Genomic DNA, 57,671 nt, shown 5'->3' on the forward strand with positions numbered 1-57,671 from the left:
TATGTTTATATTTTTACTTAGAAATGACAAAGTTAGACAGCTTGTACTTATTGCTGTTTGGGCAATTTTTACATATTATGCAAATGTTCAACTTGCAGTATTTGCTGTGTTATCAGTTTTATTTATATATTTATATAATCAAAAAAGAGGATTATCAGTTAAATATTTATTTTATATAATATATCCGCTACATATAGTGTTTATATCTTTATTTAAAATTTTAATAAAATAAGTTCATGGCCCCAGCGAAAGACAAAAAGATAGAAAAGCTGATGCCAAATTTAATGAAAATGAAGCAATGTGGCCCCTGCAAAATAAGGAAAAGGGAAAAAGTATGGGCTGGATTTTTTAAAAAAATTGAGATATATCCCTAGCTAAATAAAGAAAACAAGATATGATGGGGTCAGAAAATAAAAAAATAAAGAAAAATAGCCCCAGCAAAAGAGAGAAGTAAACAAAAGCTGGGGCTATTATGAAAAAATCTATATAAAAATAGCCCTAGCTAAATAAAGAAAACAAGATATGATGGGGTCAGAAAATAAAAAAGTAAGGAAAAATAGCCCCAGCAAAATAGGGAAATGTAAAAAAGCAGGGGTTAAATTTAGAAAAATAAAAGATTTGCTTATACCACCTCCGCAGACCTAAGGGCGAGGACTAGTGACATAAGTAAATCTTTTATTTTTACTAAACATAATTAAAAACTTATGGTATTATAATATATATTAAAAGTTACAGGAGATGAATAATGGTTGAAAGATATAACCCAAATGCAATTGAAAAAAAATGGCAAAAGATTTGGGAAGAAGAAAAAACATTTAAGACAGTAATGGATAAGAGCAAAGAAAAATTTTATGCTTTAGTAGAATTTCCATATCCATCGGGAGCTGGACTTCATGTAGGACATCCAAGATCATATACTGCATTAGATGTCGTTTCCAGAAAAAGAAGAATGCAGGATCAAGTGGTGCTATATCCAATGGGATTTGATGCCTTTGGATTGCCTACAGAAAATTTTGCGATAAAAAATAAAATACATCCAAGAATAGTTACAGAACAAAATATCGAAAATTTTACAAAACAATTAAAATCTATCGGATTTTCGTTTGATTGGGATAGAGTTATAGATACCACTCAACCTGATTATTATAAGTGGACTCAATGGATTTTTATTCAAATGTTTAAAAAAGGTTTGGCGTATAAAAAAGAATATCCAATAAATTGGTGTCCAAATGATAAAGTAGGTTTATCAAATGAAGAAGTAGTTAATGGACATTGTGAGAGATGTGGAGCTAAAGTTGAACATAGAGTAAGAAATCAATGGATGCTGAAGATAACAGAATATGCAGACAGATTAATTGATGATTTGGATTTGGTGGATTATTTGCCACATATCAAGCAACAGCAAATTAATTGGATTGGAAGATCAAAAGGAGCAGAAATTAATTTTTCTATAAAAAATCACGATGAAAAATTAACTGTTTATACAACCAGACCGGATACTATTTATGGAAGCACATATATGGTCATTGCTCCTGAACATAAGATTATTGATATATTAAAAGATGAAATTGAAAACTACGATGAAGTTTTGAAATATAAAGATTTAGCAAATAAAAAATCGGATTTTGAACGTGGAGAAATGAATAAAGATAAAACAGGTGTTGAATTGAAAGGGGTTAAAGCTATAAATCCTTTAACAAATGAAGAAATACCTGTATGGATTTCAGATTATGTAATGGTTACATATGGTACAGGAGCGATTATGGCAGTGCCTGCTCATGACACACGTGATTATGAGTTTGCTAAAAAATTCAATCTTCCAATAGTTGAAGTTGTAAGTGGTGGAAATGTTGAAAATGAAGCATATACAGATACACAAACAGGAACTATGATTAATTCAGGTATTTTAGATGGATTAGAAGTAAAAGATGCTAAAGAAAAAATTATAAAATACATTGAAGAAAATGGTTTAGGTGAAAAGAAAACTAATTTTAAATTGAGAGATTGGGTATTTTCAAGACAAAGATATTGGGGAGAACCGATTCCAATGGTATATTGTGAAGAACATGGTTGGAACCCTATAGATGAAAAAGAATTACCATTATTGCTTCCGGAAGTTGAAAATTATGAACCAACAGATGATGGTTCATCTCCATTATCAACAATACCGGAATTTGTAAATACAACATGCCCAATTTGTGGTGGACCAGCACATAGAGAAACTGATACAATGCCACAATGGGCAGGGTCATCATGGTATTATTTGAGATATATGGATCCAAATAATCAAGATGCTTTAGTAGGTAAAGATGAAGTTGAATATTTTTCACCAATTGATTGGTACAATGGTGGTAATGAACATACAACACTCCACTTATTGTATTCAAGATTTTGGCATAAATTCTTATATGATATAGGAGTAGTACCCACAAAAGAACCATACATGAAAAGAACTTCTCATGGTATGATTTTAGGTGAAAATAATGAAAAAATGTCAAAATCAAGAGGTAATGTTGTAAATCCAGATGATATTGTAGAAAACTATGGAGCAGATACTCTTAGAACTTATGAGATGTTTATTTCTGAATTTGATAAATCAGTTCCATGGTCAGATGAATCTTTAGTAGGAGTTAGAAAATATCTTGATAGAGTGTGGAGATTGCAGGATATTTTAGTTAAGGGAAATGAATATTCGTCAGATATGGAAGTGTTAATTAATCAAACAATCAAAAAAGTCACAGACGACTATGAATCAATGAAATTTAATACAGCAATTTCACAATTGATGATATTACTAAATTCATTTACTAAAAAAGGACAAATTAATAAAAAAGAACTTGAAACATATTTAATTTTATTAAATCCTTGTGCACCTCATTTAACTGAAGAAATTTGGCAAATACTTGGCCATAAAACACAAATGGCTAATGCTAATATTTGGCCGACATTTGATGAAAGTAAGTTAACAAGTGATATGGTAGAAATACCGGTACAAGTAAATGGTAAAGTTAGAGGTAAAATAGAAGTTTCTAAAGATGCAAGTAAAGAAGAAATTATAGAAAAATCTCAACAAGAAGAAAACGTAAAAGCATTTTTAGCAGGAAAAACTGTAAGAAAAGTTATATTTGTGCCAGGAAAGATATTAAATATTGTTGCAAATTAAGATATTTAGAGAATTAGAGAATGAAATTTCTAATTCTCTTTCATTTTTTATTTAAATATATGTATTGATTGATAATAGTATAAAATGATCTATTGCAAAATAACTTTTTTATTTATCTTGCAACAGTACTTTTCCTAATATGCATATAAGGTTAAAAATATATAATTTGTTTTTTATTTTTGAAATAATTCTATATGTAAAATTTTAAAAAAATTATGCATTTATATTAAATAAATATTGAATTTTACACAATTTTATAACAAATAAATATTCCTTTTTCCTTTACAATGGGGGGCATTATTTGATATATTTATATATAGATTATGAAGAATGGAGGGAAATATGAATTTGACCACTAAAAGCGAATATGGATTAAGAGCATTAGCATATTTAAGGGATAAATATGATAAAGGTCCGGTTAATATTTCTGAAATTTCTACACAATTAAATTTAAGTAAAACATATATAGAGCAGATATTTAGAAAACTGAAAAAAGCCAATATTATTGAAAGTTATAGAGGAAAAGAAGGTGGGTATAAATTAAAAAGTGACCCTTCTAAAATAAATGTAGGGCATGTAATAAGAATATTAGAAGGCAACATTGAGCTTTCACATAGATGTAATGATGAGAAGTGCTTATTGCAGGGTTGTGCTTCCAGACAAGTTTTTTCTAAAATAGATAATGCTGTATCTAATGTAATTGATCATTTAACATTGGATCAAATATAAAAATAGAGGGTATAATGAAAAAATTAAATTTTAACCAATTGAGAAAAGAATTTTTAGATTTTTATGAATCTAAACAACACATAAGGCTAAAGAGTTATTCTTTAATTCCAAATAAGGATAAAAGTTTATTATTGATAAATGCCGGAATGGCTCCACTTAAAGAATACTTTATGGGAACGAAAAAGTTTTCTAAAAATAGAGCGACATCTTCTCAAAAATGTATTAGAACAGGTGATATTGACAATGTTGGGAAAACACATAGACATGCTACATTTTTTGAAATGTTAGGTAACTTTTCATTTGGAGATTATTTTAAGAGAGAAGCTATAAACTGGGCTTGGGAGTTTTTGACAAAAGTTATTGAACTTGATCCGGAAAAATTATCAGTTACAGTTTATTTAGATGATGATGAAGCATATGAAATTTGGAATAAAGAAATTGGACTTTCTGAAGATAAAATTTCAAGATTAGGAAAAGAAGATAATTTTTGGGAAATTGAAGAAGGTCCATGTGGCCCATGTTCTGAAATAATGTATGATAGAGGTGAAGAATATGAAGGCGACGATAGATATTTAGAAATTTGGAACTTAGTATTTACACAATTTAATAAGACCTCAAACGGTGAATACTTACCACTAGATCATCCAAATATTGATACAGGTATGGGGTTAGAAAGACTTGCATTGATAGTTGAAAATGCAGCTAATATATTTGAACTTGATACATTTAGACCATTGTTAAAAGCAATCGAAGAATTATCAGGTAAAAAATATGGTGAAAGTGAAAAGATTAATGAGTCATTTAGAGTTATTATGGATCATTCAAAGGCAATGTCATTTTTAGTATATGATGGAGTTATTCCTTCAAATGAAGGAAGAGGTTATGTTTTAAGAAGATTAATCAGAAGAGCATATCGTCATGGTAAACATTTAGGCATAAATGGACACTTTTTAGAAAAGTTAATCCAAATTGTTATGGAAATATATTCTCCGGAATATCCAGAATTACTTGAAGATAAAGACAGAGTATTTAAGATTGTTAATAGAGAAGAATCAAAATTTCAAGAAACAATTGATCAAGGCTTAGAAATATTAAATAATATGTTAGATCAATTAGAGTTAAGACAAGAAAAAATATTATCAGGAATTGATGCATTTAAACTTTATGATACATATGGATTTCCTGTTGATTTAACTGAAGAAATTGCTAAAGAAAGAAATATTGAAATAGATAGAGATGGTTTTTCAAAGGAAATGGAAGCTCAGAAAGAAAAATCTAGATCAGGTAAGAGTTTTGAAGGTGGTTGGGAAGACGACAAAATTGAAATTTCAGGATATCAAGCAACAAAATTTATTGGATATGAAAATATTGAATCAAACTCAAAAATTATTGGTATCGAAAATTCAGAATTAAAGTCTATTTCAGAAGGACAAAAGGCAATTGTTATTTTGGATATAACACCATTTTATGGAGAAGGTGGTGGACAAATTGGTGATAGAGGGTATTTAGAAAGTGAAAATGGTATATTAAAAGTTTTAGATACTAAAAAAACTGCTGATAATATTTATTATCACTTTGTTGAATGTGAAACTGGGGAGTTTAATGTTGGCGATGAAGTAGTAGCTAAAATTGATGTTAATAGAAGAAATTCAATTGTGAAAAATCATTCTGCAACACACTTATTAAATAAAGCCTTAAAGACAGTTTTAGGAAACCATATTAATCAAGCCGGTTCATTAGTTACAGATGAACGACTAAGATTTGACTTTACACATTTTGAAGCAATAAGTGAAGAAGATTTAAGTGAAATAGAAAGATTAGTAAATGAATCAATATTTTCAAATTATCCTGTTAAAATAGTCGAAACTACACTTGAAAAATCTCAAGAACTTGGAGCAATCGGATTATTTGAAGATAAGTATAAAGATATAGTTAGAGTTGTAAGTATGGGAGATTACTCAGTTGAACTATGTGGTGGTACTCATGTTAGAAATACTTCTGAAGTTATGATGTTTAAGATTATTTCTGAGTCAGGTATTGCCGCAGGGGTTAGAAGAATAGAGGCTATTACAGGTTTATCTGTTTATAGATATCTAAATGATTTGGAAATGAAGGAAGAAAATATTTCTAAATTACTTAAAACACAAAAAGATGGTATTGAATCTAAAATTAACAGTATGATTGCAGAAGAAAAATCCTTAAAAGAAAAAATTGATCAATTTAAGTCATTACAAGAAAATTCATTAATTAATGAAATTTCCTCGGAAATAAAAGAATTTGAAGGATTGAAATTATTAGTGAAAAAATTGAAAGAAGTTGATAGTCAATCACTAAAAAATATCTCTGATAAACTTCAAAATAATGAAAAAAATTTAGTTGTATTATTAGCAAGTGTATTTAGCGATAAAATATTATTTATTTCGTCTGTATCAAAAAATTTAATAAAGAATAATATTAAAGCTGGAGATATTGTAAGAAGTGTAGCACAAGCCACAGGTGGAAATGGTGGCGGAAGACCGGATTTTGCTCAAGCTGGGGGTAAGGATATTAATAAATTAGATGAAGCACTGTCAAAAGTAGAAGAATTTGTTAAGGAAAAATTTAATTAGGAGATTTTATGACAAATAAATTTGAAGAAACAATGAAATTTAAATTGGAAGTTAATAAAGAAGATAAAACTGTTGAAATATTAAAAAAGGTATATGTTTCTTTAAAAGATAAAGGATATGATCCGGCAAATCAAATAATAGGATATATTTTATCTGGAGATCCAACATATATTACAAGTTATAATGATGCTAGAAAAATTATAAAACAAATTGATAGAAATGAATTACTGGAAAATATTTTAAATTTTTATTTTGAAAAAAATGATATTAATAAATAAAATATGGGTAGAATTTTCTGCCCATTTTTGTGGTTAATATAATGAGGAACTATGAAAAGATATATTGGACTTGATTTAGGTACTAAAACAATAGGGGTTGCCATTTCCGATCCCTTATTGATATTTGCTAATGGGTTGGTAACAATAAAGAGAAAAGATATCGATAGTGATATTCAAGAAATTAAAAAAATTATAAATGATAATGAGGTAACTAAAATAATAATTGGTATGCCTTATAATATGGATGGTTCAAAAGGACCATCAGCTCAAAGAGTAATGAGCTTTGTAGATTTACTAAAAAAAGAAATTGACAATGAGATTATTTATGTTGATGAGAGACTAACAACAGTTTCGGCAGAAAGAGTTTTAATTGAAAATAAAGTAAGAAGGGAAAAAAGAAAGGATCATGTAGATAAGATTGCAGCGACATTTATTTTACAATCTTATTTAGATGCAAGGTAATTATGGAAAATAAAGAATATATTGAAATTAGTGATGGAGAACAAACTCTTAATTTATTAATTGTTGATACATTTGGAGTAGATAAAAAGGATTATGCTGCTTTATTAGATGAAAAAACTGATGAATTATATTTGTTTGAAATCAAAATAGAAAATGAAGAGGTTACATTTAAGACAATAGAAAACGAAAAAGAATTAGAAGAAATCCTTGCAATTTATCATGATCTTTTAGAATCGGAAGATGAAGAAATTGAAGAATAGGATAGATAAAATGAATAAATATTATAGAAAAAAAAGAAAATCGAGTATTAAAATTATTCCACTTGGTGGGGTTGGAGAAATTGGGAAAAATATGACTGCATTGGAGTATAAAAATCAAATTTTTATAGTTGATGCGGGACTTACATTTCCTGATGAAACAATGCCGGGAATTGATATTGTAATACCGGATTTCACATATTTAGAACAAAATAAACATAAAATTAAAGGGTTGTTTGTAACCCATGGACATGAAGATCATATAGGTGCTGTACCATATTTATTAAAAAAGATAAATATGCGAGTATATGCAACACCTCTAACGCTTGGATTGATAGAAGCTAAATTGGAAGAACACGGATTAAATAAATCCGTATTAAAAACGGTAAAACAAGGTCAAACAATAAGGATTAGTGATGTAGATGTTGAATTTATTGCAGTTACACATTCAATTCCTGATTCGTGTGCATTAGCATTTCACACAGATATAGGAATCGTATTTTTTACAGGAGATTTTAAGGTTGATTTCACACCTATTGACGGAGTTAAAATGGATCTGCAAAGACTTGGTGAGTTAGGAAAACAAGGCGTTTTATGTATGTTTGGAGAGAGTACAAACATTGAAAGACCGGGATCGACTTTAAGTGAATTAACTATAAGAGAAACATTTAAAAAAGTATTTGCGGATTCAAAAGGTAGGATTTTGGTTGCAACTTTCGCATCAAATCTTCATAGGGTACAACAGGTATTGGATGCTACTGAATTTAATAATAAAAAATTATTTGTATCAGGAAGATCAATGCTTAGAAATGTTAAGATAGCAATTGAACTTGGATATTTAAAAGTAAAAAAAGATACTATTCAAGATATGAATAAGATAAATAAATTTAAGCCTGAAGAAATTGTAGTTTTGACAACTGGAAGTCAAGGTGAACAAATGGCTGCTCTTACAAGAATGGCAAGAGAAGAGCATAGTAAATTAAAATTAACTGAAAAAGATACTGTTGTAATATCTGCAACGCCAATACCGGGAAATGATGCAGCTATGGGCTCAGTAATAAATAACTTAACAAAATTAGGTGTAAATGTTGTTTACTCAAAACTTGCAGATGTTCATGTTTCGGGGCATGCATCCAGAGAAGAATTAAAATTGATGTTAGCATTAATACAACCGAAATATTTTATTCCGGCTCATGGTGAAATTAGACACCAAGTTATGCATAAAAATCTCGCTATTTCAATGGGTGTTAAAGAAGAAAATGTATTTATTACAGAAGTAGGAGATGTTGTTGAAATAGGACTACATGGAGCACAAATGAAAGAAAAAGTTCCGGCAGGTAAAGTTTTAGTTGATGGACTTGGTATTGGTGATGTAGGAAATGTAGTTTTAAGAGATAGGATAAAATTAGCAGAAGATGGTATTATTAATGTTGCGATGTCGTTTGATAAAAACACAGGTAATATTATTGGAAAACCACAGATGAATACAAGGGGATTTGTATACGTAAAAGATTCAAAGAACTTAATGGAAGGCACATATAAAATTTTAGAAAATGCCAAAAATGAAATAAATGCAAAGAGAATTTCTGATACAAATCAAATGAAGTATTTGATAAATGAAAAATTAAGAGTATTTTTCTATACTGAGCTAAAGAGAAATCCGATGATTATGACAATGATATTAGAAATATAGAAATGAGAATATAATGAGAAATAAAAATCTTTTGTATAAAAAAATTAATAAGGTTTTATGGATTTTATTCGGAACACTTATTATGGCTTTTGGAACATTTTTGTTTAATGTTCCGTCAAATATTGCAGCCGGAGGAGTTACAGGTTTTTCACAGGTTATAAAGCATTTATATCCTGCAATAAATATTGGTTTTATTATGGGGGTTCTTAATTTACTGTTGTTTGTTTTAGGTTCATATTTTTTAGGTAAAGAATTTGGGATTTTTACAGTTATAGGAGCAGGTTCATATACAATATTTATGGGGATTTTAGATTTTTTATTTACAGTTAAAGAACCTATATTAAAAGATACATTAGCTAATTTAGCCCTTGGTGCTATATCAATAGGGATAGGTTTGTCATTTGTATTTAGACAAAATGCTTCAACAGGAGGGACGGATGTTTTAGCTAAAATAATTGAAAAATATTCTGAATTTAGTGTAAGCAAGGGAATGCTAATAGTTGATACATCTATAATTGTTTTTGCTGGAACAGTATTTGGATTACAAAGTGGGATTTACTCATTTATTTCACTATATATCACTACTTATGTTTTAGATGTTTTCATTGCAGGATTTAATTCTAAAATTGCAATGACAATTATTTCAAGTCACGTAGATGTAATAAATAATTATGTAATGAATGAAATAAATAGAGGTACTACACTTTATTTGGCAAAAGGTGGTTATACTAAAACAGAAAAGCAAATTTTAGTAACAGTAGTGGATAAAAAACAATATGTAAAAATTAGAAATTTTATAAAAAGTATTGATGATGATGCCTTTGTATATATCAGCAATATAAATGAAGTTTATGGATATGGATTTTCAAGGGAGTTTAATCATGTTGAAGCTAGGGAAGACACAAAAATTAAAGATTAAAAGACTTACATCAGTAGGAGCTTTTTTAGGAAATAATGAACATAACGATGATGACGATGTATTATTACCAAGAAAATATTTAAAAAAAGAAAAGGAAATTGGTGATGAAATAGAGGTTTTTGTATATAAAGATAATAACAATAGACCAATTGCTACGACAAAAAGATCCAAAATTGAATTGGGAAAATTAGCTATATTGCAAGTTGTTGATACAACCAAAATAGGAGCATTTTTAGATTGGGGATTAGATAAGGATCTATTATTGCCTTTTGATGAGCAAAAAGGAACTATAAAAAAACATAGCTATCATCTTGTTGGATTATATATTGACAAGTCGCAAAGATTGACAGCTACTATGAAAGTTGAAGATTTTTTTGAAAAAAATATTGAAATTAATGAAAATGATTGGGTCAATGGACAAATTTATTCTTATGACTCAAACTTCGGGGCATTTATCTTGGTTGAAGGTAAGTATAATGGAATGCTTGCTCAAGAAGAGATACAAGGTGTTCCAAAGGTTGGAGATAATTTACGTTTAAGAGTAAAAAGAATAAAAGATGATGGGAAAATTGATCTAACTACCAACAATAGAGCTCACGTGGAATTAAATAAGGATGCAGATTTTATATACAATACTTTACGAGATAATGGTGGATTTTTAAAAGTAAATGATAAATCGGATCCTAAAATTATCAAAAGAGTATTTAATATGAGTAAATCTCAATTTAAGAAATCTATAGGAAGATTATATAAACATCGAAAAATAATATTTAAAAATGACGGTATAATGATTGTCAAATAGGAGGTAAAATGGAAAATAAAGTATATTATAAAATCGGGGATAAGGAAATAACTCAAAATGAGGTACATGATTTTGTTCATAATTTAGGACAGGAAGGCATGAGATTTCATAATGAAGAGGGATTTAAGCAAATAGCCAAAGAATTATTAAATCAAGAATTATTTTTACTTGACGCAAAAGAAAATAAATTAGATGAAGAAGAAGATTTTAAGAAAGAATTAGAATTTGCAAAAGAACAAATATTAAAACAATATGCTATGAGAAATGTGTTGTCTAAAGCAAAAGTATCTGATGAGGAAGTTGAAAAATTTTATAACGAAAATAAAAATCAATTTAAGGATGTATACACATTTAGAGCATCACATATATTGGTTGATAATGAAGAAGAAGTTAAAAGTATAAGAAAAGAATTAGAAGATGCAGCAAGATTTGCAGAGTTAGCATCAGAAAAATCAATGTGTCCGTCAAAAGAAAGAGGCGGGGATTTAGGAGAGTTTCAAACAGGACAAATGGTTCCGGAATTTGAAAATGCATTATTGGATATGAATGTAGGAGAAATTTCTGAACCTGTCAAGACACAATTTGGATACCATATAATTAAATTGGAAAATAAAGAACTGGTTAAAGAAAATACTTTTGAAAATTATAAAGAAAATTTAAGAAGAAATATTTTATCTCAAAAACAACAAGAATTATATTTAAATAAATCAGAAGAATTAAAGAAAAAATATGATGTAAAGGAAATGTAATTATGCAAAGATTATTGAATTCAAGTGCATATGATGTGTTTAAAAATTTTGAAAAAATAAGTAAAATTCCTAGATGTTCTCATGATGAAGAGGCAATATCAAAATTTATTTATGATTTCGGCAAAAATCTTGGGTTAGAAACTATAAGGGATCAACATGGTAATGTTATTATCGTTAAACCGGCTTCAAAAGGATATGAAGATAAAGAAACTGTAATTTTACAAGGTCATATGGACATGGTTTGTGAAAAGTCAGATTCATCGACACATGATTTTACATGTGATCCAATTGAATTAATCGTTGAAGAAGATTTTATTCATGCTAATAATACAACATTAGGAGCTGATGATGGTATTGCTGTAGCGATGATGATGGCAATTCTTGAAAATGATTCTTTGAAGCATCCTAAACTTGAGGCTTTATTTACAACAACTGAAGAAACGGGAATGGATGGAGCGATAGGATTATCTGAAAATGTATTGACAGGAAAAAATTTAATTAATATTGATAATGAAGAAGATAAAATTATTATTGTTGGTTGTGCCGGCGGAATAAATGCTTATTTGGAAAAGAGAATTTCTAAAAACACCAAGAAATTACAAAATTTTGAATTAAAAGTGAGTGGTTTGCAAGGTGGACATTCTGGAATAATGATTAATGAAAATAGACTAAATGCTATTAAGATATTAGATGAAATATTATTAAAATTATCAAATGATATTGATTATTTTTTATATTCAATAAATGGGGGGACAAAGCATAATGCAATTCCTTCAAGTGCATCAGTAATAATCGGTATTTATGAAAATGATAAAAATTTATTGTCTGAAAAATTGGAAGAAATATTTAATGATTTAAGACCAAATTTACTTAAAGATGAAAAAGATTTACAATTTACATTAAATGAAATTGAGGCTGGCAATTTATATATTAATTGTGAGGAAAAGAAAGAAATACTTAATATACTAAATGAGTTTCCTCATGGAGTAAATACTTTAGATGAAGATTTAAATATTGTTAAATCTTCAAACAATTTAGCAATTTTAAAAACGGAAGATGATATTGTAAAAATTCAAACATCTATAAGAAGTTCTGATTCCAGTGATTTAGATTATTTAAAAAATAAAGTTAGAGAAATAGCTGAAAAATATAATTTTGATGTTAAATTTTCTGAAGGTTATCCAATGTGGAAACCAAATTTTGATTATGTATTATTAAATCATGCTAAAGAAATTTACAAGGAATTAAGAAATGAATATCCTGAAGTAGCAGTTATTCATGCCGGACTAGAAACAGGAATTTTAAGTCAAAAATATCCCGATATAAATATGATAAGTATCGGACCTGATATTTTCGGTGCTCATACACCGGTGGAAAGGCTTTCCATCAGCTCTACAGAGTTTTCATTTAATTTTGTGAAAAACATTTTAAAAAGCTTGTAATTTTTATGAAAATTAGGTATATTTAAATAAACAAGGAGGTATCTATGACAGACAAACTTGATTATGAAAACGAAAATCTAGATGATGAACATTTAGATGAAGAAGAAGATTTTAAGGAAGTAATATTGACACTTGATGATGATACGGAACTTAAATGTTTAGTAATTGCACAATATGATGTTAATAAACAAGATTATATTGCATTGCTTCCAATTGAAGATGATGAACCGGGTGAAATTTTATTATATAGAGCAACTTATGGTGAAGATGAAACATTTGATGTATCTTTAATCGAAGATGAAGAAGAGTTTCAAGTTGCAGCTGATGCTTATTATAACTATATCGAAGAAGAAGAAATAGATGTAGATAGTATTGATTATCATGAGCATCACCACCATCATAAAGAAGAACATGAATGTAAATGTGGACACCACCATCACGAAGAAGAACATGAGTGTAAATGTGGACACCACCATCATGAAGAAGAACATAAATGTAATTGCGAACATAAACACGAGTAGTAATATTAGCAAATTAACAAATTTAAGGAAGGTTTTATATGGTTAAATTAGTTTTAGGAAAATCAGGTAGTGGAAAAACAAAATATCTAATAGATAATGCAAATGAGGAAAAGTCAAGAGGAAATGGTAATATTGTTTTTATAGATACAGATGATTCACATATCTTTTCTTTAGATTATGCTGTTAGATTGATAAATGCAAAAAAATATGGTATAGATAATATTGAATCATTATATGGGTTTATTGCAGGTATAGTTTCAAGAGATTATGATATTGAAAAGGTATATTTGGATGGGTTATATCAAATAGTGGAGTTCACGCCTGAAAATACTAAAGTATTTGTTGAAAAATTAAATAAATTGACAGAAGAATCTGATTTGGAAATACTTTTAGGTTTAGATTTTGAAGATGAATCTGAATTTAAGGATTTAGAAGTAGAAGTTCAGGTATTGTAGTGTATTTGTCTGAAAAAGATAAATTAAATGAATTTATTAAATTAAGAAATAAATATATTGATTTATTAAATGAAAGTAAAATTAATAAATCAGAATTTAATCATAAGAATAATGAAATATTTTCAAAAATTAATCTAAGGCCGTTTACGGTCTTAGATTCTTTTAATAAAGCTTTATATAATTATAATTATTATAATACTAAAGCAAAATTAGCATTAGAAGAATTTAAGATGTATCGTATGGCAAAAAATTTGAAAAAAGCTAAATTATCAGAAAATGCAAAGTTAAATAATTATTATCTAAAGGATCAAGCCATTTTAGCTATGGTTGAATTAGAAGATAGTTCTAAAATAGAGGCTTATTATGTAAGTATGCATTCAAAAAATTTAAAAGATCAAATTTTTGAAATTTATTTTAAGGATAGAGAAAAGGTAATATTACACACTAAAAATGAAAATGTAAAAAATTTGCTAATTTCAAAGAAATGTTTTTCTTATGAAATTAGACAATCATTAATAGATAGTTATATAAATAGATGAAAAATGAGCTGCTCCAAAAGTTCGTCTTAATTGAAACTTTTGGAGCAGCTCATGGTGTTATTTAGCTAATATGATATCTTTTATCTGATCAAAGGCTAAATTTTTTCTAATCTTGTGTGTGCCATAAATAATATTTTTTTTAGATTTTTCTAGGTATTTTGTAAAACTATCTTTATCCTTAATTATTTTATATTCAAATAATATTTCAGATAGTTGTTTATAATTGATACCTTTAGGTATGGTTACTTCTATTTCTGAATTATCTTCTTTTTTTAAATTATCTTCCTTTATAATATTTGATGCTTTTGATTCAATGTTAACTAAATTGTTAAAATTAAAGTACAAAACAAAACTTATTCCTAATATAATAATTAAAGCAAAAATAAGGTCTGAAAAATTATAAAAGAAATCTTTAATGTATTTCATATTTACCTCTTTTAATTTTCTTATGCTATAATAATATCATAATGAGGTAAAAAAATAAAATGAGACATATAAAAATTGATATAAATGATGATAATCAAACATTAATAAAGTTTTTGAATAAGTATTTTTCAGAAGCACCTAATTCATTAATATATAAGTGGCTGAGAACTAAAAAAATAAAATTAAATAAGAAAAAATCGGAGCCAAGTACGTTGATTTTTAAGGATGATATAATTGATATATATATTTATGATGAAGAAATTGAAAAATGGAAAAAGGATAAAATTTCAGTAAGAAATAAGTTAAATTTAGACATTGCATTTGAAAATGAGGATATAATTATTATTGATAAACCACAAAATGTTCTAGTTCATGCTGCATCTAAAGCAGATTATGGAAAAAATGTAGTAGATTATATTGTGGATTTATTAATTGAGCGTAAAGAGTATATACCAAGATTAGAACCTACATTTAGACCATCAGTTGTAAATAGAATTGATAGAAATACAATGGGATTAGTTATTGGTTGTAAAAATAGAAGAACTTTATTAGAATTAAATAATTCAATAGAAAAAAATGTTCATAAGTATTATCTTGCAATAGTGCATGGGAAAATTTCTAAAAAATTAGAAATTAAAAATAAATTAGAAAAAAATGAAAAAAATTATGTTAGCGTATCTAAAAATGGAAAAGATTCTGTTACAATTATAAATCCACTACAATATAACGACTTGTATAGTTTGGTAGAAATAAAATTGTTAACAGGAAGGACGCATCAAATTAGAACTACGCTCGCAAACATTGGGCATCCTGTAATTGGAGATAGAAGATATGGGCTAAAAGATAACAGTAAATTATATAAAGATCAACAGCTTGTAGCCTATAAATTAAAGTTTGATAATAAAATTGCTATAGATAGTTTGAAAAATTTAATAATTGAAAGTAAGTATAAAAAACTTATTTATGATTTATATAGAAAATTGATTTAGGAGGAATATTTTGAATAAAGTATTATTGGTTGAGGATGAAGTTGCAATAAGAAAATTTACAAAAATTAATGTTCAAAAAGCAGGATTTGAAGTTTATGAAGCTGGTAGCGGAGAAGAAGGTATAGAAATGGCATTAGATATAAAGCCTGATGTTGTAATATTAGATGTAATGCTTCCCGGAATGAATGGATTTGAAGTTTGCAGTGTTTTGAGAAATGAAATGCCGGATTTAGGGATTATAATGTTGACAGCAAAATCTCAAGATGTTGATAGAATTTTAGGATTAGAACAAGGTTCAGATGACTACATGACAAAGCCATTTAATCCACAAGAACTAGTTTTAAGGATAAAGTCTTTAGTTAGAAGAATTAATTTAATTTCAGAAGAAGAACATAAAGATGATAATCTTTCATATGGACCATTTAAAATTGATTCATATTCAAAAAAATTTACTAAAAATGGACAAATTATAGAATTAACACCAACAGAGTTATCGTTAATGAAAATATTTTTAACAAATAAGGATAAGGCTTTTACTCGTGAGGAATTAATGGATTTAGCATGGGGAAATGAAAATAAAGCAGATACAAAAATAATAGATGTTAATATTAGAAGAATCAGAGCGAAAATTGAAGATAGTCCGGCAAATCCTAAGTATTTGCATACTGTTTGGGGTGTAGGATATAGATGGGGAAATTGAAATTATTATTAAATCAAATTAAATATAATTTAAAATTTAGAATAATATTCTTTTATATGATAGTATTTGTTATATTTATTTCAATATTTGAAATTTTTACATATATATCACTAAAAGATTATTATTTTAGTAATATTAAATCTAATATGCTGGCTCAAGCAAAATATAGTATCGAATTATATGATTCATCAATATCAGAGTATTCTTTATCAGAAGTTGTATTAAATGAAAGATTTGAATTTTTGAATAATATTCAAGGACAAGTACAAATTTTAGATAATACAGGAGTTTTGTATTATGATAATACCGGTTCTTCAGATATAGGTAAAAATATAATTAAGGTAAGTAATTTAATAGAAACTAAAGAAAATTATAGATTTGATCATAGTGATAATTTAATTTCATTAATTTATCCCATTAAATCTAATAATATACAAATAGGAATATTGAGAATTATAAGTGCTACAAATAATTTATATAGAGAAATAACATTAAAAATGATAATTTTTGTTATTTTTGGTTTATTTTCCATTTTAATCGGCTTGCTTGTATTGTACTATTTTGCTAAGAAATTTTTAGTCCCTATAAACAAATTAACAAATTTAGCAAATAAATTGTCTGACGGTCAATATAGTGAAAAATCCAACATGGATTATCATGGAGAAATTGGTGAGCTGGCACGTACGATGGATGAGTTAAGTGAAAATATTATAAAAAAGGAAGAAATTAAAACTGATTTTATATCGTCAATTTCTCACGAGCTGCGTACCCCTTTAACTTCCATTAAAGGATGGGCAATGACGCTTCAAGATAGGGACATTGACGAAGAAACTGTAGAAGATGGATTAAAAATTATTGAGAAAGAAGCAGATAGATTATCTGCAATGGTAGAAGATTTACTAGATTTTTCAAGATTTACATCTCCTAGATTTACTTTATCAAAATCTCATTTTGATATAGTTCCTGTTGTTAAAAACATTGTAAATCAATTAAAACCTAGAAGTTTGGAAAGAAAAATCAATCTTATTTATGATTATTCTGATCAAAATATAATGATAGTAGCTGATGAAAATAGGTTAAAACAAGTATTCATTAATTTGATTGATAATGCTATAAAATTTACACTTGAAAATGGCTCTGTAGTAATAACTATTAAACAAGATTTACAAACAGAGATGCTTATTTGTGAAGTTGTAGATACGGGTATCGGTATAAACGAAGATGAAATTAATCTTGTAACTACAAAATTTTATAAGGGAACATCTGAGGGGTCGCACACCGGACTTGGTTTATCAATTGTTGAAGAAATAATTTTACAACATAAAGGCACGCTTGAAATAAAAAGTAAAATAAATGAAGGTACGACAATTCATTTTGAAATTCCAATCGGAGGTAAAGATGAAGAAATTTAAGATTTTTCTATTTATTATTTTTACAATTTTATTAACTTCTTGTTCAAGTTCAAATATTGATATAAGTAAGAATTTAAATTCAATTGAAAAACCGGATAACAAATTGGATATTACTGGAAAATGGAAACTATTAGAAGCCATTGATATTTCTACAGGTAAAAATACTGATGAAGTTGGCAATGCAACTACCCTGTTTATTTCAAAAAAAATATTTGACTTTAATGATACCTATATATTAGAACCGAATATTACTTCAAGATATGTAAATTATCTTACTTATTTGAATAATAAAATTTCAAAAGTTCCGGAAAAATTATTAATCAAAAAAGATACAACTGTAGTTTATAAAATTTTTAATAATATATCATATTCACAAGAGTTTACCAAAATATCTGATACAAAAATAATAACTATTGATTTAGGTAAAGTTTATATTTATGAAAAAGAGAAAAAATTAAGTGAAAAAGAAATAGAAAATAAATATAATGAAATAAAGTCAATAACAGATGGAAAACAGATAATCAAAAATCCAAGATTTGGATTATCGATTGCTTTTAGAAATAAAAAGTCAGATAAAAATGGTAAAATAGACTATGATTATTACACATATTATATAAAAAAAGATGATAAGGATGAAAAAGTAAATATACTAAAAGTTGAAAATATTGTAATCCCAAAATCTTCAGGATTATGGACTGTTTCAAGTGTTTTTAATAGAAATGCCGAAACTGATTATGGAAAATACACCTTATCAGCTAATTCAACATTTTTAGATGAAGATTTAAAGAAAAATGTAATAACTGACAGTTTTTTTAAAAGAATTGATTATGTAAATAAGGATTATATTGCTATTACAAATTTCAATTATCAAGGAAACACAGTTTCGGAAAATTATAATATTTATAACATAAATAATATATCTACTAATCAACCTCTAGATATAAATAAGATTGCAGGTATCCAAGGTAATAACATTTATCTTTCAAAATATAAAGAATATTTTAATATTTTAAGTGAAAGACAAGATCTGAAAAATCTAGATTTTAAGCCTAATACAAGTAATATTGGTATTATTAGAAGTAGTAATAATTGGAAATTTATATCCGGTATTGATCAAGTAATTGATAATGATAAAGGATCGAGATTATTTAGGCAATTTAACCTGGATATTACTCCTGTTGTTAATATAGGTCAAAGTGATTCGACATCATTTTCATGGAGAGAAATAATCTCTAGAAAGCCGGGCTCCATAGATGCTGTAGTGTCACCGGATAAAACTTATATTTTGATTCAAACAGAAAATTCAATAGAATTGTATCCAATATTTTTCAACTATATAGGAAATAATCCACTATTTATAATACAAAACACGAAAAATTATGAACTTGTTATGAGCCAATGGGCAACAGATGAAAATATTAACGGATTGTACAATGAGTATAACAAATTAAGAAAAATTAATAGTTATACTATATATCCAAAGACACCTACAAATTAAATATTAGAATATGTATGTTTATTTTTTTGTTTTATCATGAATGACAATATCATAACAAAATACGCTAATTGACAAAATAATTAAAATTTGATATTATTTCCCGTGCATATGACAAAAAAATAAGTTTTAAATAGTGCATTTTCATTCGAAATTGACGCTTGTATATAATAATTATCTATGATTAATTTAAATGCAACTATTTAAGACTTATTTAATTATAAATATAATATAGTAGGAGAATTAATGAATAACAGTAAAAAAAATAGGATATTAAAATACTCCATAAGAAGGTTTTCTATAGGAGTAGTATCTGTAGTTGTTGGAGCATTTGCTATATTTGGAGCTTCAACATTTGAAAATTCAAAAAACTATGGAGTTGTTTATGCGAATGGTTATAGTGACTTGAAAATAACTATTGTTGGTAAAGAAATAACATTATATTCAGAGATGTTTAAGAATACTCTTGATTTGAAAAATGTAAAATTAATAGTTTTAGATAATATTGATAATATTAAAAAAGAAATAAAATTGGAAAAATATAGAGATAATCATACTTTATATAAGGGAACCTTAAATGAAGAAAATTTTGATAAAAAATTTCAAGTTGAGTTGGAAAATATGAAAGGAGAAAAGACAAAATATACTACTAAAGAAGGAATTTTAAAAAAATCATTATTTAAAGAAATATTATTGAAAAAAGATAAAGCTGAAGCAGCAAAGAAAGCCGAAGCAGCAAAGAAAGCTGAAGAGGCAAAAAAAGCCGAAGAAGCAAAGAAGGCTGAAGAGGCAAAGAAAGCCGAAGAAGCAAAGAAGGCTGAAGAGAAAAAGAAAAAAGCAGAAGCAGAAGCAGCAAAGAAGGCTGAAGAGGCAAAGAAAGCCGAAGAAGCAAAGAAAGCCGAAGAAGCAAAGAAGGCTGAAGAGGCAAAGAAAGCCGAAGAAGCAAAGAAGGCTGAAGAGGCAAAAAAAGCCGAAGAAGCAAAGAAGGCTGAAGAGGCAAAGAAAGCCGAAGAAGCAAAGAAGGCTGAAGAGGCAAAAAAAGCCGAAGAAGCAAAGAAGGCTGAAGAGGCAAAAAAAGCCGAAGAAGCAAAAAAAGCTGAAGAAGCAAATAAAAAGGCTGAAGAGGCAAAGAAAAAAGCAGAAGCAGAAGCAGCGAAGAAAAAGGCAGAAGCCGAAGCAAAGAAGGCTGAATTAGAAAAGAAACAAAAAGAGGAAAGAAATCAATTAAAACCTGGTATTAAAAAAGGTTGGGAAAAGAAAGCTGATAATAAGTGGTATTTTGTAAAAGATAATGGCGAATTAGCTAGATCAGAATGGTTATATGACAATAATTACTCATCATGGTATTACTTCAACAATAATGGAGATATGGCATCAAACAAATGGATAAAACACACAGACAATGAGTGGTATTACTTATTCAAAAATGGTAAGATGGCAAAAAATGAGTGGTTTTATGATAATAATTACTCATCATGGTATTACTTCAACAATAATGGAGATATGGCTACAAATAAATGGATAAAAGATACAAACAGTAAATGGTACTATTTATTAGGAAATGGAAAGATGGCAAAATCATATTGGTTATATGACAATGACTATTCATCATGGTATTACTTCAATAATAGTGGAGATATGGCATCAAATAAATGGGTAAAAGATACAAATGGTAAATGGTATTATCTATTAGGTAATGGTAAAATGGCTAAATCAACAACAATTAATGGTTGGTACGTAAATGCTAACGGTGTTTGGGAAAAATAAATACGTTAATAATAAAAATGTTGCTATACCAATAACTGATGTACAATCATTCAAAAAATTGAAAGTTCCCTTTTCAAATACCCATAGGGCACAAGTAGTGTTGGTGAAGAATTAAAGTAAGACTTTAAGAGAATTAAAAGGTAAAATTTTTAATTCTCTTTTATCTTTATAGATGTAAATTAAATTTTAAATAAATAGACAATTAAAAAAACTCATTCTGCCCCAAATGCCTTAATATTAAGCATTTTGATATTATTAAACACGGTTTTAAGCATACTTTTATTCATTTATATGTACAAACAATATATTACTTTAATAAAAAAACATTTACCTAATGTAAACACTTTTGACAGATTTCACATTATCAATATTCTTTCAAGAGCCTTAAATAAAACAAGAATTGAAGTGATGAAAAAACTTTCTACTTCAAGTATGGAGTACAAAAGATTAAAACGATTTTGGAAACTGATTTAAAAAATATTAAAAAAGTTAATAATAATGACATTCATAAAAAATAATTTTTTAATATAATAAAATTATAAGAATATTAGGAGGTTTTTATGAGCATAATTGAAACTTTGATGCAAAAATATTTAATATATAGTGAAAGAATTAATGACATAGATATTAAAGGGAGATTAAATATAAAAAAAAGTAATGAAACAATACAATATTATCATGTGGTAAATGATGATGGGAAAATTGTTGAAAAATACATTTCTAAAGAAAATATTAATTTCATTAGGAGCTTTGCTCAAAAGTCATATAATAAAAATTTGAAACGTTTCATTAATAAAAGGATTAAAATTTTAAATAAATTAAAAGATTTTAAACATGATTAATTAGAAAAAATTTATGATAATTTATCTATTGATAGAAAAATCTCGTGACACCTATTTTTCCAACTTATAAACAAAAATTAGATAAATGGAAAAATAGTAATTATAAAAAAAATGAAATAAATCCTGAATAAAAAATTTTTTATACAAAAAATGGGGAATATGTAAGGTCTAAGTCTGAAAAAATTTTAGTAGATTTATTTTACGATTTGAAGATTCCGTATAGATACGAATGCCGGATTATATTGAAAAATGGATTTACATATTATCCAGACTTTACATTTTTAAGTCCGTTTACATGTCAAGAAATTTATTGGGAACATTTTGGAATGATGGAATATGAAAATTATTCGAAAAATGCTTTAAGAAAAATAAATAGATATTATAATAATGGAATCAAAGAATTTGACAATTTAATTATTACAATGTAATCAAAAAATGTTCCATTAAATATTAAAATTGCTGAAGAAAAAGCAAGGAAGATTTTATTAAAAGAAGATAGTTAACCTTTTTATACTTTAAAAACAAAAATTACCTCTCAAAAACTAAAAAATGAAAATTTGAGAGGTAAAAAATGTGAGAAATTTATAAGAAATGTGAGAAATTTAAAAGTTAAGAACCACATCTATAATTTCATATCAAATTCTATTTAACATAAAAAGAACTACTGAATTCCTTCAATAGTTCTCATGATTAAGCTTCTTTATTGTATGATGGTCTTTCTACTAAACCTGATTTTAATGCAGCTGTAGATACCCAAATTCTTTGAACTTTTCCATCTACAACAGCTTTAACTCTTCTTAAATTTGGTTTAAATGATCTTTTAATTTTTCTATGTGAGAATGTTACTACATTACCAGCTTTTTTTCTTTTTCCTGTAATTGCACATTGCTTTGCCATAATATTCCTCCTAACTTGATGTATTCCATTACTTGAACAATTATAACATAAATAATTAAAATTTTGCAAGTTATTCTTAATACTGATATAATTTATATATAAAAAGTTAAGGAGGTCATTTTATGTCAGCTACATTGAAAAATAGTTATGGTAAAATTGCTATTGATAATAAGGTTATTGCTACTATAGCTGCAGAATCAGCACAAGAAACGTATGGTATTGTTGGTTTAGTTGCTCAAAATACTAAAGACGGAATTTTTGAATTACTTAAGTTTGAAAATAAAACAAAAGGTGTTAAGGTTACTGTAAATGGTGACATAGTAGATGTTGATTTAGTTGTAATGATGGAATTTGGCGTAAGAATTGCGGTTGTTGCAGACAATATTATTGAAAAAGTTAAATACAATATTGAAAAAAATACACACTTAAAAGTTAATTCCGTAAATGTTATTGTACAAGGAATTAGAGTTTAATTGGGGGTAAGATGAAAAATTTTAATCACTTTGATTTAAGAAAGGGGATTACATCCGCTTATAATAATCTTGAATCAAATAAAGAATATGTTAATGGTTTAAATGTTTTCCCGGTTCCGGATGGTGATACCGGTACAAATATGTCATTGACATTTAAATCAGTAATGAAAAAATTAAATGAATCAGATGGTGATATGAAGTCGATAGCAAAGGCATTGTCAACGGGTTCATTAATGGGTGCAAGAGGTAACTCAGGAGTTATATTGTCACAATTGTGCAGAGGTGTTGCTAAAGTTGTGGAAAAATTAGAACTAGTTGAGATTGTTAATTTGGTAGAAGCATTTGAAAGTGCAAAAGAAACGGCATATAATGCTGTATTGAAACCAACTGAAGGGACTATCCTAACTGTAAGTAGAATGATTGCTGAATTTGCTAGAAAAGAATTCTTAAAATATGATAGAATTGATGAATTTTTAAGAGCATGTATTGATGAAGGTAAAAGAGCGTTGATGTCCACACCGGAAATGCTACCAGTTTTAAAAGAAGCGGGAGTAGTTGATGCAGGTGGACAGGGACTTATTTTTATTTTAGAGGGCTTTTATAAAGGGATTAAAGGTGAAGAAGTTGAATTAACAGTAAATGTTGAAGATATTAAATCGATAGATTTTGATAAAGTAATTCAACACCATTCTGATGTAAAACCTGAAGATATTGTGTATGGATATTGTACAGAGTTTTTAATAAATCATGATGGTACACAATCTTATGAAGAATTTAAAAAAGAAATTGAAAAATATGGTGATTCTATAGTTTGTGTAGGAGTAGATGAATTGATTAAAACTCATATACACACAGATGATCCTGGATTAGTTCTATCTTTAGCAAGAAAAAGGGGAGAATTATCAGATATAAAAATTGAAAACATGAGATTCCAAAATGCTGAGGTTAATAGAATAAAAGAAAAACAACAAAATAAAAAAGAAGCTAAAGCTAAAAAGTATGGCTTTGTAAGTATTTCTATTGGTGAAGGATTCGATGATATTTTTAAGGAATTAAATGTCGACAGATTGATAAAAGGTGGTCAAACAATGAATCCATCTACAGAAGATATTGTTGAAGCTGTTAATGATGTAAATGCAGAAAATGTGTTTGTATTTCCAAATAATAAAAATATTATTTTAGCTGCAAAACAAGCTATTGATTTAGTTGATAAAAACTTAATTGTTGTAGAAACAAAATCCATACCACAAGCATTTACAGCTATAATTAATTTTGATGAATCATTATCACCAAAAGAAAATTTTGAAAACATGACATCATCATTAGATGAAATTACTAGTTTGCAACTAACATATGCAGTTAGAGATACAAAAAGTGGAGATTTAGAAATAAATAAAGATGATTTTATTGGATTAGAGTCAGGAAAAATTGTAGTTAAAGGAAATGATTTAGAAAAGACATTTTTAGAATTAATCAAGCATGCAATTACTGATGAACATTCTGTAATATCAATATTTTATGGGGAAGATATTAAAGAAAAGAATGCAAATGATTTATTAGAAAAATTAGAAAAATTATATCCTGATTTAGATATTCAAATTAATTTAGGGGGACAACCGCTTTATTATTATATTGCATCGTTAGAATAGGTATGAAATTAAAAGATATAAAAGGAATAGGGCCAAAAAAAATTCAATATTTGCATGAAATGAATATTTTTAATGTTGATGATTTGATAAATTATTTACCTAGAAAATATGAAGATAGATCTAGATTGGTAGAAGTTGTAAATCTTACAAATGAAATGAAATCTTATTGTGAATTAACTATTGATAAAATTAATAAAACATATTTTTATGGAAATAGGAAGTCAATATCAAGTGTTGAAGGATATGATAGAACCGGAAGGGTTAAAGTAATTTGGTATAATGACAGATTTTCAATAAAAGCATTAAAATTTAATCAAAAATATAAATTTTTTGGATATTATGATTCGCAAAAAAAAGCTCTAATTAATCCTATTATTTCAAATATAGAAGATGACAGAATAGGTGGGATTACTCCCATCTATTCGCTTTTAAAAGGAATTTCACAGAAAGATTTTATTAAATATAAAGATTTTGTATTTAAATCAGATTATTTTGTAAATGATTATCTTAAAGATTTGGAGTTAAGCAAATATAATTTAATTAGTTTAGTTGATACGCTTAGATATTTACATAAGCCAATATCAAATTTAAATTTATATAAAGCCATGTATAGTTATAATTTAAGAAATATTTTTTTAGATAAATTGTCTAATAAAATGTATTTTGAAAAGCAATTTGATAAATTTATTAAATTTAAGGATATAGACTTAAATCTTATATTTGAAAGCTTAAATTTTGATCTAACTAATTCTCAAAAAAATGCGATAAATCAAATAAAAGAAAATATGATTTCTGAAAAAAGAATGAATAGAATTGTTATAGGGGACGTAGGCTCCGGTAAAACTATAGTGGCAGTAATTTCAGCTATTATAGCTATAAAAAGTGGATATCAGGTAGCATTTATGGCTCCCACAGAATTGCTGGCAAGACAACATTATGAAAATTATAAAAATTTTTTTGAAAAACAAAAAATTGACTCAGCTTTATTAACAGGATCTTTTACATATTTACAAAAAAAAGAAATATATAATGAACTAATAAATAATAATATAAAAATAATTTTTGGGACACATAGCTTATTTCAAGAAAAAGTAAAATTTAATAATTTAGGATTAGTTATTATGGATGAACAGCAAAGATTTGGAGTATATCAAAGAAAAATGTTATCAGATAAGGGATATTACCCTGATATGCTTTTATTGTCTGCAACGCCTATTCCAAGGACTATGGCATTAAGTTTATATAATAATTTAGATATTTCATACATTGATGAGTTGCCTAAAAATAGATTACCAATTAAATCATATCTTACAACGGTTTATCAAGAAATGAAATTTATGGATTTTGCATATAGACAAATTCTTGAAGGAAAACAGGTTTATGTAGTTGTATCTAGAGTTGAGGATGAAGATGATGAACTGGAATCTGTAGAAAGACTTTACAAAAAATTAAATAAATATTTTAATAATAAAGTAAAAATTAATATTTTGCATGGTAAAATGTCCGTAGAAGAAAAAAATATAAATCAAAGTAAATTCTTAAATAAAGAAATAGATATTTTAATAGCTACAAGTATTATTGAAGTAGGAATTGATGTCCCAAATGCTAATACGATAATAATCTATGATGCAAATCAGTTTGGATTATCACAACTTCATCAAATGAGAGGTCGTGTAGGGCGTTCAAATATTCAATCATATTGTTTCTTTGTAATAAGAGATAAAAAATATTTAACTGAAAAATTAGAGTTTATTGCAAATAATAATGATGGTTTTTCAATTGCAAATAAGGATCTTGAAATTAGAGGCTCTGGAGATATTTATGGACAAAATCAATCAGGATTTATTGATTTAGACAATAGTTTTTATTTTAATGAAAAATTAATTAAAAATGCTGAAAAAATGATTGAAGATATGGAAAAAATAGGTGATGATTTGGAAAATATCATTGACAACAAAATAAAAAATTTAGAAAAAGTAATTTTAAATTGAGGTATTATGGCATTAAGAGTTATAACAGGTTTAAGAAAGGGGCACAAATTAAAGGGCCCAAAAGGTGAAAGCTCCCGTCCTACAGAAGATAGAATAAAAGAGGCGATATTTAATATTATTGGAAGTATTGAAGAAAATGAAGTTGTTCTTGATTTATTTGCATGTACAGGAAATATTGGTATTGAGTTTTTAAGCAGAGGTGCAAAAAAAGTTTATTTTTCAGAATGTGATAGATACAATTTATCATATATGGAAGATAATATTATTCATACAAAATTTGAAGATAAATCAGTAATATTAAGAGGTGATTTTAGAAAAAATTTAATGCAAATAAGAGAAAATATTGACTATGTTTATCTTGATCCACCATATAAATCTGATTTTTACGAAAAGGCATTTGAATACATGATAGATAACGTTTATTTTAATAATTCGTTATTTATCGTAGAAATCGATAAAAATATAGATTTTTCTGAAATTTATGATAAACTAGATTTAGTTTATGAAAAAAAATATGGCAGAAAATATATCAAATTTTATAGGGAGAAAGTATGAAAGTAGTTTATCCGGGAAGTTTTGACCCTGTTACTAATGGACATATAGATATAATAAAAAGGGCTGCTGGTCTTTTTGAAGAAGTTGTTGTATGCGTTTTAGTAAATAGTAAAAAAAATTATTTATTTAATATGGAAGAAAGAATTGAAATGTTAGAAGAATTATTGTATGATTATGATAACGTTAAAGTTTGTATGTATTCCGGATTATTGATTGATTTTGTTGAAAAAAATAAAATTGATTCAATAATAAGAGGCATAAGAGCTATATCTGATTATGAATCTGAATTACAATTTGCTCAGATGAATAAATTTTATTCCAGAACAAATGTGGAAACTATTTTCATGGTTGCTGAGCCGGAGATGTCATATTTAAGCTCAAGCATCGTAAAAGAAATAGCGTCATTTAATGGTGATGTTTCAAGATTAGTGCCTAAAAATGTTGAAATTAAAATAAAACAAAAATTTAAATAGGAGGAATGATGAATATTTTATCATTAATAGAAGAATTAGAACAAATTATGGATGATGGTGGTTCGGTACCATTTTCAAAAAAAATAACAATTAATCCTGATGAAGTTTACGAAGTAATAAATGACTTGAGAGAATCAATTCCTCAGGAAATTAAAGATGCTCAATGGGTAAATCAAGAAAGAGAAAGAATTTTGCAAGAAGCAAATTCTCAAGCCAGTGCAATAAAGGATAAAGCTAGAGAAGAAGTTGAAAGATCATATGAAGATGCTAATAGAAAATTGAGAGAATTAGTAAATCAAGATACTATTACAGTTGAAGCTAGAAAAGAAGCAGAAAAAATTATTGCTGAAGCTAAAGAAACAGCAAACACAATTGCTACAAATTCATTAGCATATGTAGATCAAATTCTAGCGAAAACATCTGATGAATTAAAGAATACATTAAGCACAATAGAAGAAAATAGATCACAATTAAAATATTAATTGAATTTTAAGGATTAAAGATTAAATGTTTTTAATCCTTTTTAAGTTGAATGGAAAGTAGAGAATATGAAAGAAAATTTTTGGAAAGATTTACCTAAACCATTTTTTATCCTAGCACCAATGGAAGATGTAACAGATACAGTTTTCAGACATGTCGTTGCAAAAGCTGCTGCACCCGATGTCTTTTTTACTGAATTTACCGATACTAATTGTCTTCATAATGAAAAAGCTAGAAAGACATTAAGTGGTAGATTGCATTTTACTGATGATGAACAACCCATTGTTGCACATATTTGGGGAGATATACCGGAAAATTTTGCCAAAATGGCAAAAGAACTAGCAAAAATGGGATATAAAGGTATTGATATTAATATGGGTTGTCCTGCTTTAAAAGTAGTAAAAAAAGGTAAAGGTTCAGGGCTTATAAAAAGACCTGATGTTGCTTCTAAAATCATACAAGCTGCAAAAGAAGGGGGATTGCCTGTAAGCGTAAAAACCAGAATAGGATTTTTAGAAGTAGATGAATACAAAGAATGGATAAGTCACATTTTAAGACAGGATATAGTAAACTTATCCATACATTTGCGTACAAGAAAAGAAATGTCCGATTTTGATGCACACTGGGAATTAATTCCGGAAATAAAAAAATTGAGAGATGAAATAGCTCCAAATACATTATTAACAATTAATGGTGATATTCTGGATAGACAAGTGGGAATGCAATTAGCAGAAAAATATGGTGTTGATGGCATAATGATTGGTAGAGGTATATTTAGAAATATATTTGCGTTTGAAAAAGAAAAAAGACATCACAGCTATAAAGAATATATGGATTTATTCTATTATCATCTAGATTATTATGAAGAAATGATAAAAGTTGAGCCAAAGCTAAGTAAGGTGCTTAATAGATTATTTAAAACCTATATAAAAGATTTCGAGGGATCAAGACAACTTAGAGATACATTAGTTAGAACTAGAAGTATTGAAGAGGTACGTAAAGTTTTAGCTGAATTTCCTTTGATGAATGCAATAATGAATGAAGAGATTTGATATAAAATTAATTAAATATGTTATTAAATATAGACTGATAACCAATCCTTGTGCATCCAATTTTTTTTGTTAAATTGGATATGTAAATAATTTTGTTTATCAGTCTATTACTGATTAAGATATATTGATATTTTTGAAAAATTTTATTTTGATCAAATATTTTATTTTCAGTTATTCCTTTTAGCTATTTAATAAATTTTTCTATTTAATATGAAATTGAATTGGATTGAATAAAAAACATAATATTAATATTAATTGTGAAATAAAATTTATTATTTTAATTATATTAGCTTATTTTTAATTTTAAATTTGAAAAATTATTGTTTTTTTGTATTATATAATTAATTATAAAAGTTTGTAAACATTTTCGTTTAATATTATTTTCTTTTAATAAAAAATTTATATATAAAATATATAATAGATATTATTAAAATTATTGATATTATTTGAGCTGAAATTGTTAATAAATCTATTTTTGTTTTTATAATTTCTTCCATTGTTTACACCTTTCATTTATACTGTATATAAAATAACACAAAGGAGCAAAAAATGCAAAAAAGATATTGAGTACATTATCATTGATTTTAGGTTTAAGTTTTTTATTTTTAATAAATATAAATAAAGTCAATGCTACTTCTGAAATTGACCAAATTAGAAAAAAATATAATTTAGTTCAAATCTCTAAAGATGATTTACCTAAAGGAATTGTTCCTATAAAGCTTAATAGTGAGCAAGAATTAAGTGAATATTTTGAAGAACAAAATAAAATTTTAAAAAATTCTATGATATTTATGGATAATATTAGTAAATTAAATTTATATGATTTAAGAAGTAATATTACTTTTAAATCTAGTAATAATTTACGAAATTCTCAAATAGTTATGAGTGCTAATATTCCTATTTTTATGAAAATTAATTTAATAGCTGATATTGATTATTATAGTAAAGGTTCATTTTCATCAATAGAACAAATAAATTTTTCGAAAATGTCATTAACGGGTTATACTATTTCTAATAGTCTTACAAATGTTTCTACAAGTCATAAATTATATAATGATGGTTCAATTTTTGTTAGTGGAACTGCTAATTATAATACATATATTCTTTTACAAAATACTTTTAATATTGATACAAGTTTAATTGTTATGAAATATAATTATGAATTTGGTAAAGGTTTTAGTAATAAAGTTCTTACTAAAAATGGTAAAAATATATTACCTTAAAAAAGGAAGCTGTTATAAAATGAATAACATTTTTATCTATTTTATAACAGCTCCTTAACTATACAATTACTTTATATAAATTCTATTTTTAAAATTTTTATTTAGAATTTTAGTATTATTCAAATTTTGTAATTCATATGCTCTAATATCAATTTCAGCAAAATTCCTATTAACATCATCTAATGTTACATAATCAACTAGTTTATTCAATATTGTAAAATCAGTTAAATTTTTTAATTGATTTATTAAATCTCTACCTTTGTCATTAAATCCGATAGGTCTCAAATAGTTTATTTTATCAAGATTTTTAATATCTACAACCTCAATTTCTAATAAATAATTTATAATAAATCTTTTCAATCTCGATTTTGAATATCTTTTATTATGAGATTTTTCAATCATATCGGAGATTTTATCCGAATAATTTTTCTTTAATAGGTTTAACATACCGGGTTCAAATCCAGCAATAGATTCTCCTGTATTTTTTTCAATAAATGCTTTATAATAAAAAATATTTGAGTATTCATCAATGTTGTGAAGATTTGTATTTTTTAATATTTCTATTAATTCGGCAGGTACATAATTTGAAACATCATAATTTTCTTTTATTAAATTTCTAATAGTTGTTGCTGATTGAAACTTGTATTTATCTAATTTCTCACTGTTGTAACCACCATCTTTTCTTTGAATAGGTAATATTTTAATCTTACTATTTAATTTATTTAGTGTAAGTGCATAATTTAAAGCAAGTGTGTTATTTGGAGAAATTATTGAATGCGGAACATTTTTATCAATTTCATTAATTGCTTCTAAATAAGCATTTTTGTATGAATAACCTTGTTTAATATATTTACCTTGTAGCTCAAATATTTTAGATTCGTTTTTGATTTTAAAATCAAGTAATTTGTAAAAAGTTTCAGTATCATCTTCAATTCCAAATGAAATATAATCGATTAAACCTAATTCATTAAGAAGGAATGTTGTATAATATGAGAAATAATCAGCACTTTGTAGACTTATGATTGCTGGTATTTCAAATACAAGATCTACGCCACATTTTAATGCTGATCTTGCCTTATCAAATTTACCTATAATTGAAGGTTCACCTCTTTGAACAAATGATGTACTCATAAGTGCTATGATATTTGATTTTGGAAATTTTTGTTTAATTTTTTTTATTTGATGTAAATGTCCATTATGCATAGGGTTGTATTCACATATTATTGCTATATTAATCATTTTATTTGAATATACCTCTTAATTTTTGTTATAATAGTTCAGTAAATGTTATTTTAATTATAACTTAAAAAGATATAAAAAAATAGATAGGGGATATTATGGATATTTTAGTATTAAATAGTGGTAGTTCATCACTTAAATATCAATACCTAAATTCACAAACAGGTGAAGTTTACGGTAAGGGGTTAATAGAAAGAATTGGTATTTCAGGATCAAATATTGAACATAAAAAAGGTGATAGAAAAGTTGTTATAGAAAGAAATTTGCCATCACATAAAGAAGCTGTAAAATTATTATTTGAAGTTTTAACACATGAAGATTATGGTATCATTAAAAATATTGATGATATTAAGGCTATTGGGCATAGAATTGTTCATGGTGGCTCAATTATTAATCCTAGATTAGTAGATGATGAAGCATTAGAAATTTTAGAAGACGCTATAAGATTTGCACCGTTACACAACCCGGGAGCAATTCAAGGAATAAAAGGTGTTGAAGAAGTTGCACCGGGAAAACCAAATGTAATTTGTGTTGATACAGGATTCCATGCAACTATACCGGCGGAAAATGCTTTATATGCCATTCCTTATGAATACTATGAAAAAGATGCGATTAAGAGATATGGTGCTCATGGAACAAGTCATAAATATATAACACTTAAAGTTGCTGAAAAGTTAGGCAAAAAACCTGAAGAGGTAAATGTAATAACATGTCATTTAGGAAATGGTGCAAGTATTACAGCAGTTAAAAATGGACAATCATATGACACATCAATGGGTCTTACACCATTAGAAGGTTTAGTAATGGGTACAAGAAGTGGAGATATTGATCCAGCTGTTGTGTTTAATATTGGAAAACAATATAATCTTTCATATGATGAAATGGATACATTATTAAATAAAAAATCAGGTTTATTAGGAGTGAGTGGTGTGTCGTCTGACTTTAGAGATGTTTTATTAGCAAGTCAGGAAGGAAACGAAAGAGCAAAATTGGCACTAGATATGTTTATAAATAGAGCTAAAAAATATGTTGGATCATATTATGCTTTATTAGAAAGAGTTGATGCTATTGCGTTTGCAGGAGGTATCGGAGAAAATTCAGATTATGCGAGAGAACATATTTTAGAAGGATTAGAAAACTTAGGCATCAAAGTTGATGTTGAAGCAAACAAAGGTGCTAGAGATGAAAAAGAAATTTCAGCTGAAGATTCAAAAGTTAAAGTATTTATCATTCCTACAAATGAAGAATTAATGATTGCTAGAGAAACACAAAATATAGTAGAAAATTTATAAAAATATTGACATGTAGCTAAAATATATGTATAATACTTATGTTATTCAAATGTATTTAAAATACTAATGTAAAAAGATCAAGGAGGTGTTCACATGGCAGTACCAAAGAGAAAAACATCTAAAGCTAAAACAGCATCAAGAAGAGCTTCTTCTTATAGATTAAATAAAGTAAATTTTGTTGTTGATTCAGAAACAAATGAAGCAAGATTACCACATAGAGTAAGTCCATCAGGATATTATAATGGTAAAAAAATATTTGAAGTAGAAGAAAATGAAGAATAAAATTCTTTTCAAAAAAATAATAATAAAATTATGTGATGTTATAAATTGATGACCATTTTATAACATCATTTTTTATTATATTTTAATATTTTTATAAATATGGTATTATATTATTATCAAATATAATGGAGATGATATGAAATTAGTTGTAGATTTAATGGGTGCAGATTTGGGAGTTGAAGAAGTTGTTAATGGAGTCTGTGATTCATTTGAAAAAACAAAGTTAAATTTTATTTTGGTCGGGCCAAAAGAAAATGCACAGAGAATTATTAATAAAAGAAATATTGATCATTCAAGAGTAGAGTTTATTGATACAAATGAGTTTATTGAAAATCATGATGATCCGGTAAGGTCTTTAAGAAGAAAAAAAAATGCTTCGTTAGTATTGGGTCTTGAAAAATTAAACGAAGAGGGCGATGGATTTTTATCTGCTGGGAGTACAGGTGGACTTCTTGCTGGAGGAATATTTATTACAAAGCGTTTAAAAAATGTTAAGAGAGCAACTTTAGCTACTTTGGTTCCTACAAGATCAGGGAGTCAGACTATACTTGTTGATTCCGGAGCTGTTGTCGATACTAAACCGGAAATGCAAGAACAATTCGCTGTAATGGGAAGTGTTGTTGCTGAAAAATACCTTAATAAAAAAAATCCTAAAGTATATTTAGTTAATATTGGTGCAGAAGAAGGAAAAGGTGATATCAGAACTAAAGAAGTCTATCAATTATTAAAAAATAATCCAAATATAAATTTCTGTGGCAATATAGAACCTAGAGATTTTTTGACAGGCAAAGCTGATGTTATAGTAGCTGATGGTTTTTCCGGTAATATGATGATAAAATCTACAGAAGGGGCAGCATCTGTATTGTTTTCGGAAATAAAAACTGCTGTTACAAGTAGTTTTTTTTCTAAAATAGGTGCATTACTTTTAAAAAAATCATTAAAGAAAATAAAAGACAAATACGATTATAAAAAAGTAGGAGCAGGTATTTTTCTAGGATTAAATAAGCCTTTGTTTAAGGCTCATGGAAGTTCCGATAGAGAGGCTATAAAATTTGCTATATATAAAGCAGAGGAATTAATAAACAGTAATATAAATAACACAATAGAGGAGAGATTATGATAAAAGAAAGAATTATAGAAATGATAAAAAGTGAATTGATGATAGATAAATTTGACCTGGATGCAGATTTGGTTAAAGATTATGAAATAGACTCAATTGGGCTTTTAGATTTTATTATGAGTATTGAAGAGGAATTTGATATTGAAATATCTGATTCAGAATTAGCAGAATTAAAGACTGTAAATGATGTTATTGCAGTAGTTGAAAGAAAAGCTGGAAAATAAAATGACTCGAGATAGAATTGCTAAATTAGATAAATTAGAAAAAAAAATAAATTATAAATTTAATGATATTAATTTGTTAAATTTAGCTTTTATCCACACCTCTTATACAAATGAACATCCTAATTATAAAAATAAAAGTAATGAAAGATTAGAATTTTTAGGAGATGCAGTTTGTGAACTAGCTTTTTCAGAAATTTTATATAAAAATTTTAAACCAAAACAAGAAGGATTTTTAACTAAAGTTAGAGCAAATCTTGTTTGTGAAAAATCATTCTCTGAATTTGCTGATCAATTGGGATTAGCTGAATTTTTATTATTAGGTAAAGGTGAAGAAAAAACTGGAGGTAGAGAAAAGCCGTCAATTAAATCTGATGCTTTTGAAGCCGTTATGGGAGCTTTGTATTTAGATGGTGGATATGATGTTGTTTTTGATCTTATCTATAATTTAATTATTGATAAAGTTAAAGAACTAAAGATCCAAAAAGAAAGCGTTAATGACTATAAATCAATGTTACAAGAGTATTTACATAAAAAAAATAAATCAAATATTGTTTATAGGCTTGTAAATGAAATTGGCCCATCACATGACAAACTTTTTTATTTTGAGCTTTATATTGAAGACAAAATGATATCAGAAGGAAAGGGCAAAAATAAAAAAATTGCAGAACAAATGGCTGCTAAAACTGCATTGGAAAAAATAGGTGTATTAAAAAAATAAACTATTCGAAAGAATAGTTTTTTTATGGTAGGAATTATGAAATTAAAATATGTAGAACTATATGGATTTAAGAGCTTTGCGGATAAAACAAAATTACTTTTTAATAAGGATATATCAGCGGTTGTTGGACCAAATGGATCAGGAAAATCAAATATTGCAGATGCTATAAAGTGGGTTTTAGGTGAACAATCAGCTAAGTCGCTTCGTGGGGCAAGTATGCAGGATGTAATTTTTTCAGGTACTGATATAAAAAAACAAATGAATATGGCTCAAGTATCTTTAATTTTAGATAATAGTGATAAGTCTTTACCTATTGCTTTTGATGAAGTAAATGTTACCAGAAGAGTATATAGGACAGGAGATAGCGAGTATTTGCTTAATAAATCTCCTGTTAGACTAAAAGATATTAGAGAACTATTTTTGGATACGGGAATCGGAAAAGATGGATATTCAATGATAGGTCAAGGTCGTATTGATGAAATTCTTAATGGTAAAAATGAAGAAAGAAGATATATTTTTGAGGAAGCTACAGGTATATCAAAAAATAAATATAAAAAAAGTGAAGCTGAAAAAAAATTGTTAAAAAATGAAGAAAATTTAGCACGATTATGTAGTGAACTAAAGGTTAAGAAGCAACAATTTGATATTTTGGAAAAGCAATCTCAAAATGCAAAAGAGGGAATAAAATTAACTAATAGATTAGAATTATTAGAACTTAATTTATTAGATAAAGCTATTCAAAAAAATTCAGATGATTTACAAAATGATAAATCAAAATTAGAATACATAGATTTAGAACTTAGCAATTCGAATGATAAATTAAATAAACTTACTAATTTAATTTATCCAGTTCAAGAAGAAATAGATAGAAAAACTGATGAATTAGAAGAAAAAAAAGAAAATCAAATTTTAGGCGATAAAAAAATTCAAAGTTTAGAAAATCAAATTAATATTTTAAGAGAAAAAAATAAATTTTTTATAGCTGACAAGGAAAGATTGGAAAAGGCTATAAATATTAAGAAGGAAAAGATATTAAATTTTAAAGATTTAATTGTTGAAAAAGAATTTAAGGATGTAGAGATTAAATCTAAAAAGGAAGAAGTTAATCGACAAGTAATTGAGTTAAATAAAGTGCTCGAAGTTAAACACCTGAAATTTAACAATCTAAAATCTGAAAAGAATTTATTGTCAATTAGTATTGAAAAAAATAAAGAAAAATTGTCAGATTTGAAAATAAATAAAAATACTAAAGAAAAATTAGATGATTCAAATAATCAACTAAAATTAAATTATATTTCAGAAATAGATAAAATTGATTCTTTATTAAAAAATAAATGTATAGAAATTATTGAAATTGAAAATAATATTAAAAATGTTGAAGAGAAAATAAGTAAAAACGTTGAAGTAATTAATGAATTTAACGATAAGAAAAATGTTATTATTGGTATTCTTGAAAAATTAAGATTAGAATTATCTACTAAAAAAAATGATTACTTAAAACTAGAATCTCAAAAAGATATTTTAGAAAGACAGTATAAATCATACGATGGTTATTATAGATCTGTTCAAGATTTACTAAAAATTGCTGATAAAAATACTTTCATATCTTCAAAAATAGTTGGTGTTTTAGCTGATTTGATTGAAGTTGAAGATAAGTATAAAGTTGCCTTAGATTTGGCTTTAGGATCATCTCTTCAAAATATTGTTATAGAAAATGAAGAAGATGGTAAATTTTTAATTAATTTCTTAAAGAAAAATAATATTGGTAGAATCACATTCTTACCTATTAATAAAATTTCGGCAAATAAATATAATGTTAAGCATCCAAAAATCATTGATACATTTAATAATTTGGTAAAAAATGACAAAAAGATAGATGGGATAATTGATCATTTTCTATCAAAAACAATACTAGTTGAAAATATTGAAGATGCTGTAGAAGTTTCTAAAAATATTAAAGGATATCGAGTTATCACTCTTGATGGGGAAATTATTAATTCTTGGGGGTCTATGGTTGGAGGAAATACATTCAAAAAAGAAAGTAATAGCCTTTTAAATCGTAGAAAAGAATTAGATGATTTAATAGAAAATTTACACAATTTATCTATTGATATCAATAAAATGAATGAAGATATTAATAGTAAAAATAATAATATAGATAAGTTAAATCAAAATATTCAAGAGTTTGAATCGGCTAATATTAATCATCAGATAAATTTAAATAATTTTAATAAAAATATTCATGAATTAAATGTTGAAGTAATGTTTAATAATAAACGTAAAGATGAATTTAGTGAGTTGTTAAATAAAATTGATGATGAATTAAAACAGGAAGATTTTTCTGAGATTGAGCATTTGACTTCAAGTCTTGAAAAAGAAGAAAGTAGAATGGAAATTGTTTCAGATAATATAGAAAAATTAAATGTAAATATTTCTGAAGAAGAAAAGAAATTATTATTGAATAAATCTGAATTAGATGTTTTAATTAGAGACCTTTCAATTATTGAAAATGATATTGAAAATATAAAAATTGATTTAGAAGATAACTCAAAAACACTAAAAATAGATGAAGATTCTTTGGTTAAAACTATCAATAATATTGAAAATTCAAATCAAGAAATTGAAAAATTGTCAAAAGATATGTTTAACTTTAAATCAAATTTAAACTTATCAAATAGTGAAATAGTAGTTCTTGAAGAAGAATTAAAAAATTTAATAACTAAAATTAAAGAAGATAAAATAGAAATTGAAAACTTAAAAAGTTTGATTTCAGAATTTGAAAAAGAAAAATATAAATTAGAATTAAAAATTGAAAATTCAGAGCAAAAGGTAAATTCTTTAAGAGATGATTATAAAGAAACTTATTCAATTACAGATGAGGAATTAGATGAAAAATTAAAACGTATTGATAAGATTGAAGCTACAAAAAAAGAAGTATTAGATATTAAATCAAGATTATCTAAAATAGGATATTTCAATTATGAAAGTATCGAACAATTTAATATAATATCTGAAGAATTAGATTTTTTAAATAAACAATATGATGATTTAATTGCTTCTAAAAATGATATTATCAATATGATTAAATCAATTGAAAAAGATATGAAAGAAACCTTTGCAGATGCATTTGAAAAAATTAAAATAAGGTTTAATGAAATATTTTCAATTTTATTTAATGGTGGAGAAGCTGAAATTAAGCTGGATTCAGATGATGTATTAAATGCTGGTATTGACATTATTGCAAGACCTCCAGGTAAAAAATTAAAAAGTATTGCACTTTTATCGGGGGGAGAAAAAGCTCTTACAGCAGTTGCTTTACTTTTTGCTATTTTTGAAATTAATCCTGCTCCATTTTGCGTACTAGATGAAATAGATGCTGCCTTAGATGAGGCAAATATAAAGAGATATATAGGTTACTTAAAATCATTAGTTAATAAAACACAGTTTATAATTATTACACACAGAAAGGTAACTATGGAAATGGCTGAGATTTTATATGGTGTAACTATGGAAGAAAAAGGAATTTCAAAAGTCATTACGCTAGCACTTGATGAATATAAAGAATAAAATTGATTACGTACATTATATTTATAGTGTACGTTTTTTTATGATATAATTTGATTATTAAAAAGTTTAAGGAGATATAATGTTTAAGAAGATTTTTGAAAAATTTAAAAATAAAAAAGAGGAAAATATTGAAGTAAAAAAAGAAATCAAAATTGATATTGTTGAAGATAAAAAAATAGAACAAGTTGAGAATATAATAGAAAATTCAATGAGGAAAGTTAAAGAATTACAAGAAAATTCAGAGCTTTCAACAGTAGAAGTAAATTCCAGTAATAAATCAGAAATTATTGGAGAAAACCATATAGTTGAAGATGTTGAGAATGCTAAAGAAGTAGAAAAAGTTGAAAAAGCAGAAGTTATAGAAAAAACTTCAATTTTAGAAGAAATAAAGTCAGAAAATATGGTTGTTGAGGCTCCAATTGTTGAAGAAATAAAAGAAAAACCAAAGAAAAAAGGATTTTTAGAAAGATTAAAATCAGGGTTATTTAAGACTCGTAATGCAATGAATTCGGCAATTGACAATTTGATAAATGGTAAAGCTAAAATTGATGATGATTTATATGATGAATTAGAAGAAATCATGATTTCTGCTGATATGGGTGTTGAAACTACTGTAAATGTCATTGATGAATTAAGGGATATCGTCGCAGATAATCATATTAGAGATCCGAAAATGATTAAAGTTGAGTTAGAAAAAATTTTAAGAAATAAACTTAGAGAAAATAACAAAGATAATTCGTTAAATATTGTTGATGGAAAACAGACGGTAATATTGGTAATCGGTGTTAATGGAGTGGGTAAGACGACAACAATTGGTAAATTGGCATATAATTTACAAAAAGAAGGAAAAACAGTTATTTTGGCAGCTGCTGACACATTTAGAGCTGCTGCAATTGAGCAACTAAAACAATGGTCGGAAAGAGTTAATGTTGAATTAATTTCTTCGAGAGAAGGATCTGATCCTGCATCAGTTGTGTACGATGCTATTAAATCTCAAAAAGCAAAAAATAAAGATGTATTAATTATTGATACAGCAGGAAGATTACATAATAAAGTGAATCTTATGAATGAGTTGGAAAAAATAAATAGAATTATTTCTAGAGAACATCCTGAAGCTAATAGAGAATCACTTTTAGTTCTTGATGCTACAACCGGACAAAACGCTTTATTCCAAGCTAAAGAATTTAATAAAGTTACAAATATTACGGGATTAGTATTAACTAAATTAGATGGTACTGCAAAAGGGGGGGTAGTATTTCCGCTTCAAGTTGAAAATAATGTACCGGTAAAATATATAGGAATTGGTGAAAAAGCGGAGAATCTAGAAAAGTTTGATTCTGAGAAATTTGTAGATGCATTATTTGACCTTAAGTAAAAATGATAGCAATTTCATATTATTCGTTGACTTAATAAAAAATATGTAATATACTTATGTAAACAGGGGAATCCTAAAGTAATAGTATATTACATATTATTTTTTAGAAAATAGGAAAATGAAATCTTAATAAGAAGGAGGATATATGTGGGAGCAGATTTATGCGTCCTCAATAGTTTTTATAGTTTTTATATTAATTATATTTGCAATTATTCAAATTTTTAATATATTAAATTTAAAAAAATCAAGGCAATATTATAAAAAATTACATGAATCGATAAAGCCTGGGGTTAGAATAATGTTAAATAATGGTATTTACGGTACATTAACAAGAGTAGGCGAAAAAGATGTTGATATTGAAATAGCAAAAAATGTTATAATTACAGCGGACAGATTTAGTATAAGGGAAATTAAAGAGTAAGGAGAATGAAGATGCCAAATATATTATTAACAAGAATAGATAACAGAATGATACACGGTCAAGTTGCTACACAATGGACGAATGTTGTCGGAGCAAACTTGTTATTAGTTGCAAATGATGAAGTTTCAACTAATAAAATGAGACAAGGTCTTATGGATATGGCTGCACCAAATGGTGTCGCTACAAGATACTTTTCAATTGAAAAAACAATTAGTATTATTGATAAAGCATCTCCTAAACAAAAGATCTTTATAATATGTGAAAATCCACAAGATGTTCTTAGATTAGTGGAAGGAGGGGTTCCTATAACTAAAGTAAACATTGGAAATATGCATATGGCTGAAGGAAAAAGACAAGTAGCTACAGCTGTATGTGTTGATGATGCTGATGTTGAAGCTTTTAGAAAACTAAAAGAACGTGGAGTGGAATTGGAAATCAGAAAGGTTCCTCAAGAGCAATCTGAAAGTACAGAAAAATTATTTAAATAATTTATAGGAGGTATCATGGAATATAATATAATCCAGATTCTATTGGTATTTTTAGTAACCTTTATTGCTGCTATAGACCAATTTAGTTTCTTGGAATCACTATATCAACCAATAGTGACAGGACCTGTTATCGGTGCTATATTGGGTGATGTACAAACAGGTTTGACAGTTGGTGCAACATTTCAATTGATTCAAATTGGTAGTATGCCTGTCGGTGGAGCACAACCACCAAATGCAGTAATAGGTGGTATTATGGCTACAGTATTTGCTGTAACATCAAAATTAGAACCAACAGCAGCAGTAGCGGCAGCATATCCTTTTGCGGTTTTAGGACAACAGGCTGTTAATGTTGTATTTACACTTATGGCACCTATTATGAAAGTTGCTGACAAACATGCTGAAAATGCTAATCCAAAGGGGATTTCACATGTTAACTACTTGTCTATGGCAATTTTAGGTACTATATTTGGTTTGATAGTTTTAGCATTCTTTGTAGCTGGTGCAGAATTTGGTAAAAATGTAGCGGGAGCATTACCTGAATGGTCAAAAGTTGGTTTGGGAGTTGCAGGTAAGATGATGAGATTCGTTGGTTTTGCAATTTTATTAAAAGTTATGCTTTCAAAAGAACTATGGGGATTCTTTTTCCTTGGTTTTGCTATTGCAATAGTTGTTAATGCAATACCTTCTCTACAAGCTCCAGGATTATTGTTAATCTCATTAATTGGTTTTGCAGTTTCTTATTGGGATTATCAAATTCAAACTAAAGTGAAAAATACTCAAGTAATGGGAGGAGATGAAGATGGAATATAATCAAAGTAATCATTATGTAGACACAAATGTTGCTCCTAATCTTGATAATAAAACATTAAATAAAATGGTATGGAGATCACTATTCTTACAAGCATCTTTTAACTTTGAAAGAATGCAAGCAGCAGGATGGTTGTATAGTATTTTACCCGGATTAGAAAAGATTCATACAAATAAAGATGATTTGTCAAAATCAATGACACACAATTTAGAGTTTTTTAATACACATCCATTTTTAGTAACATTTGTAATGGGTATTGTATTGTCATTAGAACAAAATAAACAAGATATTGATACAATTCGTGCTGTTAGGGTTGCGGCAATGGGACCATTAGGTGGTATCGGTGATGCACTATTTTGGTTTACATTGGTTCCAATTTTAGCTGGTATCACATCAAATATGGCTTTAAGTGGACAAATAATTGCTCCATTCTTATTCCTATTAGTATTTAATTTAGCTCAATTTGGTTTGAGATATTGGTTAATGTACTGGTCATATAAGAAGGGTGTTGAAGCTATTGATTTATTTACACAAAATGCTAAAGAATTTACAAGAGCTGCATCAATTTTGGGTGTTATAATTGTAGGAGCTTTAACAGTTTTATATGGTGGTATTAAAACCAAATACGAAATTCCAAACGGTAAGAAATTAGTTAAGCAGGAAATTAAAACAGTAGTTTCAAATGACAAAATTTCAGACTTTGAGAAATATTTATATAAAGATGATAAAAAGACATTAAAACCAGATACGACTATCACTGATTTAAAAAACGGAACATCAGAATTAGTATTCCAAAAAGAAAATGAGGTTGATTCAAAAATTAATGTTCAAAAAATACTAGATGGTATTATTCCGAATATAATTGATTTAGGTTTGGTTATGTTGATGTATTTCTTTATAGCAAAGAAGAAATTATCGCCAGTATATGGTATCATATTCCTATTTGTGTTAGGGTTATTTGGTGCCTGGATTGGAATATTCTAATGAGTAAATCAACAGCTGTCTTAGTTACAGCACACGGGAAATTTTCAGAGGGTATTTTATCCACAATAGAAATGATTGCCGGAAAATTTGAAAATGTTAAAAATGTAAATTTTCTTGAAGGTGAAAATTTTGAAACCATAGATAAAAAACTTGTTGAAGCGTATAATTCATTTTCTAATTACGACCATATAATTATAATTACTGATTTAATGGGAGGTACTCCTTTTAATCGCTCAGTTATGAATTTTGGTAGTAATGAAAACACACGAGTACTTGCAGGATTAAATTTTGCGATGTTATTTACAGCTATTACTACTCAAAATGATAATATAGATTTGTTAGTTAATGAAATTTTAGAATCAGGAAAAGAATCAATTAAAAAATTTGAGATAGTTGAAATAGAAGATGACTCAGATGAATTTGAAGATGGAATTTAGATATATAATTTCGTTTTAACAAGAGAGATAGAGATTAAATTTTCTATCTCTTTTTAATTTTAAACTCATTTTTAGGTTCTTTATCAACTACCCATAATTTAAAAGTAATGTTGGGTAAGATTTAAAGTAACAAATTAAGAAAATTAGAGCTTAAAGTTTATAATTCTCTTTTATCGTTAAAAATGTAAATGATTTTGTGTATAAGTTTTATTAAATTCTATAATAGATAGTGTATTATTTATTTTTCCTGAAGCTACTATAATATAAACAAGTATAGATACTAATTGTAATAAATTTTTCCTGTATAATTTATTATGAAATATATTAAATAAAATTTGACATAAACTATTGATTTTGCTATTATATTTAGTGTCAATGAAAAACCTTGACAGGAGAGTAAATGGAAAAAAATGTAGTTATTAGTATTCTATATGAATACTATGGAAAATTACTTACAGATAAACAAGCAGAATCTATCGAAATGCATTATTTAGAAGATTTATCTTTGACTGAAATTGCTGATATTCAAGGTGTGTCTAAGCAAAGCATTTCTGAAACAATTAAGCGTTCAGAAAAAGCTTTATTGGATTTTGAGAAAGGCATAGGCATGTATAAAAGATCAAATGAACTGAGTGAGCTTGTTGATAGATTAGAAAAAAATTTGATTAATGATCTCGATGATGAAGAATATTCAAAATACATTGATTTGATTTTTCAAATTAAAACAAAATTAAAATAGGATGTGCTAAATGTTTGAAAATTTATCGGATAGACTACAAAACCTTATGAGTAATCTTAGAGGTAAGGGAAAACTTACTGAAAAAGATATTGATACAGCAATGAGAGAAATTAGATTGGCTTTACTTGAAGCTGATGTAAACTTTAAGGTTGTTAAAAGTTTTGTACAAAAAGTTAAAGAGAGAGCTTTAGGTGCTGATGTTATGCAGAGTTTAACTCCTGGACAGATGGTTGTAAAAATTGTTAATGAAGAATTAATTAACTTGATGAGTGATAATAATCAGGAACTTAAATTTTCATCAAAATTACCTACAGTAATTATGATGGTAGGTTTACAAGGTGCTGGTAAAACAACTCAAACAGGCAAATTAGCTCTTTTACTAAAGAAAAAAAACAAGAAACCATTACTTGTTGCAGGAGATATATATAGACCAGCAGCTATTGAGCAGTTAAAAGTTGTCGGACAAAAAGTTGAAGTACCTGTTTTTTCTTTAGGTAAAATTGATCCTGTAGAAATTGCAAAATGCGGTATTGAAGAAGCAAAGAAAAATGGTAATGATGTGGTTATTATAGATACGGCTGGTAGACTTCATATTGATGATGAATTAATGCATGAATTAAAAGCAATTAAGGAAAATGTTGAAGTTACAGAAACTTTATTAGTAGTTGATTCAATGACCGGTCAAGATGCTGTTAATGTTGCTAAATCATTCAATGAGCAAATTGATATTACAGGTATCCTTATGACAAAGCTTGATGGGGATACAAGAGGTGGTGCTGCACTTTCAATTAGAGCGGTTACGGAAAAACCAATAAAGTTTATTGGTACTGGTGAAACGATGGGAGATTTGGAACAATTCCATCCGGATAGATTAGTATCAAGAATATTAGGTATGGGTGATGTATTATCACTTATTGAAAAAGCCGAACAAGCATTAGATAAGGAAAAAGCAAAAGAACTTGAAGAAAAATTAAGAAATCAATCTTTTGATTTCAATGATTTTCTTTCACAAATTTCTCAGATGAGAAATATGGGTCCTTTAGAAGAATTATTAAAAATGATACCTGGAGTAAATGCTAAAGCATTAAAGGGTATGAATTTTGATACAAAGGCAATAGATAGAATTGAGGCGATTATTAGGTCAATGACAAATGATGAACGTGAAAAACCTAATATTATTGATAATTCTAGAAAGAAAAGAATCGCAAATGGTTCAGGTACAAATATTGGAGAAGTAAATAAATTACTTAAACAGTTTGATGACACTAAAAAAATGATGAAAAAAATGGGTGTTATGAACAAAAAAATGAAAAAAGGGAAAAAGAGATTCCCATTCTTTTAAAAACATGGAGGAAAAATATGGCAGTAAAAATTAGAATGAAAAGATTAGGTGCTAAGAAAAGACCTTTCTACAGAATAGTTGTAGCAGATGAAAGATCACCAAGAGATGGTAAATTTATAGAAGAAATCGGATACTATAATCCAATTTCAGAACCAAAAGTATTTAAAATTGATAGTGAAAGAGTACAATACTGGATGGGCGTAGGGGCAAAACCAACAACAACAGTAGCTAGATTATTAAAAACAGACTTTGAAGATTTAGCTAAAAAAGTAGAAGAAAAGAAGAAAGCAGAAGCTGAAAAAAGAGCTAAAGAAGCAGAAGAAAGAAGAATAGCTAGAGAAAAAGCAGAAGCTGAAGCAAAGGCTAAGGCAGAAGCTGAAGCAGCAGCTGCAGAAGAAGTTGAAGAATCAGCAGAGTAATTTGGATAATAAAATGAATGAAATAGTAGAATATATTGCTAAAGTATTAGTTACTAATCCGGAAGATGTTAAAGTAATTACTGAAATAAATGAAGGTATAGTAGATATTAAATTATTGGTAAATGCGGATGATATGGGAAAGATTATTGGTAAGCAAGGTAAGATTGCAAATTCAATAAGATCTATATTAAAGGCATGTGCTATTAAAGAGCAAAAGAAAGTAAATTTAGTGATTGATGCAAATAATGAACAAAATTAAAGTTGGTAAAATCATAAATACACATGGGATTAAAGGAGAGCTTAAAATCTCAAAAACAGGTGTTGAAAGTTTTGATAGAGATATTCCATATTATATCGGAAATGATAATATTGAGTATAGTATTGAAAAAGTTAGAAAACACAAAGATAATGTAATGATCACATTAAAAGGTTTTAATAATATAAACGAAGTATTGAAATTTAAGGATAAAGATATATTTATTAATGAAGGTGATATGATAGGTTTAGATGATGATGAATATTATATTAATGAGTTAATTGATATGGTAGTTTATAATCAGGATAATCATAAAATTGGAGTAATAAAAGATGTGCTTAAATATGATGTTAATGATATATATATTGTTAAAAGCAAGGATCATGAAATTATGATACCGGCAGTAAAGGAGTTTATTTTATCAGTTGATTTAGATAATAGAAAAATTGTTGTAAAACTTATAGAAGGCATGTAATGAAAATTGATATTTTAACTTTATTTCCAAATACTTTTGATTTCTTAAAAGTTTATGGAGTTATTGGAAAAGCAGTTGAAAATAATATTATAGAAATAAACACTATTGATATTAGAAGATTTTCAAAAAATAAACATAATAAAGTTGATGATGAAGTATATGGGGGATCTGCAGGCATGCTTATGACAATGCAGCCGGTTGTAGATGCGATTGAAAGTGTCAGAACAGAAGATTGTAAGGTGATATTTTTAAGTCCTCAAGGAAAGGTATTAAATCAAGGGATCGCAATTGATTTATCAAAAGAAAGTCATTTGATTTTACTTTGTGGGCATTATGAAGGAATTGATTCAAGAGTTATAAATAATTTTGTCGATTATGAAATATCTATTGGAGATTATGTTTTAACAGGAGGAGAAATACCTGCTATGGTTTTAATTGATGCAGTTACAAGACTCATAGACGATGTACTTGGAAATGATCTATCATATAAAACAGATTCACATTACAATATTTTATTACAACATGATCATTTTACTAGACCTAGAGAATATTTAGGATACAAGGTTCCGGAAGTTTTATTTTCGGGAAATCATAAATTAATTGAAGAATGGCAAATTAAAAGTAGTATTGAAAATACTAAGAAAAAAAGACCGGATTTATATGAAAAATATATTGAAAGTATAAGAAAGGAATAGTTATGGAAATCATAAGACAATTAGAAGAAGAACAAAAGAAAGACTCTTTACCAGAAATTCTTGTTGGTGATTATGTAAAAGTAGATTATAGAATTAAAGAAGGTTCAAGAGAAAGAATTCAAATGTTTGAAGGAACAATTATTAAAATTCAAGGAGAAGGTGTTAGAAGTACATTCACAGTAAGAAGACTTGCTTACGGAGTTGGTGTAGAAAGAACATTCTTAATTCATTCACCAAGAGTTGAAAATATAAAAGTAGTAAGACATGGTAAAGCAAGAAGAGCTAGATTATTCTACTTAAGAAATAGAATTGGTAAAGCTGCTAAATTGAAAGAAAAAACAGATTACTAAGATTTAGGTTAGACATTTGTCTGACCTTTTTTTATACAAGGAGGTAATATGCAAATTAACTGGTATCCGGGGCATATGAAAAAATCTCTTGATAAAATAAGAGAATCATTAAAATTGGTTGATATAGTTGCGGAAATTGTCGATTCAAGAATACCGATAAGTTCAAGAAATCCTGTTATTGATGATATAATCAAGGATTTTCCAAGGCTAATTATTTTAAATAAAGTAGATATGTCAAATCCTTTTGAAACTAAAAAGTGGATAAAATATTTTAATGATAGAGGAATAGAAGTTATAGAATATAACTCAACTAAAGATAAAAAAACAAATGAATTATATAAAACTGCAAGAAAATCATTAACAAAATTATTTGAAAAGCGTAAGGAAAAAAATATAAAAGATACAACTATAAGAATGATGGTTGTAGGGATACCCAATGTTGGAAAATCAACATTTATAAATAATATTTCTATGAGAAAAGGAACCAAGGTTGGAAATAGACCGGGGGTAACTCGTACAAATCAATGGATTAAAACAAATAGTGACTTAATGCTTTTGGATACGCCGGGTGTTTTATGGCCAAAATTAGAATTACATGATGGTGGTAAAAATTTGGCATTTACAGGTGCTATTAAGGATGAAATATTAGAAATTGAGGATTTATGTTTTGAATTTATAAAAAAATTACAAGAAATATCTCCAAGGAGTTTACAGAAAAGATATGAAGTGGATCCGTCGCTTCCAGCTTTGGAAATAATGGATAAAATTGCCATAAAGTTTGGAGCAATTCAAAGAGGAAGTGAAATTGACTATTTTAAGGTTTCAAATATAATTTTTGATGACTTTAGAAAAGTTAGAATTGACAGAATTACACTTGAAAGAGTAGAAGATAATTTAGAAATTAAAGATATTAATAAAATGTAATAATAATGACAGTTTCATTTATAAAATATGATGTATAATGAGGGTATATGAAAATTAAACTAAAGAGAGATCAGCTAGATATTTTAATTGAAAAATCAAAAAACTATACAAATATATGTGGTGTTGATGAGGTTGGAAGAGGGCCAATTGCCGGACCAGTTGTTAGTTGTGCTGTAATAATGGGTGAGAATCATATAGAAGGAGTGAAAGACTCTAAAAAACTTACAGATAAGAAAAGGAGATTACTTGCTAAAGACATATTTGAAAATGCTATTGCAGTAGGATATGGAGTAGTAGATAATTATGTTATTGACGAAATAAATATCAGACAAGCAAGTCTTTTAGCTATGAAAAATGCTGTTGAAAATATGAAAGATAAAGATGGAAATCATATTAAAGCAAATCTTATACTTATTGATGCGGAGTTAATTGATTCAGATATTGACCAAATAGGGATTATATCGGGTGATGATTTAGTTTATGAGATATCTTGTGCATCGATATTAGCTAAAATTTATAGAGATGATATGATGATTGAATATTCAAAAAAATATCCTGAATATATGTTTGAAGCACATAAAGGTTATGGCACAAAAAAACATTATGAAGTAATAGATTCTAATGGTATTACGGATATCCATAGGAAATCCTTTATGAAAAAATATTATGAACAAGCTAATGGGAAAACTGGGCGAGGAAATAGCCTGTAGATATTTAATAAAAAATGATTATAAAATACTAGAGAGAAATTATGCTACTAAATTCGCAGAAGTAGATATAATTGCAATTAAAAATATGACGATAGTAATTGTCGAAGTTAAAACTAGAAAAAATAGTGATGTTTTACATGCATCTCAAGCTGTAGATTATAGGAAAATTAAAAAATTAAAAACAATAGCTCTATATTATATAGATCAAAATAATTTATATGATTATAATTTGAGATTTGACATAATTGAATGTTATTGGCAAAGGAAAAAAATTAACCATATTATAAATGCATTTTGAGGTGACTATGAATTCATATAAAGACATAATTTTATTTTTAAATATATTAAATATTAATAATTTGAGAATCAGAAATTTTATAAGTGAGGGGCTTCTTAATACATTTTCAGAGATTAGGTTTGAAAATATTGATAAGCTCTTATTTTTAACTGATAAAGAAAAAAACAATATTAAATTAAATTTTAAAAAATTTAGTCTAGAGGACTATAAATATAAATTGGAAATTTCCGGAATAAAATATGTAACAATTTTAGATGAAAATTATCCCGATAGATTAAGAAATATTTATAATGCTCCGGCAATAATTTATTATAAAGGGAATAGAAATATTAATTTTAATAATTGTTTAGCTGTTGTAGGCACCAGAAAACCTACAGAATATGGTTTATGGGCGACTAAAAAAATAATTACAGAATTGACAGGACATGATATATGTATAGTATCTGGTATGGCAACCGGGATTGATGCATGTGCCCATAATACGGCAATTGAAAATAATATCCCTACAATAGGAATTTTAGCCTCATCCTTGGAAATTAGATATCCTAAATCAAATAATTATTTATATGATAAAATGCAAAATGAATTATTAATTTCAGAATTTCCATTATTTACAAATCCTCAAAAACAAAATTTTATTTTTAGAAATAGAATAATTTCTGGATTGTCATTTGGAACATTAATAGTACAAGCGGCTGAAAAAAGCGGATCGCTTATAACAGCTAAATACGCTATTGAACAAAATAGAGATTTATTTGTTGTTCCCGGAAATATTAACAGTGAATACTCTAAAGGTTGTAATAATCTGATTAAATTTGGAGCGAAAATGGTTCAATCAGGCTTGGATATATTAGAAGACATACCATTTATAAAAGAAATAAATAAAATTAATATAATTAATGATAATTATAACTTTTCAAATAAGCATTTAGAGGTTATAAATGTTTTGAGTGGTAATATTTTGAGTATAAATAATATATCTAATCTAACTAAAATTAATATTGGAGAATTATATAAAATAATTTTTGAATTAGAAAGTAAAAATGTAGTTTTAAATGTAAAGGAAGATTTTTATACATTAAATTAAATATTTGTATTTAAAATTATTTATGGTATTATTACTTTTGTAGTAAAATAATGGGAGGATAATGTGGCTAAAAATTTAATTATTGTAGAATCACCTACAAAGGCTAAAACAATTGGAAAATTTTTAGGAAAAAATTATAAGATAATGGCTTCAGTTGGGCATTTAAGAGATCTTCCAAAAAGTAGGATGGGTGTAGATGTTGAAAACAATTTTGAACCGGAATATATTAATGTAAGAGGAAAAGCTTCAACAATAAATGCAATAAAAGCAGAAGCAAAAAAAGTAGATAATGTTTATCTTGCATCTGATCCTGATAGAGAGGGTGAAGCAATAGCATGGCATTTAGCATTTTTATTGGATTTAGATTTGAAAGAAAAAAATAGAGTTGTATTTCCGGAAATTACAAAAGAAACAGTAAAAGAGGCAATCAAACATCCACGTGCAATTAATTTAAATCTTGTTGATGCACAACAAGCAAGAAGAATACTTGATAGAATTGTAGGTTATAAACTTTCTCCGATTTTATGGAAAAAAGTTAAAAACGGTTTATCAGCAGGAAGAGTTCAATCAGCTGCATTGAAACTTATAATTGATCGTGAAAATGAAATAAGAAAGTTTATTCCAGAAGAATATTGGAGTATAGATTTTGTTGCAACTCATAACAAAATTGATTTCACTGGGGATTTTATTGGAGAATATATAGATAACAAAATTAAAAATATTAAATTAACTAATGAAAATGATGTTGATAATATAATATCTAAAATAGATAAGGACAATTTTAAGATTATTGATAAGGATGTAAAGGAAAAAAGTAGAAAACCATACGAACCTTTTACTACATCAACATTACAACAAGAAGCATCTAAAAGAATATACTTTTCAACTTCAAAAACGATGTCTGTTGCACAACAACTATACGAAGGGATAAATGTTGGTGAAGGATCTGTTGGACTAATATCATATATGAGAACAGATTCTACAAGACTTTCAAATGGGATAATTGATGAAGCAATTTCATATATTAATGAAAATTATGGTAAAGAATATGCTTCAAAAGGAAGGTCATATAATAAGAAGAAAAGTGGTTCACAGGATGCCCATGAAGCTGTAAGAGTTTCATCAATTTATAGGACACCTGAAAAAATAAGAGATTATTTAACTACTGATCAATATAAATTATATAGATTAATATGGGAAAGAACACTTGCATCACAAATGAAAGATAGTAAATATTTATCTACTAGATATGATTTTGAAAGCAATGGTATTTTATTTAGAGCAAATGGTTCGATAGTTACTTTTGATGGATTTTCAAAAGTTTGGACCATTGCTGATAAAAAAGTTGAGCTTCCTAATTTTGAAATTGGAGATGTATTTTCAGCATCTAAAATTAATAAGGAAAAGCATTTTACAAAACCAAAGGCTAGATTTACAGAAGCTTCATTAGTGAAGGAATTAGAAAAAAATGGTATTGGTAGACCTTCGACTTATTCATCAATAATTAAAAGTTTATTGAGTAGATATTATGTTGAATTTGAAGAAAAATCACTAGTACCTACAGAAATAGGATTTACTGTTATTGAATTATTATTACAATATTTCAAGACGATAATAAATGAAGATTTTACAGCTGAGATGGAAAATAGTTTAGATAAAATTGAAGAATCAGATGTTGAATGGAGAAAATTAATTAAAGATTTTTATGATAAATTTGATGAACTGTTGAAAAAAGCTGAAAATTCAAGTAAAGATTTTGAAATTAAAGATAAACCAACTGGAGAAAAATGTCCGGAATGTGGAGAAGACTTACTTTATAAAAAAGGAAGAAATGGAGATTTTATTGGTTGCTCTAATTTTCCTAAATGTACATTCACTAAAAACATTGTAAAAGAATTGGGTATAGTCTGTCCTAAATGTGGTGGAAAAATAATTGAAAAAATCTCAAAAAGAGGAAAAGTTTTTTATGGCTGTGAAAATTATCCTCAATGTGATTGGGCTTCTTGGGATAAACCAACAGGAGAAAAATGTGCAGAATGTGGTGATTTAATGGTTCATAGAAAAAATAGAAAAATGGATGCAATTATTTGCAATAATGAAAATTGTATAAGAAATAAATAAAAAATTGTATGAAAAGGTTTTTTGTGTTACAATGTAGTAAAAGGATATAAGGAGGGTTTTATGTCTAGAAAACCTACTATGGAGGATGTTAAAAATCTTGCGGGAGTTTCTATTTCTACAGTATCTAGAGTAATCAATGGTACAAGAAAAGTTTCACCCGATAAAACTGAAGCGGTTAATAAAGCTATAGCAAAACTTGGTTATAAGCCAAATGAATTAGCTAGATCTCTAGTTATGAAAAGATCAAACACTCTTGGTATTATACTTGATGATATCGGGTATAGCTATATGGCACAATACTTAAGAGGTATTGATGAAATAGGTAAAATGTACAAATATGATATACTTTTGTATTCTACATTTGGTAGTTTTGAAATTCAAAAGAAAGCTGTAGACTTCTTATCCTCGAAACAAGTTGAAGGAATTATTGTAATATCTGAAAAAATAAATAATGAAATTTTATATTTAATAAAAGAACATGATATTCCATATATGTTATTAGATACTTTCTATAGTCCTGATGAATTTAAGACTGTAAGTATAGACTTTAAGAAAGCAATGAGTGATATGACAGAATACATGATTGATAACGGTCATGAAAATATTGCATATTTAAGAGAAAAGACAGCATTTCATTCTTCAGAATCAAAAGAAAGTGGATATATTGAATCTACAGAAAAACATAAATTAGATAATTGGGTATTTGGTGTTAATGAAGATACGGTTGAAGCCGGGTATAAGTTTTTAGAAAAAAATTATAATAAGCTTAAGAAAAATGATATTACGGCAATAATTGCTGAAAGTGACAACCTAGCTGTTGGGTTAATGCACTATTGCTATGATAATAATATAAATATTCCAGAAGATTTTTCAATATCAGGATTTGGAAATAGCGATATTTCTGAATTAATTAAACCATCATTAACGACAGTAAGGTTACCTTATTACGATATAGGTGCAATTGCTGTAAGAGTATTGGTTAAAATATTGAGAGATAAAGAAGAATTTAATGAATCAATTAATTTAAATCATGAAATCATGAAGAGAGAAACTATCAAAAAAATTAAATAGAAAACAAATTTAGGAGGAAAATATGGTAGAAAAGAAGATTGTTGTAGTAAATGAAACAGGGTTACACGCAAGACCGGCAGCAGCTTTGGTACAATTTGTAAAAAATATTGAAGGAACAGTTGAACTTGTAAAAGATGGAAAGGTGGCAAATGCTAAGAGTATATTTAGTGTAATGTCATTAGGTATTTCTAAGGATACAGAAATATTAGTTAGAGTAACAGGGGAAAATGAAGAAGAAAATTGTGATAAAGTTGTTGAATTTATTGGTAGTTTAACAGACTAATTGCATAAAAAAGAGATGCCTTGTGTATCTCTTTTATTTTTATGAAAATTGATTGGAGATTATTATGAAATATAAAGGAATTGCGGCATCTGATGGCGTTGCCATGGGAAAAGTGTACTTATTTGAAAAAATTAATCTTGAAATAAGCAAACATACCATAGAAAAGGATAAAGTTGAAGAAGAAATTGAAAAAGTTCAAAAGGCTATAAATGATTATGTATATGAACTAGAAAATAGAGAAGTTTCTAGTCAGGCAGCAAAAGAAGTTAGGGATGCACATATTGAGCTTGCATCGGATCCGGCGTTAATTGATACAACTTCTGATAAAATTAGAGGTGAATTGATTAATTCAGAATATGCTTTAGATTCAACCATAAAAGAGATGGTTATGGTATTTGAAATGATGGATGATGCCTATTTAAAAGAAAGGGCTGCGGACTATAGAGATCTTGGAGAAAATGTAATGTATAAATTAAAAGGTGTAAAACCTAATACATTACAAGTTTTAGATGATGATTATATAATTGTTTCTAAAGAATTAACACCTACTGATACGTCTACAATGGATAAAGATCATGTATTAGGGTTGGCAATGGATTTAGGTGGTAAAACAAGCCATTCTTCAATAATTGCTCAAACTTTAGGTATACCTGCAATAGTAGGGATGAAAGATATAACTTCAAAATTAAAAAATGATCAATTTATAATTTTAGATGCTATTGAAGGTACAATAATTGTAGATCCTGATGAAGAAACGGTAAATGCTTATAAGAAGAAATTTGAAATAATTAAAGAAGATAAAGCAATAGCTGAAAAATATAAATTTGCTGAAGCTAAGACAACTGATGGAAAAGAATTAGAAGTTGTATGTAACATTGGTGGATTAGAAGATTTAAAAACTGGTCTAAAACATGGTGCTAGAGGAGTTGGTTTATTTAGAACAGAATTTTTATATATGGAATCAGATGAATTTCCATCAGAAGAAAAACAATTTGAAGTATATAAAGAAGCTGCAGAAAAATTAGAAGGAATGCCTTTAATTATTAGAACATTAGATATTGGTGGAGATAAAGGATTAAGTTATTTTGAATTTCCAAAAGAAGAAAATCCATTTTTAGGATGGAGAGCTCTTAGAGTGCAATTTGATAAAGTGGACATAATGAGAGATCAGTTAAGGGCTATTTTAAGGTCAAGTGCATATGGAAATGTTAAGATTTTATTACCTATGGTTATAAGTGTTGCTGAAATTAAAAAAGTTCAAGAATATATTGAAACATATAAACAAGAATTAAAATTAGAAGGTAAAAAATATGATGAAGATATCCAAGTTGGTATCATGGTAGAAACACCTGCATCTGTATTTATGGCAAGAGATTTGATTAAGTATTGTGACTTCTTTAGTATAGGTACAAATGACTTAACACAATATATTTTAGCGGCAGACAGGGGAAATGAAAAGATTTCACATTTATATGATTATTTTAATCCAGCTGTATTAAGAGCTATAAAACAAGTTATTGATGCTTCACATGAAGAAGGAAAGTGGACTGGTATGTGTGGGTCAATGTCTTCAGATAGTTTAGCTACTTATTTATTATTAGGTATGGGATTAGATGAATTTTCTGTTGTAAGTGCTAAAATTGGTAAATTAAAGAGCATAATTAATAATACTAATTTAGCTGAAGCTGAAAAATTTGTTCAAAAAGTATTATCACTGGATAATATTAATGAAATTAGAGCTTTACTAAAGGATAAAGTTGAAGAATTTTAATTAATATAAAAAGGTATTGTGATTAAACTTTATTAGTTTATAACAATACCTTTATCTATTTTATTTTATATTTTTTTGACAATCTTCACATATACCTGAAAATTCAAAATTATGAGATGTAATTTTAAATCCTGTATTTTTTTCTAATTCCTTTTCAATTTTGTGAATAGGGCAGTCATCAATAATTATAGTTTTTTTACAGTTTGTACAAATTAATTGATGTTTGTGATGACTTGAATTAAGTTGGTAGTAGGAAATATTGTCCATACCGACTGATTTCAATACTAATCCTGCCTCTAAAAAAGTAGATAAATTTCTATATATAGAAGAGATTTTAATCTTTTCATCTTTTAAATTTTCATAAATTTGTTCAGCACTTAATGGCGAATTTTTTTCTAGTAATTCTAATATTGTTAATCTCGTTTTAGTTGACTTTAAGCCATGATTTTTTAAAATATCCATTTGACCACCTCATATTGATTATACTATATATTTGACATTTTTCAATTATGAGTTATAATTTTAATGATAATAATTCTCATTTAATTAGTGAAGGAGTATAATATGAAAAAAGTAATTTTAGGATTAGTTCTAGTATTTTCAATTATTTTAGTAGGTTGTGCTGGGAATAATAAAAATACATCTGGAGAAAAAAAGTTAAAAGTAGTAGCCTCATTTTTTCCTCCATATGATTTAGCTAAAAAAATTGGTGGAGATAAAATAAAATTAAGAAATTTAACTCAAACAGGGGACGCACATTCTTATGAACCAAATATACAGGATATGCAAGATATACATAATTCCGACTTATTGATAATAAATGGTGCAGGATTTGAAGGATGGGCAGACCAAGTTATAGAAAGTCAAAGTGATTTAAAAGTTTTAAATTTATCAAAAGGTATGGAATTAATTAAAGTTTCAGATGTGGATTCAAAATCGAAAAACGAAAATGATAATAAAGTTGATTATGATCCGCATACTTGGATGAATCCTAGTTATACAATTAAAATGTTGAAAAAAATTAAAGATAAATTTGTAGAATTAGATCCTAAAAATAAAGATTTTTATGAAAATAACTATAAAAAATATAATGAAGAATTTTTAAAATTAATAAAAGAACATGATGAATTATT

62 protein-coding genes and 1 pseudogene (2 of these 63 only partly in view) are annotated in these 57,671 nt (G+C 27.0%); 59 read left to right on the forward strand and 4 right to left on the reverse strand.

The window, feature by feature from the left end:
* The 15 genes from EQF90_RS03215 to EQF90_RS03285 all read left to right on the forward strand — a co-directional run.
* Window positions 1-232: the 3' portion of a TraX family protein gene (locus EQF90_RS03215; protein ID WP_134711570.1), read on the forward strand. 656 nt of this gene lie to the left of the window's left edge; 232 of the gene's 888 nt are visible here — the last part of the coding sequence; the start codon falls outside the window, past its left edge; the stop codon is at window positions 230-232.
* A 513-nt stretch (window positions 233-745) separates the two neighbouring features.
* The gene (gene leuS / locus EQF90_RS03220) at window positions 746-3,163 is read left to right on the forward strand and encodes a leucine--tRNA ligase (protein WP_134711571.1); all 2,418 of its coding nucleotides are present in this window, start codon (window positions 746-748) and stop codon (window positions 3,161-3,163) included.
* Window positions 3,164-3,505: 342 nt separating this feature from the next.
* Window positions 3,506-3,892: an RrF2 family transcriptional regulator gene (locus tag EQF90_RS03225; protein ID WP_167554104.1), complete on the forward strand. Its 387-nt coding sequence runs from the start codon at window positions 3,506-3,508 to the stop codon at window positions 3,890-3,892.
* Window positions 3,893-3,906: 14 nt separating this feature from the next.
* Complete coding sequence (gene alaS / locus EQF90_RS03230; protein ID WP_134711573.1) at window positions 3,907-6,501, forward strand: alanine--tRNA ligase; 2,595 nt, start codon at window positions 3,907-3,909, stop codon at window positions 6,499-6,501.
* An 8-nt stretch (window positions 6,502-6,509) separates the two neighbouring features.
* Window positions 6,510-6,779: an IreB family regulatory phosphoprotein gene (locus EQF90_RS03235; RefSeq protein WP_134711574.1), complete on the forward strand. Its 270-nt coding sequence runs from the start codon at window positions 6,510-6,512 to the stop codon at window positions 6,777-6,779.
* Window positions 6,780-6,830: 51 nt separating this feature from the next.
* Window positions 6,831-7,241, forward strand: coding sequence for a Holliday junction resolvase RuvX (gene ruvX / locus EQF90_RS03240; protein WP_134711575.1), 411 nt, complete (start codon window positions 6,831-6,833; stop codon window positions 7,239-7,241).
* 2 nt (window positions 7,242-7,243) lie between these two features.
* Entirely contained in the window at window positions 7,244-7,501 is a 258-nt protein-coding gene (locus tag EQF90_RS03245; protein ID WP_134711576.1) for a DUF1292 domain-containing protein, read from the forward strand.
* Between the two features lie 10 nt (window positions 7,502-7,511).
* On the forward strand, window positions 7,512-9,191 hold the full coding sequence (locus EQF90_RS03250) for a ribonuclease J (protein ID WP_134711577.1): 1,680 nt from the start codon (window positions 7,512-7,514) through the stop codon (window positions 9,189-9,191).
* Between the two features lie 13 nt (window positions 9,192-9,204).
* Window positions 9,205-10,110, forward strand: a complete 906-nt coding sequence (locus tag EQF90_RS03255; RefSeq protein ID WP_134711578.1) for a YitT family protein — start codon at window positions 9,205-9,207, stop codon at window positions 10,108-10,110.
* A complete protein-coding gene (locus EQF90_RS03260; RefSeq protein WP_134711579.1) occupies window positions 10,073-10,912 on the forward strand; it encodes a CvfB family protein in 840 nt (279 codons plus the stop codon). Before EQF90_RS03255 ends, EQF90_RS03260 begins: the two co-directional genes overlap by 38 nt.
* Before the next feature lie 8 nt (window positions 10,913-10,920).
* On the forward strand, window positions 10,921-11,661 hold the full coding sequence (locus EQF90_RS03265; protein ID WP_134711580.1) for a peptidylprolyl isomerase: 741 nt from the start codon (window positions 10,921-10,923) through the stop codon (window positions 11,659-11,661).
* Between the two features lie 2 nt (window positions 11,662-11,663).
* Window positions 11,664-13,103, forward strand: a complete 1,440-nt coding sequence (locus EQF90_RS03270) for an aminoacyl-histidine dipeptidase (protein ID WP_134711581.1) — start codon at window positions 11,664-11,666, stop codon at window positions 13,101-13,103.
* A 44-nt stretch (window positions 13,104-13,147) separates the two neighbouring features.
* Complete coding sequence (locus tag EQF90_RS03275; RefSeq protein WP_134711582.1) at window positions 13,148-13,624, forward strand: DUF1292 domain-containing protein; 477 nt, start codon at window positions 13,148-13,150, stop codon at window positions 13,622-13,624.
* 38 nt (window positions 13,625-13,662) lie between these two features.
* Window positions 13,663-14,079 carry a P-loop NTPase family protein gene (locus EQF90_RS03280; RefSeq protein ID WP_134711583.1) on the forward strand — a complete coding sequence of 139 codons (417 nt, stop codon included), beginning with the start codon at window positions 13,663-13,665 and terminating at the stop codon, window positions 14,077-14,079.
* A 5-nt stretch (window positions 14,080-14,084) separates the two neighbouring features.
* On the forward strand, window positions 14,085-14,618 hold the full coding sequence (locus EQF90_RS03285) for a DUF6648 family protein (protein WP_134711584.1): 534 nt from the start codon (window positions 14,085-14,087) through the stop codon (window positions 14,616-14,618).
* A gap of 57 nt (window positions 14,619-14,675) precedes the next feature.
* On the opposite strand, the gene EQF90_RS03290 is transcribed toward EQF90_RS03285, so the two are convergent.
* Window positions 14,676-15,044 carry an MltG/YceG/YrrL family protein gene (locus EQF90_RS03290; RefSeq protein WP_134711585.1) on the reverse strand — a complete coding sequence of 123 codons (369 nt, stop codon included), beginning with the start codon at window positions 15,042-15,044 and terminating at the stop codon, window positions 14,676-14,678.
* Window positions 15,045-15,103: 59 nt separating this feature from the next.
* On the opposite strand from EQF90_RS03290, the gene EQF90_RS03295 reads away from it, so the two are divergent.
* The 8 genes from EQF90_RS03295 (at window position 15,104) to EQF90_RS03325 (ending at window position 22,677) form a co-directional block, all read left to right on the forward strand.
* Window positions 15,104-16,033: an RluA family pseudouridine synthase gene (locus EQF90_RS03295; protein WP_134711586.1), complete on the forward strand. Its 930-nt coding sequence runs from the start codon at window positions 15,104-15,106 to the stop codon at window positions 16,031-16,033.
* 7 nt (window positions 16,034-16,040) lie between these two features.
* Window positions 16,041-16,733: a response regulator transcription factor gene (locus EQF90_RS03300; RefSeq protein WP_134711587.1), complete on the forward strand. Its 693-nt coding sequence runs from the start codon at window positions 16,041-16,043 to the stop codon at window positions 16,731-16,733.
* Window positions 16,721-18,145 carry a sensor histidine kinase gene (locus EQF90_RS03305; protein ID WP_134711588.1) on the forward strand — a complete coding sequence of 475 codons (1,425 nt, stop codon included), beginning with the start codon at window positions 16,721-16,723 and terminating at the stop codon, window positions 18,143-18,145. Before EQF90_RS03300 ends, EQF90_RS03305 begins: the two co-directional genes overlap by 13 nt.
* Window positions 18,132-19,643, forward strand: a complete 1,512-nt coding sequence (locus EQF90_RS03310; RefSeq protein WP_134711589.1) for a hypothetical protein — start codon at window positions 18,132-18,134, stop codon at window positions 19,641-19,643. Before EQF90_RS03305 ends, EQF90_RS03310 begins: the two co-directional genes overlap by 14 nt.
* A 243-nt stretch (window positions 19,644-19,886) precedes the next feature.
* Window positions 19,887-21,407 (forward strand): YSIRK-type signal peptide-containing protein, encoded by a 1,521-nt coding sequence (locus EQF90_RS03315; RefSeq protein WP_134711590.1) that lies wholly within the window; start codon window positions 19,887-19,889, stop codon window positions 21,405-21,407.
* 291 nt (window positions 21,408-21,698) lie between these two features.
* Window positions 21,699-21,881: a transposase gene (locus EQF90_RS08360; RefSeq protein ID WP_134744886.1), complete on the forward strand. Its 183-nt coding sequence runs from the start codon at window positions 21,699-21,701 to the stop codon at window positions 21,879-21,881.
* An 86-nt stretch (window positions 21,882-21,967) separates the two neighbouring features.
* Window positions 21,968-22,249, forward strand: coding sequence for a hypothetical protein (locus EQF90_RS03320; RefSeq protein ID WP_134711592.1), 282 nt, complete (start codon window positions 21,968-21,970; stop codon window positions 22,247-22,249).
* 206 nt (window positions 22,250-22,455) lie between these two features.
* On the forward strand, window positions 22,456-22,677 hold the full coding sequence (locus EQF90_RS03325) for a hypothetical protein (RefSeq protein ID WP_134711593.1): 222 nt from the start codon (window positions 22,456-22,458) through the stop codon (window positions 22,675-22,677).
* A 262-nt stretch (window positions 22,678-22,939) separates the two neighbouring features.
* On the opposite strand, the gene rpmB is transcribed toward EQF90_RS03325, so the two are convergent.
* The gene (gene rpmB, locus EQF90_RS03330) at window positions 22,940-23,146 is read right to left on the reverse strand and encodes a 50S ribosomal protein L28 (protein WP_134711594.1); all 207 of its coding nucleotides are present in this window, start codon (window positions 23,144-23,146) and stop codon (window positions 22,940-22,942) included.
* 122 nt (window positions 23,147-23,268) lie between these two features.
* Between rpmB and EQF90_RS03335 the strand changes: the two genes are divergently transcribed.
* The 8 genes from EQF90_RS03335 (at window position 23,269) to EQF90_RS03370 (ending at window position 31,042) form a co-directional block, all read left to right on the forward strand.
* Window positions 23,269-23,619, forward strand: a complete 351-nt coding sequence (locus tag EQF90_RS03335; RefSeq protein ID WP_134711595.1) for an Asp23/Gls24 family envelope stress response protein — start codon at window positions 23,269-23,271, stop codon at window positions 23,617-23,619.
* An 11-nt stretch (window positions 23,620-23,630) separates the two neighbouring features.
* Complete coding sequence (locus tag EQF90_RS03340; RefSeq protein WP_134711596.1) at window positions 23,631-25,268, forward strand: DAK2 domain-containing protein; 1,638 nt, start codon at window positions 23,631-23,633, stop codon at window positions 25,266-25,268.
* A gap of 2 nt (window positions 25,269-25,270) precedes the next feature.
* On the forward strand, window positions 25,271-27,259 hold the full coding sequence (locus EQF90_RS03345) for an ATP-dependent DNA helicase RecG (RefSeq protein ID WP_134711597.1): 1,989 nt from the start codon (window positions 25,271-25,273) through the stop codon (window positions 27,257-27,259).
* Window positions 27,260-27,265: 6 nt separating this feature from the next.
* The gene (gene rsmD, locus EQF90_RS03350; RefSeq protein ID WP_134711598.1) at window positions 27,266-27,814 is read left to right on the forward strand and encodes a 16S rRNA (guanine(966)-N(2))-methyltransferase RsmD; all 549 of its coding nucleotides are present in this window, start codon (window positions 27,266-27,268) and stop codon (window positions 27,812-27,814) included.
* Window positions 27,811-28,287, forward strand: a complete 477-nt coding sequence (gene coaD, locus EQF90_RS03355; RefSeq protein ID WP_134711599.1) for a pantetheine-phosphate adenylyltransferase — start codon at window positions 27,811-27,813, stop codon at window positions 28,285-28,287. Before rsmD ends, coaD begins: the two co-directional genes overlap by 4 nt.
* Window positions 28,288-28,295: 8 nt before the next feature.
* Window positions 28,296-28,769: an ATPase gene (locus EQF90_RS03360; RefSeq protein ID WP_134711600.1), complete on the forward strand. Its 474-nt coding sequence runs from the start codon at window positions 28,296-28,298 to the stop codon at window positions 28,767-28,769.
* A 66-nt stretch (window positions 28,770-28,835) separates the two neighbouring features.
* Window positions 28,836-29,819: a tRNA dihydrouridine synthase gene (locus EQF90_RS03365; protein WP_134711601.1), complete on the forward strand. Its 984-nt coding sequence runs from the start codon at window positions 28,836-28,838 to the stop codon at window positions 29,817-29,819.
* Between the two features lie 563 nt (window positions 29,820-30,382).
* A complete protein-coding gene (locus tag EQF90_RS03370; protein WP_134711602.1) occupies window positions 30,383-31,042 on the forward strand; it encodes a hypothetical protein in 660 nt (219 codons plus the stop codon).
* Between the two features lie 66 nt (window positions 31,043-31,108).
* Here EQF90_RS03370 and EQF90_RS03375 read toward each other — a convergent pair whose 3' ends face one another.
* Window positions 31,109-32,281 (reverse strand): tRNA(Met) cytidine acetate ligase, encoded by a 1,173-nt coding sequence (locus EQF90_RS03375; protein ID WP_134711603.1) that lies wholly within the window; start codon window positions 32,279-32,281, stop codon window positions 31,109-31,111.
* Between the two features lie 98 nt (window positions 32,282-32,379).
* Here EQF90_RS03375 and EQF90_RS03380 point away from each other — a divergent pair, with 98 nt between their 5' ends.
* The 27 genes and pseudogenes from EQF90_RS03380 to ptsP all read left to right on the forward strand — a co-directional run bounded on the left by EQF90_RS03380 (window position 32,380) and on the right by ptsP (window position 56,538).
* Complete coding sequence (locus EQF90_RS03380) at window positions 32,380-33,573, forward strand: acetate/propionate family kinase (RefSeq protein ID WP_134711604.1); 1,194 nt, start codon at window positions 32,380-32,382, stop codon at window positions 33,571-33,573.
* Between the two features lie 93 nt (window positions 33,574-33,666).
* Entirely contained in the window at window positions 33,667-33,855 is a 189-nt protein-coding gene (gene rpmF / locus EQF90_RS03385) for a 50S ribosomal protein L32 (protein WP_134711605.1), read from the forward strand.
* Window positions 33,856-33,991: 136 nt separating this feature from the next.
* A complete protein-coding gene (plsX, locus tag EQF90_RS03390) occupies window positions 33,992-34,975 on the forward strand; it encodes a phosphate acyltransferase PlsX (RefSeq protein WP_134711606.1) in 984 nt (327 codons plus the stop codon).
* Window positions 34,972-35,199, forward strand: coding sequence for an acyl carrier protein (locus EQF90_RS03395; RefSeq protein ID WP_134711607.1), 228 nt, complete (start codon window positions 34,972-34,974; stop codon window positions 35,197-35,199). Before plsX ends, EQF90_RS03395 begins: the two co-directional genes overlap by 4 nt.
* 1 nt (window position 35,200) lies before the next feature.
* Window positions 35,201-35,917, forward strand: a complete 717-nt coding sequence (gene rnc, locus EQF90_RS03400; protein ID WP_134711608.1) for a ribonuclease III — start codon at window positions 35,201-35,203, stop codon at window positions 35,915-35,917.
* A gap of 36 nt (window positions 35,918-35,953) precedes the next feature.
* Window positions 35,954-39,484, forward strand: coding sequence for a chromosome segregation protein SMC (gene smc / locus EQF90_RS03405; protein ID WP_167604077.1), 3,531 nt, complete (start codon window positions 35,954-35,956; stop codon window positions 39,482-39,484).
* A 79-nt stretch (window positions 39,485-39,563) separates the two neighbouring features.
* On the forward strand, window positions 39,564-40,859 hold the full coding sequence (ftsY, locus tag EQF90_RS03410) for a signal recognition particle-docking protein FtsY (RefSeq protein WP_134711610.1): 1,296 nt from the start codon (window positions 39,564-39,566) through the stop codon (window positions 40,857-40,859).
* A gap of 145 nt (window positions 40,860-41,004) precedes the next feature.
* Entirely contained in the window at window positions 41,005-41,280 is a 276-nt protein-coding gene (gene yajC / locus EQF90_RS03415; RefSeq protein ID WP_134711611.1) for a preprotein translocase subunit YajC, read from the forward strand.
* A gap of 11 nt (window positions 41,281-41,291) precedes the next feature.
* The gene (gene agaB / locus EQF90_RS03420) at window positions 41,292-41,768 is read left to right on the forward strand and encodes a PTS galactosamine transporter subunit IIB (RefSeq protein WP_134711612.1); all 477 of its coding nucleotides are present in this window, start codon (window positions 41,292-41,294) and stop codon (window positions 41,766-41,768) included.
* A gap of 15 nt (window positions 41,769-41,783) precedes the next feature.
* Window positions 41,784-42,578, forward strand: coding sequence for a PTS mannose/fructose/sorbose/N-acetylgalactosamine transporter subunit IIC (locus EQF90_RS03425; RefSeq protein ID WP_134711613.1), 795 nt, complete (start codon window positions 41,784-41,786; stop codon window positions 42,576-42,578).
* A complete protein-coding gene (locus EQF90_RS03430) occupies window positions 42,568-43,560 on the forward strand; it encodes a PTS system mannose/fructose/sorbose family transporter subunit IID (protein WP_134711614.1) in 993 nt (330 codons plus the stop codon). Before EQF90_RS03425 ends, EQF90_RS03430 begins: the two co-directional genes overlap by 11 nt.
* Window positions 43,560-43,997 (forward strand): PTS sugar transporter subunit IIA, encoded by a 438-nt coding sequence (locus tag EQF90_RS03435; RefSeq protein WP_134711615.1) that lies wholly within the window; start codon window positions 43,560-43,562, stop codon window positions 43,995-43,997. Before EQF90_RS03430 ends, EQF90_RS03435 begins: the two co-directional genes overlap by 1 nt.
* A 400-nt stretch (window positions 43,998-44,397) precedes the next feature.
* Window positions 44,398-44,736 carry a YlxM family DNA-binding protein gene (gene ylxM, locus EQF90_RS03440; protein ID WP_134711616.1) on the forward strand — a complete coding sequence of 113 codons (339 nt, stop codon included), beginning with the start codon at window positions 44,398-44,400 and terminating at the stop codon, window positions 44,734-44,736.
* A gap of 10 nt (window positions 44,737-44,746) precedes the next feature.
* Window positions 44,747-46,078, forward strand: coding sequence for a signal recognition particle protein (gene ffh, locus EQF90_RS03445; protein WP_134711617.1), 1,332 nt, complete (start codon window positions 44,747-44,749; stop codon window positions 46,076-46,078).
* A gap of 17 nt (window positions 46,079-46,095) precedes the next feature.
* Window positions 46,096-46,326: pseudogene (gene rpsP / locus EQF90_RS03450) on the forward strand (30S ribosomal protein S16); the annotation flags it as partial.
* Between the two features lie 184 nt (window positions 46,327-46,510).
* Window positions 46,511-46,756 (forward strand): KH domain-containing protein, encoded by a 246-nt coding sequence (locus EQF90_RS03455; protein ID WP_134711619.1) that lies wholly within the window; start codon window positions 46,511-46,513, stop codon window positions 46,754-46,756.
* A complete protein-coding gene (gene rimM / locus EQF90_RS03460) occupies window positions 46,743-47,228 on the forward strand; it encodes a ribosome maturation factor RimM (protein ID WP_167604079.1) in 486 nt (161 codons plus the stop codon). The genes EQF90_RS03455 and rimM overlap by 14 nt, the downstream gene beginning before the upstream one ends.
* Complete coding sequence (gene trmD, locus EQF90_RS03465; RefSeq protein WP_134711621.1) at window positions 47,228-47,923, forward strand: tRNA (guanosine(37)-N1)-methyltransferase TrmD; 696 nt, start codon at window positions 47,228-47,230, stop codon at window positions 47,921-47,923. The genes rimM and trmD overlap by 1 nt, the downstream gene beginning before the upstream one ends.
* Window positions 47,924-47,925: 2 nt before the next feature.
* Entirely contained in the window at window positions 47,926-48,273 is a 348-nt protein-coding gene (gene rplS / locus EQF90_RS03470; RefSeq protein WP_134711622.1) for a 50S ribosomal protein L19, read from the forward strand.
* Window positions 48,274-48,321: 48 nt separating this feature from the next.
* The gene (gene ylqF, locus EQF90_RS03475; protein ID WP_134711623.1) at window positions 48,322-49,197 is read left to right on the forward strand and encodes a ribosome biogenesis GTPase YlqF; all 876 of its coding nucleotides are present in this window, start codon (window positions 48,322-48,324) and stop codon (window positions 49,195-49,197) included.
* A 47-nt stretch (window positions 49,198-49,244) separates the two neighbouring features.
* The gene (locus tag EQF90_RS03480) at window positions 49,245-49,907 is read left to right on the forward strand and encodes a ribonuclease HII (RefSeq protein ID WP_134711624.1); all 663 of its coding nucleotides are present in this window, start codon (window positions 49,245-49,247) and stop codon (window positions 49,905-49,907) included.
* Window positions 49,876-50,205 (forward strand): YraN family protein, encoded by a 330-nt coding sequence (locus EQF90_RS03485; RefSeq protein WP_209021602.1) that lies wholly within the window; start codon window positions 49,876-49,878, stop codon window positions 50,203-50,205. Before EQF90_RS03480 ends, EQF90_RS03485 begins: the two co-directional genes overlap by 32 nt.
* 7 nt (window positions 50,206-50,212) lie before the next feature.
* On the forward strand, window positions 50,213-51,292 hold the full coding sequence (gene dprA, locus EQF90_RS03490) for a DNA-processing protein DprA (protein ID WP_167604083.1): 1,080 nt from the start codon (window positions 50,213-50,215) through the stop codon (window positions 51,290-51,292).
* 63 nt (window positions 51,293-51,355) lie between these two features.
* Window positions 51,356-53,413, forward strand: coding sequence for a type I DNA topoisomerase (gene topA / locus EQF90_RS03495; RefSeq protein WP_134711627.1), 2,058 nt, complete (start codon window positions 51,356-51,358; stop codon window positions 53,411-53,413).
* A 60-nt stretch (window positions 53,414-53,473) separates the two neighbouring features.
* Window positions 53,474-54,484, forward strand: coding sequence for a LacI family DNA-binding transcriptional regulator (locus EQF90_RS03500; RefSeq protein WP_134711628.1), 1,011 nt, complete (start codon window positions 53,474-53,476; stop codon window positions 54,482-54,484).
* A 22-nt stretch (window positions 54,485-54,506) separates the two neighbouring features.
* Entirely contained in the window at window positions 54,507-54,767 is a 261-nt protein-coding gene (locus tag EQF90_RS03505) for an HPr family phosphocarrier protein (protein ID WP_134711629.1), read from the forward strand.
* Between the two features lie 64 nt (window positions 54,768-54,831).
* Window positions 54,832-56,538: a phosphoenolpyruvate--protein phosphotransferase gene (ptsP, locus tag EQF90_RS03510; RefSeq protein ID WP_245152890.1), complete on the forward strand. Its 1,707-nt coding sequence runs from the start codon at window positions 54,832-54,834 to the stop codon at window positions 56,536-56,538.
* Window positions 56,539-56,598: 60 nt separating this feature from the next.
* On the opposite strand, the gene EQF90_RS03515 is transcribed toward ptsP, so the two are convergent.
* On the reverse strand, window positions 56,599-57,000 hold the full coding sequence (locus EQF90_RS03515) for a Fur family transcriptional regulator (protein WP_134711630.1): 402 nt from the start codon (window positions 56,998-57,000) through the stop codon (window positions 56,599-56,601).
* 102 nt (window positions 57,001-57,102) lie between these two features.
* On the opposite strand from EQF90_RS03515, the gene EQF90_RS03520 reads away from it, so the two are divergent.
* Window positions 57,103-57,671, forward strand: the 5' portion of a protein-coding gene (locus EQF90_RS03520; protein ID WP_134711631.1) for a metal ABC transporter substrate-binding protein. The gene runs 361 nt beyond the window's last position; only the first 569 of its 930 coding nucleotides appear in the window; it begins with the start codon at window positions 57,103-57,105; its stop codon lies off the right edge, out of view.

It is taken from the genome of Helcococcus ovis, from assembly GCF_004524775.2.
In the GTDB taxonomy this organism is placed as follows: domain Bacteria; phylum Bacillota; class Clostridia; order Tissierellales; family Peptoniphilaceae; genus Helcococcus; species Helcococcus ovis.

Excerpts from the sequence above, each read along its gene's own strand:
- leuS (WP_134711571.1), top strand. The coding sequence starts at position 746 with ATGGTTGAAAGATATAACCCAAATGCAATTGAAAAAAAATGGCAAAAG.
- EQF90_RS03225 (WP_167554104.1), top strand. The coding sequence starts at position 3,506 with ATGAATTTGACCACTAAAAGCGAATATGGATTAAGAGCATTAGCATAT.
- alaS (WP_134711573.1), top strand. The coding sequence starts at position 3,907 with ATGAAAAAATTAAATTTTAACCAATTGAGAAAAGAATTTTTAGATTTT.
- EQF90_RS03235 (WP_134711574.1), top strand. The coding sequence starts at position 6,510 with ATGACAAATAAATTTGAAGAAACAATGAAATTTAAATTGGAAGTTAAT.
- ruvX (WP_134711575.1), top strand. The coding sequence starts at position 6,831 with ATGAAAAGATATATTGGACTTGATTTAGGTACTAAAACAATAGGGGTT.
- EQF90_RS03245 (WP_134711576.1), top strand. The coding sequence starts at position 7,244 with ATGGAAAATAAAGAATATATTGAAATTAGTGATGGAGAACAAACTCTT.
- EQF90_RS03250 (WP_134711577.1), top strand. The coding sequence starts at position 7,512 with ATGAATAAATATTATAGAAAAAAAAGAAAATCGAGTATTAAAATTATT.
- EQF90_RS03255 (WP_134711578.1), top strand. The coding sequence starts at position 9,205 with ATGAGAAATAAAAATCTTTTGTATAAAAAAATTAATAAGGTTTTATGG.
- EQF90_RS03260 (WP_134711579.1), top strand. The coding sequence starts at position 10,073 with ATGTTGAAGCTAGGGAAGACACAAAAATTAAAGATTAAAAGACTTACA.
- EQF90_RS03265 (WP_134711580.1), top strand. The coding sequence starts at position 10,921 with ATGGAAAATAAAGTATATTATAAAATCGGGGATAAGGAAATAACTCAA.
- EQF90_RS03270 (WP_134711581.1), top strand. The coding sequence starts at position 11,664 with ATGCAAAGATTATTGAATTCAAGTGCATATGATGTGTTTAAAAATTTT.
- EQF90_RS03275 (WP_134711582.1), top strand. The coding sequence starts at position 13,148 with ATGACAGACAAACTTGATTATGAAAACGAAAATCTAGATGATGAACAT.
- EQF90_RS03280 (WP_134711583.1), top strand. The coding sequence starts at position 13,663 with ATGGTTAAATTAGTTTTAGGAAAATCAGGTAGTGGAAAAACAAAATAT.
- EQF90_RS03290 (WP_134711585.1), bottom strand. The coding sequence starts at position 15,044 with ATGAAATACATTAAAGATTTCTTTTATAATTTTTCAGACCTTATTTTT.
- EQF90_RS03295 (WP_134711586.1), top strand. The coding sequence starts at position 15,104 with ATGAGACATATAAAAATTGATATAAATGATGATAATCAAACATTAATA.
- EQF90_RS03305 (WP_134711588.1), top strand. The coding sequence starts at position 16,721 with ATGGGGAAATTGAAATTATTATTAAATCAAATTAAATATAATTTAAAA.
- EQF90_RS03310 (WP_134711589.1), top strand. The coding sequence starts at position 18,132 with ATGAAGAAATTTAAGATTTTTCTATTTATTATTTTTACAATTTTATTA.
- EQF90_RS03315 (WP_134711590.1), top strand. The coding sequence starts at position 19,887 with ATGAATAACAGTAAAAAAAATAGGATATTAAAATACTCCATAAGAAGG.
- EQF90_RS08360 (WP_134744886.1), top strand. The coding sequence starts at position 21,699 with ATGTACAAACAATATATTACTTTAATAAAAAAACATTTACCTAATGTA.
- EQF90_RS03320 (WP_134711592.1), top strand. The coding sequence starts at position 21,968 with ATGAGCATAATTGAAACTTTGATGCAAAAATATTTAATATATAGTGAA.
- rpmB (WP_134711594.1), bottom strand. The coding sequence starts at position 23,146 with ATGGCAAAGCAATGTGCAATTACAGGAAAAAGAAAAAAAGCTGGTAAT.
- EQF90_RS03335 (WP_134711595.1), top strand. The coding sequence starts at position 23,269 with ATGTCAGCTACATTGAAAAATAGTTATGGTAAAATTGCTATTGATAAT.
- EQF90_RS03340 (WP_134711596.1), top strand. The coding sequence starts at position 23,631 with ATGAAAAATTTTAATCACTTTGATTTAAGAAAGGGGATTACATCCGCT.
- EQF90_RS03345 (WP_134711597.1), top strand. The coding sequence starts at position 25,271 with ATGAAATTAAAAGATATAAAAGGAATAGGGCCAAAAAAAATTCAATAT.
- rsmD (WP_134711598.1), top strand. The coding sequence starts at position 27,266 with ATGGCATTAAGAGTTATAACAGGTTTAAGAAAGGGGCACAAATTAAAG.
- coaD (WP_134711599.1), top strand. The coding sequence starts at position 27,811 with ATGAAAGTAGTTTATCCGGGAAGTTTTGACCCTGTTACTAATGGACAT.
- EQF90_RS03360 (WP_134711600.1), top strand. The coding sequence starts at position 28,296 with ATGAATATTTTATCATTAATAGAAGAATTAGAACAAATTATGGATGAT.
- EQF90_RS03365 (WP_134711601.1), top strand. The coding sequence starts at position 28,836 with ATGAAAGAAAATTTTTGGAAAGATTTACCTAAACCATTTTTTATCCTA.
- EQF90_RS03375 (WP_134711603.1), bottom strand. The coding sequence starts at position 32,281 with ATGATTAATATAGCAATAATATGTGAATACAACCCTATGCATAATGGA.
- EQF90_RS03380 (WP_134711604.1), top strand. The coding sequence starts at position 32,380 with ATGGATATTTTAGTATTAAATAGTGGTAGTTCATCACTTAAATATCAA.
- rpmF (WP_134711605.1), top strand. The coding sequence starts at position 33,667 with ATGGCAGTACCAAAGAGAAAAACATCTAAAGCTAAAACAGCATCAAGA.
- plsX (WP_134711606.1), top strand. The coding sequence starts at position 33,992 with ATGAAATTAGTTGTAGATTTAATGGGTGCAGATTTGGGAGTTGAAGAA.
- EQF90_RS03395 (WP_134711607.1), top strand. The coding sequence starts at position 34,972 with ATGATAAAAGAAAGAATTATAGAAATGATAAAAAGTGAATTGATGATA.
- rnc (WP_134711608.1), top strand. The coding sequence starts at position 35,201 with ATGACTCGAGATAGAATTGCTAAATTAGATAAATTAGAAAAAAAAATA.
- smc (WP_167604077.1), top strand. The coding sequence starts at position 35,954 with ATGAAATTAAAATATGTAGAACTATATGGATTTAAGAGCTTTGCGGAT.
- ftsY (WP_134711610.1), top strand. The coding sequence starts at position 39,564 with ATGTTTAAGAAGATTTTTGAAAAATTTAAAAATAAAAAAGAGGAAAAT.
- yajC (WP_134711611.1), top strand. The coding sequence starts at position 41,005 with ATGTGGGAGCAGATTTATGCGTCCTCAATAGTTTTTATAGTTTTTATA.
- agaB (WP_134711612.1), top strand. The coding sequence starts at position 41,292 with ATGCCAAATATATTATTAACAAGAATAGATAACAGAATGATACACGGT.
- EQF90_RS03425 (WP_134711613.1), top strand. The coding sequence starts at position 41,784 with ATGGAATATAATATAATCCAGATTCTATTGGTATTTTTAGTAACCTTT.
- EQF90_RS03430 (WP_134711614.1), top strand. The coding sequence starts at position 42,568 with ATGGAATATAATCAAAGTAATCATTATGTAGACACAAATGTTGCTCCT.
- EQF90_RS03435 (WP_134711615.1), top strand. The coding sequence starts at position 43,560 with ATGAGTAAATCAACAGCTGTCTTAGTTACAGCACACGGGAAATTTTCA.
- ylxM (WP_134711616.1), top strand. The coding sequence starts at position 44,398 with ATGGAAAAAAATGTAGTTATTAGTATTCTATATGAATACTATGGAAAA.
- ffh (WP_134711617.1), top strand. The coding sequence starts at position 44,747 with ATGTTTGAAAATTTATCGGATAGACTACAAAACCTTATGAGTAATCTT.
- EQF90_RS03455 (WP_134711619.1), top strand. The coding sequence starts at position 46,511 with ATGAATGAAATAGTAGAATATATTGCTAAAGTATTAGTTACTAATCCG.
- rimM (WP_167604079.1), top strand. The coding sequence starts at position 46,743 with ATGAACAAAATTAAAGTTGGTAAAATCATAAATACACATGGGATTAAA.
- trmD (WP_134711621.1), top strand. The coding sequence starts at position 47,228 with ATGAAAATTGATATTTTAACTTTATTTCCAAATACTTTTGATTTCTTA.
- rplS (WP_134711622.1), top strand. The coding sequence starts at position 47,926 with ATGGAAATCATAAGACAATTAGAAGAAGAACAAAAGAAAGACTCTTTA.
- ylqF (WP_134711623.1), top strand. The coding sequence starts at position 48,322 with ATGCAAATTAACTGGTATCCGGGGCATATGAAAAAATCTCTTGATAAA.
- EQF90_RS03480 (WP_134711624.1), top strand. The coding sequence starts at position 49,245 with ATGAAAATTAAACTAAAGAGAGATCAGCTAGATATTTTAATTGAAAAA.
- EQF90_RS03485 (WP_209021602.1), top strand. The coding sequence starts at position 49,876 with ATGGGAAAACTGGGCGAGGAAATAGCCTGTAGATATTTAATAAAAAAT.
- dprA (WP_167604083.1), top strand. The coding sequence starts at position 50,213 with ATGAATTCATATAAAGACATAATTTTATTTTTAAATATATTAAATATT.
- EQF90_RS03500 (WP_134711628.1), top strand. The coding sequence starts at position 53,474 with ATGTCTAGAAAACCTACTATGGAGGATGTTAAAAATCTTGCGGGAGTT.
- EQF90_RS03505 (WP_134711629.1), top strand. The coding sequence starts at position 54,507 with ATGGTAGAAAAGAAGATTGTTGTAGTAAATGAAACAGGGTTACACGCA.
- ptsP (WP_245152890.1), top strand. The coding sequence starts at position 54,832 with ATGAAATATAAAGGAATTGCGGCATCTGATGGCGTTGCCATGGGAAAA.
- EQF90_RS03515 (WP_134711630.1), bottom strand. The coding sequence starts at position 57,000 with ATGGATATTTTAAAAAATCATGGCTTAAAGTCAACTAAAACGAGATTA.